This is a genomic window from Betaproteobacteria bacterium (genome assembly GCA_016720925.1).
GTDB lineage: Bacteria > Pseudomonadota > Gammaproteobacteria > Burkholderiales > Usitatibacteraceae > UKL13-2.
Genome location: JADKJR010000014.1, coordinates 57,672 through 115,342 on the forward strand (window position 1 = coordinate 57,672; position 57,671 = coordinate 115,342).

The 57,671-nt window shown below is 58.0% G+C and carries 55 protein-coding genes, 2 tRNA genes and 1 pseudogene (2 of these 58 cut by a window edge); 25 read left to right on the top strand and 33 right to left on the bottom strand.

Features of this window, described 5'->3' with window-relative positions:
- From IPP88_17320 to IPP88_17395, 16 genes are all read right to left on the bottom strand, one after another.
- Positions 1–1,259, bottom strand: partial view of a PAS domain S-box protein gene (locus IPP88_17320; protein ID MBL0124406.1) — the 5' portion only. Its footprint begins 2,020 nt before the window's first position; only the first 1,259 of its 3,279 coding nucleotides appear in the window; the start codon lies at positions 1,257–1,259; its stop codon lies off the left edge, out of view.
- Entirely contained in the window at positions 1,256–1,732 is a 477-nt protein-coding gene (locus IPP88_17325) for a hypothetical protein (protein ID MBL0124407.1), read from the bottom strand. Before IPP88_17325 ends, IPP88_17320 begins: the two co-directional genes overlap by 4 nt.
- A gap of 208 nt (positions 1,733–1,940) precedes the next feature.
- Positions 1,941–2,219, bottom strand: coding sequence for a DUF5329 domain-containing protein (locus tag IPP88_17330; GenBank protein MBL0124408.1), 279 nt, complete (start codon positions 2,217–2,219; stop codon positions 1,941–1,943).
- A 262-nt stretch (positions 2,220–2,481) separates the two neighbouring features.
- Positions 2,482–2,811 (bottom strand): four-helix bundle copper-binding protein, encoded by a 330-nt coding sequence (locus IPP88_17335; protein MBL0124409.1) that lies wholly within the window; start codon positions 2,809–2,811, stop codon positions 2,482–2,484.
- Between the two features lie 57 nt (positions 2,812–2,868).
- Positions 2,869–3,084 carry a hypothetical protein gene (locus tag IPP88_17340; GenBank protein ID MBL0124410.1) on the bottom strand — a complete coding sequence of 72 codons (216 nt, stop codon included), beginning with the start codon at positions 3,082–3,084 and terminating at the stop codon, positions 2,869–2,871.
- A gap of 79 nt (positions 3,085–3,163) precedes the next feature.
- Positions 3,164–3,367 carry a hypothetical protein gene (locus IPP88_17345; protein MBL0124411.1) on the bottom strand — a complete coding sequence of 68 codons (204 nt, stop codon included), beginning with the start codon at positions 3,365–3,367 and terminating at the stop codon, positions 3,164–3,166.
- Between the two features lie 138 nt (positions 3,368–3,505).
- Entirely contained in the window at positions 3,506–4,399 is an 894-nt protein-coding gene (locus IPP88_17350) for a ribose-phosphate pyrophosphokinase (protein MBL0124412.1), read from the bottom strand.
- On the bottom strand, positions 4,396–7,554 hold the full coding sequence (locus IPP88_17355; GenBank protein ID MBL0124413.1) for an efflux RND transporter permease subunit: 3,159 nt from the start codon (positions 7,552–7,554) through the stop codon (positions 4,396–4,398). Before IPP88_17355 ends, IPP88_17350 begins: the two co-directional genes overlap by 4 nt.
- Positions 7,551–9,119, bottom strand: coding sequence for an efflux RND transporter periplasmic adaptor subunit (locus tag IPP88_17360; protein MBL0124414.1), 1,569 nt, complete (start codon positions 9,117–9,119; stop codon positions 7,551–7,553). Before IPP88_17360 ends, IPP88_17355 begins: the two co-directional genes overlap by 4 nt.
- Entirely contained in the window at positions 9,116–10,435 is a 1,320-nt protein-coding gene (locus tag IPP88_17365; GenBank protein ID MBL0124415.1) for a TolC family protein, read from the bottom strand. Before IPP88_17365 ends, IPP88_17360 begins: the two co-directional genes overlap by 4 nt.
- Positions 10,436–10,452: 17 nt before the next feature.
- On the bottom strand, positions 10,453–10,830 hold the full coding sequence (locus IPP88_17370; GenBank protein MBL0124416.1) for a hypothetical protein: 378 nt from the start codon (positions 10,828–10,830) through the stop codon (positions 10,453–10,455).
- A 483-nt stretch (positions 10,831–11,313) separates the two neighbouring features.
- Positions 11,314–11,721, bottom strand: coding sequence for a hemerythrin domain-containing protein (locus IPP88_17375; GenBank protein ID MBL0124417.1), 408 nt, complete (start codon positions 11,719–11,721; stop codon positions 11,314–11,316).
- Between the two features lie 30 nt (positions 11,722–11,751).
- A complete protein-coding gene (locus IPP88_17380; GenBank protein ID MBL0124418.1) occupies positions 11,752–12,216 on the bottom strand; it encodes a hypothetical protein in 465 nt (154 codons plus the stop codon).
- Positions 12,200–12,991 carry a hypothetical protein gene (locus IPP88_17385; GenBank protein ID MBL0124419.1) on the bottom strand — a complete coding sequence of 264 codons (792 nt, stop codon included), beginning with the start codon at positions 12,989–12,991 and terminating at the stop codon, positions 12,200–12,202. Before IPP88_17385 ends, IPP88_17380 begins: the two co-directional genes overlap by 17 nt.
- Positions 12,992–13,001: 10 nt before the next feature.
- Entirely contained in the window at positions 13,002–14,273 is a 1,272-nt protein-coding gene (nrfD, locus tag IPP88_17390) for a polysulfide reductase NrfD (GenBank protein MBL0124420.1), read from the bottom strand.
- Between the two features lie 11 nt (positions 14,274–14,284).
- Positions 14,285–15,220: a 4Fe-4S dicluster domain-containing protein gene (locus tag IPP88_17395; protein ID MBL0124421.1), complete on the bottom strand. Its 936-nt coding sequence runs from the start codon at positions 15,218–15,220 to the stop codon at positions 14,285–14,287.
- Positions 15,221–15,698: 478 nt separating this feature from the next.
- Here IPP88_17395 and IPP88_17400 point away from each other — a divergent pair, with 478 nt between their 5' ends.
- Positions 15,699–16,046 (top strand): hypothetical protein, encoded by a 348-nt coding sequence (locus tag IPP88_17400; GenBank protein ID MBL0124422.1) that lies wholly within the window; start codon positions 15,699–15,701, stop codon positions 16,044–16,046.
- A 33-nt stretch (positions 16,047–16,079) separates the two neighbouring features.
- On the opposite strand, the gene IPP88_17405 is transcribed toward IPP88_17400, so the two are convergent.
- The gene (locus IPP88_17405; GenBank protein ID MBL0124423.1) at positions 16,080–16,625 is read right to left on the bottom strand and encodes a transposase; all 546 of its coding nucleotides are present in this window, start codon (positions 16,623–16,625) and stop codon (positions 16,080–16,082) included.
- A 245-nt stretch (positions 16,626–16,870) separates the two neighbouring features.
- Here IPP88_17405 and IPP88_17410 point away from each other — a divergent pair, with 245 nt between their 5' ends.
- The 5 genes from IPP88_17410 (at position 16,871) to IPP88_17430 (ending at position 22,621) form a co-directional block, all read left to right on the top strand.
- Positions 16,871–17,797, top strand: a complete 927-nt coding sequence (locus IPP88_17410; GenBank protein ID MBL0124424.1) for a LysR family transcriptional regulator — start codon at positions 16,871–16,873, stop codon at positions 17,795–17,797.
- A gap of 128 nt (positions 17,798–17,925) precedes the next feature.
- The gene (tcuA, locus tag IPP88_17415; GenBank protein ID MBL0124425.1) at positions 17,926–19,338 is read left to right on the top strand and encodes an FAD-dependent tricarballylate dehydrogenase TcuA; all 1,413 of its coding nucleotides are present in this window, start codon (positions 17,926–17,928) and stop codon (positions 19,336–19,338) included.
- Positions 19,325–20,497, top strand: a complete 1,173-nt coding sequence (gene tcuB / locus IPP88_17420) for a tricarballylate utilization 4Fe-4S protein TcuB (protein ID MBL0124426.1) — start codon at positions 19,325–19,327, stop codon at positions 20,495–20,497. Before tcuA ends, tcuB begins: the two co-directional genes overlap by 14 nt.
- Before the next feature lie 110 nt (positions 20,498–20,607).
- Positions 20,608–21,558, top strand: a complete 951-nt coding sequence (locus tag IPP88_17425; GenBank protein MBL0124427.1) for a tripartite tricarboxylate transporter substrate binding protein — start codon at positions 20,608–20,610, stop codon at positions 21,556–21,558.
- A gap of 34 nt (positions 21,559–21,592) precedes the next feature.
- Complete coding sequence (locus IPP88_17430; GenBank protein ID MBL0124428.1) at positions 21,593–22,621, top strand: Ldh family oxidoreductase; 1,029 nt, start codon at positions 21,593–21,595, stop codon at positions 22,619–22,621.
- A 71-nt stretch (positions 22,622–22,692) separates the two neighbouring features.
- Here IPP88_17430 and IPP88_17435 read toward each other — a convergent pair whose 3' ends face one another.
- From IPP88_17435 to IPP88_17450, 4 genes are all read right to left on the bottom strand, one after another.
- A complete protein-coding gene (locus tag IPP88_17435; GenBank protein ID MBL0124429.1) occupies positions 22,693–24,180 on the bottom strand; it encodes a tripartite tricarboxylate transporter permease in 1,488 nt (495 codons plus the stop codon).
- A 36-nt stretch (positions 24,181–24,216) separates the two neighbouring features.
- Positions 24,217–24,705, bottom strand: a complete 489-nt coding sequence (locus IPP88_17440; protein MBL0124430.1) for a tripartite tricarboxylate transporter TctB family protein — start codon at positions 24,703–24,705, stop codon at positions 24,217–24,219.
- Positions 24,706–24,802: 97 nt separating this feature from the next.
- Positions 24,803–25,834: a tripartite tricarboxylate transporter substrate binding protein gene (locus IPP88_17445; GenBank protein ID MBL0124431.1), complete on the bottom strand. Its 1,032-nt coding sequence runs from the start codon at positions 25,832–25,834 to the stop codon at positions 24,803–24,805.
- 29 nt (positions 25,835–25,863) lie between these two features.
- Positions 25,864–27,066 (bottom strand): CoA transferase, encoded by a 1,203-nt coding sequence (locus IPP88_17450; GenBank protein ID MBL0124432.1) that lies wholly within the window; start codon positions 27,064–27,066, stop codon positions 25,864–25,866.
- Between the two features lie 95 nt (positions 27,067–27,161).
- Between IPP88_17450 and IPP88_17455 the strand changes: the two genes are divergently transcribed.
- The 8 genes and pseudogenes from IPP88_17455 (at position 27,162) to IPP88_17490 (ending at position 40,546) form a co-directional block, all read left to right on the top strand.
- A complete protein-coding gene (locus tag IPP88_17455; protein MBL0124433.1) occupies positions 27,162–28,013 on the top strand; it encodes a citryl-CoA lyase in 852 nt (283 codons plus the stop codon).
- A 360-nt stretch (positions 28,014–28,373) separates the two neighbouring features.
- Positions 28,374–29,453 (top strand): LacI family DNA-binding transcriptional regulator, encoded by a 1,080-nt coding sequence (locus IPP88_17460; protein MBL0124434.1) that lies wholly within the window; start codon positions 28,374–28,376, stop codon positions 29,451–29,453.
- 53 nt (positions 29,454–29,506) lie between these two features.
- A complete protein-coding gene (locus tag IPP88_17465) occupies positions 29,507–32,380 on the top strand; it encodes a TonB-dependent receptor (protein MBL0124435.1) in 2,874 nt (957 codons plus the stop codon).
- A 207-nt stretch (positions 32,381–32,587) separates the two neighbouring features.
- The gene (locus IPP88_17470) at positions 32,588–34,042 is read left to right on the top strand and encodes a hypothetical protein (GenBank protein ID MBL0124436.1); all 1,455 of its coding nucleotides are present in this window, start codon (positions 32,588–32,590) and stop codon (positions 34,040–34,042) included.
- Positions 34,043–34,058: 16 nt separating this feature from the next.
- Positions 34,059–35,348 carry a sugar ABC transporter substrate-binding protein gene (locus IPP88_17475; GenBank protein MBL0124437.1) on the top strand — a complete coding sequence of 430 codons (1,290 nt, stop codon included), beginning with the start codon at positions 34,059–34,061 and terminating at the stop codon, positions 35,346–35,348.
- Positions 35,345–36,223 carry a sugar ABC transporter permease gene (locus IPP88_17480; GenBank protein ID MBL0124438.1) on the top strand — a complete coding sequence of 293 codons (879 nt, stop codon included), beginning with the start codon at positions 35,345–35,347 and terminating at the stop codon, positions 36,221–36,223. Before IPP88_17475 ends, IPP88_17480 begins: the two co-directional genes overlap by 4 nt.
- Positions 36,220–37,041: a carbohydrate ABC transporter permease gene (locus tag IPP88_17485; protein ID MBL0124439.1), complete on the top strand. Its 822-nt coding sequence runs from the start codon at positions 36,220–36,222 to the stop codon at positions 37,039–37,041. The genes IPP88_17480 and IPP88_17485 overlap by 4 nt, the downstream gene beginning before the upstream one ends.
- 422 nt (positions 37,042–37,463) lie before the next feature.
- Positions 37,464–40,546: pseudogene (locus tag IPP88_17490) on the top strand (discoidin domain-containing protein).
- A 23-nt stretch (positions 40,547–40,569) separates the two neighbouring features.
- Here IPP88_17490 and ugpC read toward each other — a convergent pair.
- The 3 genes from ugpC to IPP88_17505 all read right to left on the bottom strand — a co-directional run bounded on the left by ugpC (position 40,570) and on the right by IPP88_17505 (position 43,374).
- Positions 40,570–41,667: a sn-glycerol-3-phosphate ABC transporter ATP-binding protein UgpC gene (gene ugpC, locus IPP88_17495; GenBank protein ID MBL0124440.1), complete on the bottom strand. Its 1,098-nt coding sequence runs from the start codon at positions 41,665–41,667 to the stop codon at positions 40,570–40,572.
- 94 nt (positions 41,668–41,761) lie between these two features.
- Positions 41,762–41,959: a hypothetical protein gene (locus IPP88_17500; protein ID MBL0124441.1), complete on the bottom strand. Its 198-nt coding sequence runs from the start codon at positions 41,957–41,959 to the stop codon at positions 41,762–41,764.
- On the bottom strand, positions 41,956–43,374 hold the full coding sequence (locus IPP88_17505; protein MBL0124442.1) for a beta-glucosidase: 1,419 nt from the start codon (positions 43,372–43,374) through the stop codon (positions 41,956–41,958). The genes IPP88_17500 and IPP88_17505 overlap by 4 nt, the downstream gene beginning before the upstream one ends.
- 236 nt (positions 43,375–43,610) lie before the next feature.
- Here IPP88_17505 and IPP88_17510 point away from each other — a divergent pair, with 236 nt between their 5' ends.
- The 3 genes from IPP88_17510 to IPP88_17520 all read left to right on the top strand — a co-directional run bounded on the left by IPP88_17510 (position 43,611) and on the right by IPP88_17520 (position 45,269).
- A complete protein-coding gene (locus IPP88_17510) occupies positions 43,611–43,901 on the top strand; it encodes a type II toxin-antitoxin system Phd/YefM family antitoxin (protein MBL0124443.1) in 291 nt (96 codons plus the stop codon).
- Between the two features lie 21 nt (positions 43,902–43,922).
- On the top strand, positions 43,923–44,327 hold the full coding sequence (locus tag IPP88_17515) for a type II toxin-antitoxin system RelE/ParE family toxin (protein MBL0124444.1): 405 nt from the start codon (positions 43,923–43,925) through the stop codon (positions 44,325–44,327).
- Between the two features lie 297 nt (positions 44,328–44,624).
- Positions 44,625–45,269, top strand: coding sequence for a hypothetical protein (locus tag IPP88_17520; GenBank protein ID MBL0124445.1), 645 nt, complete (start codon positions 44,625–44,627; stop codon positions 45,267–45,269).
- Here the strand turns inward: IPP88_17520 and IPP88_17525 are convergent.
- The 9 genes from IPP88_17525 to apbC all read right to left on the bottom strand — a co-directional run bounded on the left by IPP88_17525 (position 45,212) and on the right by apbC (position 51,897).
- Complete coding sequence (locus tag IPP88_17525; GenBank protein ID MBL0124446.1) at positions 45,212–46,546, bottom strand: type II toxin-antitoxin system HipA family toxin; 1,335 nt, start codon at positions 46,544–46,546, stop codon at positions 45,212–45,214. The two genes, IPP88_17520 and IPP88_17525, sit on opposite strands and share 58 nt — an antisense overlap.
- Before the next feature lies 1 nt (position 46,547).
- A complete protein-coding gene (locus IPP88_17530) occupies positions 46,548–46,784 on the bottom strand; it encodes a helix-turn-helix transcriptional regulator (protein ID MBL0124447.1) in 237 nt (78 codons plus the stop codon).
- Between the two features lie 838 nt (positions 46,785–47,622).
- Positions 47,623–47,698 (bottom strand) — tRNA-Glu (locus IPP88_17535).
- A gap of 98 nt (positions 47,699–47,796) precedes the next feature.
- Positions 47,797–47,872: transfer RNA gene (locus IPP88_17540), tRNA-Ala, on the bottom strand.
- Between the two features lie 63 nt (positions 47,873–47,935).
- Positions 47,936–49,333: a glutamate--tRNA ligase gene (gene gltX / locus IPP88_17545; protein MBL0124448.1), complete on the bottom strand. Its 1,398-nt coding sequence runs from the start codon at positions 49,331–49,333 to the stop codon at positions 47,936–47,938.
- 90 nt (positions 49,334–49,423) lie between these two features.
- A complete protein-coding gene (locus IPP88_17550; GenBank protein ID MBL0124449.1) occupies positions 49,424–49,990 on the bottom strand; it encodes a dCTP deaminase in 567 nt (188 codons plus the stop codon).
- Positions 49,991–50,006: 16 nt separating this feature from the next.
- On the bottom strand, positions 50,007–50,291 hold the full coding sequence (locus IPP88_17555) for a DUF1330 domain-containing protein (GenBank protein MBL0124450.1): 285 nt from the start codon (positions 50,289–50,291) through the stop codon (positions 50,007–50,009).
- A gap of 11 nt (positions 50,292–50,302) precedes the next feature.
- Entirely contained in the window at positions 50,303–50,809 is a 507-nt protein-coding gene (locus tag IPP88_17560; GenBank protein MBL0124451.1) for a tetratricopeptide repeat protein, read from the bottom strand.
- Entirely contained in the window at positions 50,809–51,897 is a 1,089-nt protein-coding gene (gene apbC / locus IPP88_17565) for an iron-sulfur cluster carrier protein ApbC (protein ID MBL0124452.1), read from the bottom strand. Before apbC ends, IPP88_17560 begins: the two co-directional genes overlap by 1 nt.
- A gap of 64 nt (positions 51,898–51,961) precedes the next feature.
- Between apbC and metG the strand changes: the two genes are divergently transcribed.
- The 8 genes from metG to IPP88_17605 form a co-directional block, all read left to right on the top strand.
- Positions 51,962–54,205, top strand: coding sequence for a methionine--tRNA ligase (gene metG / locus IPP88_17570; GenBank protein MBL0124453.1), 2,244 nt, complete (start codon positions 51,962–51,964; stop codon positions 54,203–54,205).
- A 40-nt stretch (positions 54,206–54,245) separates the two neighbouring features.
- Positions 54,246–54,440, top strand: coding sequence for a hypothetical protein (locus IPP88_17575; protein MBL0124454.1), 195 nt, complete (start codon positions 54,246–54,248; stop codon positions 54,438–54,440).
- Positions 54,441–54,485: 45 nt separating this feature from the next.
- Positions 54,486–54,860 carry a peptide chain release factor-like protein gene (locus IPP88_17580; GenBank protein MBL0124455.1) on the top strand — a complete coding sequence of 125 codons (375 nt, stop codon included), beginning with the start codon at positions 54,486–54,488 and terminating at the stop codon, positions 54,858–54,860.
- A complete protein-coding gene (locus IPP88_17585; protein ID MBL0124456.1) occupies positions 54,857–55,156 on the top strand; it encodes an acylphosphatase in 300 nt (99 codons plus the stop codon). Before IPP88_17580 ends, IPP88_17585 begins: the two co-directional genes overlap by 4 nt.
- A 167-nt stretch (positions 55,157–55,323) precedes the next feature.
- A complete protein-coding gene (locus IPP88_17590) occupies positions 55,324–56,292 on the top strand; it encodes a DnaJ domain-containing protein (GenBank protein MBL0124457.1) in 969 nt (322 codons plus the stop codon).
- The gene (locus IPP88_17595; GenBank protein MBL0124458.1) at positions 56,282–56,608 is read left to right on the top strand and encodes a hypothetical protein; all 327 of its coding nucleotides are present in this window, start codon (positions 56,282–56,284) and stop codon (positions 56,606–56,608) included. The genes IPP88_17590 and IPP88_17595 overlap by 11 nt, the downstream gene beginning before the upstream one ends.
- Before the next feature lie 90 nt (positions 56,609–56,698).
- Positions 56,699–57,433, top strand: coding sequence for a hypothetical protein (locus IPP88_17600; protein ID MBL0124459.1), 735 nt, complete (start codon positions 56,699–56,701; stop codon positions 57,431–57,433).
- A 17-nt stretch (positions 57,434–57,450) separates the two neighbouring features.
- Positions 57,451–57,671: the start of a TIGR04222 domain-containing membrane protein gene (locus tag IPP88_17605; GenBank protein ID MBL0124460.1), read on the top strand. It continues 643 nt past the right edge of the window; the window shows 221 of its 864 coding nt (coding positions 1–221); it begins with the start codon at positions 57,451–57,453; its stop codon lies off the right edge, out of view.

Genomic DNA, 57,671 nt, shown 5'->3' on the forward strand with positions numbered 1-57,671 from the left:
TCGGCATCGGTGATGACAATGCACTCCGGACTCTGTTCCACCGCCAACGAGAGCTTGCGTAACTGATCCTCCGTGGCCTTGCGATCCGTGATGTCACGCGCGGTCAATACCACTTGGGCCGTGTCAGGTGAAGGCATGCGTGAAAACGTCGCCTGGTACCAGATCAACTGCCGGTCTGGCACAAGCACACGAAATTCGATGGTCGCTGGTTCATTTGTCGCAAGGGTCGTCGCGATTGCCTCACTCGCATTTCGCCGGTCGGCAGGCTCCAGCCACGTCAGCCAATGGGAGCCCGTCACCTCCGCCAATGTGAGTCCGGACGGCACGCGATTGATATAGGCGATGCGGCCCGTGTCGTCCAGCACGGCGATACTGTCGGTCACGGCGGCCATGATGGTGCGATGCCGGCTTTCGCTTTCCTTCAGCGCCGCCTCGGCCGCCTTACGCGCGCTATCGCGCGCGAAACTGTCCAGCGCGAAGCTGATGTTGGTCGCCATTTCAAGCAGTAGCTTGCGAATTTCTTCGTCGAAGGCATTCGCCTCGGCGCTGTAAAGATTAAACGCGCCGATGACCGTGCCATTGCGATGCAACGGCAGCGCCGCCGAAGATGCCCAGCCGGCGCGCGCGCCGCGCGCATGCCACGGTGCGGTACTTGCGTCATTGAGAAAATCCTGACACCAGACCGGCCGATCTTCGCGAATCGCCGTGCCCGTTGGACCGAGACCATGCGGCTCATCGGCGCCCACCGAAATCTGCACGCCATCCAGATAATCAATCTCTTCGCTATAAGCCGCCACCGGATTGACCCGCTCGCCCGCCCCGTCCATCAGACCAATCCACGCCATCTTCATGCCGCCAGACTGTACCGCAACGCGGCAGACTTGCAGGAATAGCGCCGTCTCGTTCTCGCAGCGCACGATCGCATCATTGCAACGGCTCAAGGCGGCGTAAAGCTGCGTGACGCGCTGGATTTTGATTTCGGCGCGTTTGCGCTCGGTGATGTCACGGGAGATGCCGAACATCCCGATGACATTTCCGCCGTCATCGTGCAGCGGCCCCTTGGTGGCCAGAAAAATACGCTCTCCATCCGCGGTGGAGACCAATTCTTCGTAGGTAATAATCTGCTTCTCGGTGATTACCCGGCGGTCGTTGGCACGGATTGCCGCTGCCTGCGCCGGCGGCATGATGTCCGTGTCGTCGTGGCCAATTGCCTTTTCGGCGCACTTTCCAATGAGCCGCGCGGTTTCCGCGTTGATCACCAGGTAACGGCCCTCCAGATCTTTGGCAAAAATGGCGTCGGACGACGCATCGACGACAGCGTTGAGCAGTCGCTGGGCTCGCGTATATTCTCGGCTTGCGCCGCCTGTTCGCGCCGCGCCAGCGTCAGCGCCTGATTGAGCAAACGCCGAACCAGCCCGAACAGGAAAATGGATGTCACCGCGACAAACAGCCAGCCTTTGGCGGTACTGGCCATGACAATATCGACCGGATCGCGGAACAGCCAGCCGACAAAATTGTCGGAGAACATGATCCAGAGGCCCGCAAACAGGGCGTAAAGCAGTACCAGCCGCAATGTCGCGGAGTTGGCCAGCATTTCGTGCTCTGTCGTTGGCGGCGGCGCGCTGACTGGGCTCATGGGTACGTCCCGTGGCGGTAACAAGTAAGCCGCCGCGCGCAGTTGCGGGTCTGCGTCGTCGATGATCAGGCTACGGGCGCGTGTTGCGGGACTCATGCGAGGAACCACAAAGCGGGATGACGATAGTCTACGCCCATCCCGTGCATTCATGACCTGACCTGCAACTATCGCAACTATCGATTGGCGATCCTGCCGTCACCAATTGGCACAAATGATCGTAGATCGCCAATTGGCGCACTTTCACGAGGGTCTTCGTCTCGACAAGCAGGCCTGCACTTGAGTTTAGTGCGATCGCAATACCACGTCACGTTTTGTTCTTGTCCTGTCGATACCGCCTGAGTTCGTCAGACAGCCACTGCGCGCTGGAAGTTGTCTTTCCATCCGCGCAGCGAATTTGATATTTCTGGCCGCTGAAACTGCTTTTCGACGCGGCCCGGTCAATGAAATCTTCGGCCTTGCCGATCATTCCCCGCGAGGCGAGCGCGTCATATTTCATTTCAAGATGCTGCCGCGCGTCCTTGCCGTCGTGCCACGTGTCATTGCGATTGAACTGGCACGGGGAATCCCGGACAAAATCCAGCAAATGTGCGACTTCGGTTTCAGTTTGCGGAGGCGGTGCGGATTGGGCGCGGCCATGACGGCGCCGGCCAGCAGGGACAGAAGCGTTGCGAACAGGAGTTTTTTCATTTTGGCGTCACCAGCAAGGTTGACGAGGATGCACAACCGGTGATATGCAGTTCTCCACGAACGCCCAATTCGGTTGCGCCAAGCCGGTACGGCCAAATGGTCCCATGGGCCAAAGGTCGTTGGCGTGCCCACTATCTGTAATACCGGATTTGCACGGCTCAACCGGCCATCTTGCGACAAGTCTCGGCGCACCGGCGGCAAGCCTCTGCGCAACGCTTACAGTGGTCCATTTCATGCGCACCGCACTGTGCCGCGCACCAATCGCAGACGTCAGCACACATCGTGCAGACCTGCTTCGTGAAGGGACTATTGCGGGCGATCGCGTCGGCGCACAACCGGCAGATTTCCGCGCACTCGATGCAACAGGCCGGACAGGCATTTTTGCTTTCCACGCCTGCCATGTGCGCGAAACAGCTTCCGCATTCAGTCGCGCACTCGTTGCAAGCGGCGATGCAGTCCTTGGCACTTTGATCCAGTTGATGACTCATTTTGTGTTTCCTTGGTTAGACAATTGTCGATCCGCCGTTGCAGGCCCACTCATTGCTTCATTTCTTTTCGAAGAGGAACGACACCAGCCTGGCGCCGAATACGACCACTAGCAGGATGGGAACCCACATCCAGCCGATTCCATCCATGCTTCCGTAGCCCATCATCCCGCCACCCGGCATGACCCCGGTCAACATTCCCCCGCCAAAAAACAGCGACAGCAAAACGACAATGACTAACGCGGTGACAAGGGCTGTTTTGGTTGATGCGTTCATGATCTGAATTTTTTTCAAGGTAAATAGATTTGCCACGGATGGTTTCCGGGTGGACCTGCCGAACCCGCAAAAATTTGTGTCAGCCCGCCGTGGATCGCGGCGCGGCATCGATGATGTTGCCGCCCTCGCCTTCCCATGACTGGACTGCTTCCTTGGTGAGTTTCTTGTTGACGCGCCCGTGATGCCGCTGCACGGCGCCCTGGACGTAGCAACCGAGAAGCCACGAGCCCACGCCCACCAGCACCGCACTGCCCAAAGTGCCGAATCGCAAATTGTTTTTCATATGGCCTCCATCAAAAAAGTTTCGATGGACCCATGCTGGGTGAATCGAGGGCGGCTGTTAATCAGCCAATTGCTGACACCTGTGTAGGATTGGCCTGACATAGAGCCATGCCGCGCACCGCCAGTCGCCTCCTGCCGCTCAAGAATTGGCCAGAAGTGCTCGCACACCAGCCGCGATGGAGGCAACCAGAGAAATGCGGTTGCTCGGATGAACAATCGTGTCGCAACTGACGATCTCGGCGGCGCCCGCGGCACGCAATTCTTCAAACGCGTTCCGCGCGAAGACCGGATGCACCGCGATGCAAACCGGCGCAGCGAGCCCCGAACCGCGCAGATGTCCAATTGTCTCGATCATCGTCCGCCCGGTCGAGACGATATCGTCCACCAATACAGGCGTGTGCGAACGCCAGCGCTCGGCATGCGGCACCGAAACATCGACATCGCGGTCGCCACGACGCGTCTTGGTCAGGATAATGAACGGCGCGCCCGCACGGCGTGCAACATCGGCCACCCACTGGGCGCTTTCCTCGTCAGGTCCGATCAACAGCGGCTGGCGCACGTTGGCACTTACCCATCGGGATACGTCTTCTGCGGCGTGAACAATTTGTGTCGCGATGGTATAGATCGATGCCAGCGTGGCAATCCGGTGCAGGTGCGGGTCAACCGTCACCAGCCAATCAAACCGGCTGGAAATCCATCCCGCCACATGCTGCGCGCTGATGGTCTCACCCGGATGGAATCGCCGATCCTGCCGCATGTAGGCCAGATAGGGCGCCACCAATCCAACCGAGACGGCGCCGCTGTCGCGCGCTGCCGCCGCCAGCAGCAGTAGCGGCACGAGTTTGGTGTCGGGCCGGTCAAGCGTGCAAACGATAATGGCGTGCCGGCCGGCCAATGCCGACTCCACGCGCACATGCGACTCGCCGTCAGGAAAATGGCGCAAGAGCGCGCTGCCGCGTTCGCAAGCCAATACCGATACAAGGGCATCGGCGAGCCGTTCGTTTCCCGGCATCGATATCACCACAGGGGTCATGCGGCCTGACCATGCGCCTGCGTTGCCGCGCGGCGCGCGCTGCGGCAGCGCATCAACAAATAAACCACCGGCACCACGAACATCGACAGCAGCGGCGCCGTGATCATGCCGCCGACCATCGGTGCCGCGATGCGCTGCATCACTTCAGAACCCGTGCCGCTGCCATACATGATGGGAAACAGCCCCGCAAGAATCACCGCGACCGTCATGGCTTTGGGCCGCACGCGCAGCACCGCGCCTTCGCGGATCGCCGCCATTAGCGCCGTGAGGTCGTCATTCCCAAGCGCGATCTGCTTTTCCCACGCGTGCTTCAGGTAGAGCAGCATGATCACGCCGAACTCGGCGGCCACGCCGGCGAGCGCGATGAAGCCCACCGCGCTGGCAACGGACATTGAATAGCCAAGGACATACATCAACCACAGGCCGCCGACGAGTGCGAACGGCAGCGTGGCCATGATCAGTAACGCCTCGTCGATGCGTTTGAAGGTGAGATATAGCAGCACAAAAATAATCACCAGTGTAAACGGCACGACCACTTTCAGCCGCGCGCTGGCCCGTTCCAGATACTCAAATTGCCCGGACCATGTAATTGAATAACCAGGAGTCAGCGTAACCCCTTTCGCCACGGCCTGCTGCATCTCGGTCACCGTCGATTGCAAGTCGCGTCCGTGAATGTCGATGTAGACCCAGCCGGAGAGGCGCGCATTCTCGCTACGAAGCATGGGCGGGCCATCGGTGATCTTTACTTCGGCGACGGTAGACAACGTGATCTGCGCGCCGCGCTCGGTGACGACCGGCAGGTTGCGAAGGTTCTCGATCGAGTCGCGTATCTCGCGAGGATATCGCACGTTGATCGGGAAGCGTTGCAGCCCCTCGACGGTCTCGCCGATGTTGTCGCCGCCGATGGCGGCAGACACCAGGCCTTGCACGTCCGACACGTTCATGCCGTAACGCGCGGCAGCGAGACGGTCGATATTGACGTCGATATAGCGGCCACCGGTGAGCCGCTCGGCCAGCGCCGAGGTCACGCCCGGCACATCCTTCACCACGCGCTCGATCTCGCCGGCGATGCGCTCAATTTCTTTCAGATCGGTGCCGGCGACCTTGATGCCGACCGGACTTTTGATGCCGGTCGCCAGCATGTCAATGCGATTGCGGATCGGCGGTACCCACAGGTTGGCGAGGCCGGGAATCTTCACCGTGCGATCCAGTTCCGCGATGAGTTTTTCCGGCGTCATGCCGGGCCGCCACTGCTCGCGCGGCTTGAACTGAATGGTGGTTTCGATCATTTCCATCGGCGCGGGATCGGTCGCGGTTTCGGCGCGGCCGATCTTGCCGAAGGCGCGCGAGACTTCCGGAACCGTCATGATGAGCTTGTTGGTCTGTTGCAGGAGTTCGGCGGCCTTGCCCGCGGATAATCCCGGCAGCGCGGACGGCATGTACAAGAGGTCGCCCTCTTCCATCGGCGGCATGAATTCGCCGCCTATCTGCGTGGCGGGATAAATGGTGGCAAGAAGAATTGCAACCGCGATCACCAGCGTGGCTTTGGGAAACGCCAGCACCTTGTCCAGCAATGGCCGGTAGAGCGCGATCAGCCCGCGGCTCAGCGGGTTTTTTTGTTCATTGGGAATCTTGCCGCGAATCAGGTAACCCATCAGTACCGGAATCAGCGTGACGGCGAGGCCCGCCGCCGCCGCCATCGCGTAGCTCTTGGTGAAGGCCAGCGGAGAGAACATTCGCCCTTCCTGCGCTTCCAGCGTGAATACCGGGATGAACGACAGCGTGATGATCAACAGCGAGAAAAACAGCGCCGGGCCGACCTCCGCCGCGGCATCGGCGATGACGGACCAGTGTTTATTGCCGACGAGTTTTTCGCCGGGGTGCTCGTGATGCCATGCCTCAATATGTTTATGTGCGTTCTCGATCATCACCACCGCCGCATCGACCATCGCGCCAACGGCAATCGCGATCCCGCCGAGCGACATGATGTTGGCGTTCACGCCCTGATAGCGCATGACGATGAACGCCATCAATACACCCAGCGGCAGCGAAACGATCGCGACCAGCGCCGAGCGCAGGTGAAACAGGAAAGCGAAGCACACCACGGCGACTACGATGAATTCTTCGATCAGTTTGCCGCGTAGATTGTCCACCGCGCGCGCGATCAGCGCGGAACGGTCGTAAGTGGGCACGATCTCGACACCGGCAGGCAGACCCGGCTTCAACTCATCGAGTTTGGCCTTCACCGCCGCGATGGTTTCCATGGCATTTTTGCCCGAACGCATGATGATGATGCCGCCGGCCACTTCACCCTCGCCGTCCAGCTCGGCAATGCCCCGTCGCATCTCGGGACCAATCTGGATGCGCGCCACATCCTTCAGCAATACTGGCACGCCGGCCTCGCTGGCCTGGATCGGGATCGAGCGGAAGTCATCGAGCGTTTTCAGGTAACCACCGGCGCGCACCATGTACTCGGCTTCGCCCAGTTCCAGCACCGAGCCGCCGCTTTCACGGTTGGCGTTCTGGATCGCCATCACCACTTTGCCATGGCTGATGTTGTAGGCACGCAGGCGGGCGGGATCGAGCACCACCTGGTATTGTTTGACCATACCGCCGACCGATGCGACTTCGGCAACGTTGGGCACCGTTTTCAATTCGTATTTGAGAAACCAGTCCTGCAGCGCGCGCAGTTCGGAGAGGTCATGCTTGCCCGTACGATCCACCAGCGCATATTCGTAAACCCAGCCGACGCCGGTCGCGTCCGGCCCGAGCGAGGGCATGGCACCCTTCGGCAGCCGCGTCTGGGCAAGATTCAGATATTCCAGCACGCGTGAACGTGCCCAATACAAATCGGTGCCATCGTCGAACAGGATATAAACAAAGGAATCACCGAACATCGAGTAACCGCGCACCGACTTGACGCCCGGCACGGATAACATCGTGGTCGTGATCGGATAAGTGATCTGGTTCTCGACGATTTGCGGTGCCTGTCCCGGATACATGGTGCGGATAATCACCTGCACGTCGGAGAGATCGGGAATCGCGTCAAGCGGCGTACGGGTGACAGACCACACGCCCCACGCCGCGACCGCGACGGTCGCCAGCAGGACCAGAAAACGATTGACGATCGACCAGCGGATCAGTCGCGCGATCATTTGCCGCCTCCGGTTTTTCGCTGGATTTTAACGAGCGCGAATTCGCCCTGAGGCGTCTGCGTCATCTCAAATGAAACGCTGGCGCCCACTTTCACATCCGCAGGGACGCCCGTTGCCGGGAGTTTGTATTCCATCGTCATCGCGCCCATCTGCAAGGTCGGTATCGGCCCGTGGGAAATGGTCACAACTCCTTTGCCGATATCTTCCACCTTGCCCTCACCCTTGTGCGTGGCGGTTGCGGACGTGGACGCACCCTTCATGGGAGCATCCGCCTTCATTCCTTCGCTCTTGCTTTCACTCATGCGCGTGCCGCTGGCCTTCAGGCTGGCTTCGGAGTCGATGAGGAATTGTCCCGACAGCACCACCTTCGCGCCCTTGGTGAGCCCGGACTTTATCTCGGTCATATCATTGGCTTCGGCGCCGATTTCGACATCCACCGGCGTGAATTGCTGTTTGCCATCGCTACCTGCACTGGCGACGAGTACGACCGTACGCGTGCCCGTCTGGATCACCGCCTCGGTTGGCACCAGCAACACTTCCTGCGCCTTGGGCGCGCTCACGCTGACGGTTGCAAACATGCCCGGCGCCAGCTTTGCTTTCGCGTTGACGAATTCGATGCGCGCCTTCAACGTGCGTGTGCCGGCATTGACCTCGGGCAGCAAGGCCGTCACGCGGCCTTTGAAGACATCGCCGGGGTAGGCGGGAACACTAGCCTCGACCATGCTGCCGGGCTTCAGCCATGCAACTTGAGTTTCCGGCACGTCGGCATTGATCCACACGGTCGAGAGGCCATTGATGCGAAAAAGCATTGCCCCCGGCATCACCGTCATGCCTTCACGCACAGCGAGTTCGCCGATCACGCCGCTGGCCGGCGCGCTGAGCGTGATACGCGGGCGTGTCTTGCCGCTGGCGTCGATGGCCGCGATCGTGGCCTCCGGCATGCCGAGCACACTGAGCCGCTGACGCGCGGCCTGTCGGAGTGCATCATTGGCGAGCGGACTGTTCTTCAGCGCCAGGTATTCCTCCTGCGCGGACACCCAGTCGGGCGCGAGGATCTCCGCGAGCGGCTGGCCCTTGACCACGGCATCGAGCGGCGCGCGCACGAACAGTTTTTCGATATACCCATTGACGCGCGCTTGCACAATGACCACGGCGCGTTCATCGAAGGCCACCGTGCCCACCACCTGGAGTTTCTTGTCGATGGACCCGCTGGTCACGAGCGCGGTGCGCACGCCGAGATTCTGTACCACGCGCGGGCTGATGCGGACTGAGCCGGTATCGGCGCCGTCATCGCTGTAAACCGGTACCAGCATCATGTCCATGAAGGGCGACTTTCCGGGCTTATCGAACTTCTGCTGCGGATACATCGGGTCGTAGTAGTAGAGCGGCTTCTTGCCGGCGGCACCCGTCGCGGGATCAACGGTAGCAGCACTGGCTGCGACCGGCGCGCCGGTGGTGTTGGCAACTCCGACCGGCGCGCGATGCCCACCAAACCAATAGCCTGCGCCGATACCGGCGCCGACCAGACCAGTCGCCACAAGGGCTAGCGTGAGATTCTTGTTCATGATGGGTCCTTTTTATCCGCCAGCAGAAAGTTGAGTTGCGTCCAGGCGCGCGCCAGATCGCTCCGCGCCATCAAATGATTCATGCGTGTTTCGATTTCACCTTTGCGCGCTTCCAGCACCGGCGCCAGATCACCCTTGCCGCCGCGATAGGACGCAAGCGCCACCGACGTGCGTTCGTGCGCCAGCGGCAACAGTTCAGCGTCGTAACGTTGCAGGCGCGCTTTCGCGGCGTTCCAGTCGGCCAGCATGGTTTCGATATCCGCGGCATGCGCGCGTTTCGCATCCTCGGCTTGCGCACGTACCTGCTCGACCAGCGCGAGCTTGGACGCGACGGCCGGATCCTGGCGACGGCTTTGAAAGATCGGCAGGTCGATGCGCACGCCGATCGACAGCATGTTCGAGTAGGCGGGGCCGCGCTGCGCGAACGCCACTTCGAGTGACCAGTCCGGATGCTTGGCGGCATTCGCGAGCTTCATCTCGCTGGAGGCCATCGCCTGCATGGGCGCATACATCGCCAAGTGTGGATGCTGCTCGAGATTGCTGGTCAGTTCCTGATGCCCGTGCGCGAGCTGGTCGAAGGCCGGCGCTGAATCCAGCGGCCGCCGTGCGTCGGCACCGATCCACCGCGCCAGGTTTGCCTGTGCACGGGCGACGTTGCGCTCGGCCTCAATGGCGCGATCGGCAAGCTGTGCAACCGACAGGCGCGCGGCAAACGGATCGGCTGCCTGGCCCTTGCCGCCTGCGAGCATGGCCTGCGCGGCTGTCACCTGCAATTCACTTTCGCGCGCGAGTTCTTTCAATAGCTCAAGCTGGCGCTCCGCGAAATAGCGCTCGATCCACGCCAGCGACACATCGCGGCGAAGATTGAGCCGGGTCAGCGTGAGAATCGCCGTTTCCTTTTGGACCTCCGCGTTGGCGCGGTCGCCACGCAGTTGCAGCTTCTCTGACCGTGTGAAGTCCTGCATGATGCCGATCTTGCGCATGGTCATTCCTTCGCGCGTGAGATTGAATCGATCCGCGCCGTCGGTGGGAATATTCTCGATCCCGGCGATCAGCTTCGGATCGGATTGTTCGCTGGCACCCACGCTCGCCTGTTGCGCGGCACGCAATGCAGCGGACTGGGCATCGATCTGCGGGGCGTCACCGACGGCGATGCGCTGGGCTTCGATGAGTGAAAGATTGGTGGCCGCATGGCTGGCGAAACTCGCCAACACCAGCGCCATCAAGGGAAGACAAAGCAATCGGAAATATCGATACGAATACACGGCCACCTCCAGCAAGAACGAAAAAAGCCGGACTCCGACGGAGTCAGGCATTCATGCGAGCGGGGTGGTCAGATGCGGAAACAGCAGTGGCGAATCGACAGCGGGGGCGAGGTGGCGTGCAGGAGGGAAGGCGCGAGATCTATTGCCGGCAGCGGCGCGGGCGGATCGACAATCAATGCAACAACCAACGCCTGCCCGGCGGACATGGCCGCCAGCGACTGCGGCGAGTCATTGACGTTCTGTTGACCATTTTCGCAATGCTTCTGGCAAAGCGCAGGTGACGTCAAGTCTTGTCCGCCTGCATTTGCGTCAGGCGCGGTAACGGCGACCGCTTCCTCCAGCGCCATGAATTGCATCGGGCACGCATACGCCGACACCGCCAGTTGTGCGGAGAGCACGGCGACGATGCCAAGCAGACTGACAAGTTTGCGTGTAAGGCGATTCATGATGACCGGAGAGGTTTCTTCGAGCAGATTCTACCCACGCATGCTAACCGAAGAATGTGAGCAGGATTTGATGTTGGTCAAATTTGTGGCGGTAAAGTTCAGTCGCGGACCATATAGGCGAATCCATTTTGCAAACTCCAGAACTGGCGTGGCTTTTCCGGCATAAATGCTCCAAACGCCGCGCCAGTGCTTGTGTTTGGTTCTCCGCGAGTTGAGTGGGATATTCAGCCGGACATGTCATCCTCTCATTCAGCGACGGCCCACTCGAGTCGTTCAGTTTTCTCGGAAGCAGACATTCGACCAACGACTGCCATCAAGAACCGAGACTGGCTGGTCGACCCTAAGCCGACAGTCACACTCGTGACGACCGGTCTTTCGTGGTTGTAGCCAGACAAGTCAAAGCGGCAATTCAGTCTGTCAAGATCAGATGCTCCAAATGGCAGGGCGTTGTTGAATTATTCGGTAGCGCCGATCTGCACCCCATCAAAGTCCGGGCCGCAGCTTTTCCAGAGAGGCTCGATACTTCTTGCCGGAGCTCACGATATGTCCGACCCACCATAGGGTCAGGAATCTCTGGAGTTCGATTCTTTCAAAGTTTTCTGTGGTGATGATTTCTTTCGCCAGGTAGTCGAACTCGTCGCGCTCGTTTTGATGCTCCTCGAGCATGGGGTATGCGCATTGGGTCAGGAGCGTCTCTTCGGTAGAGAAATGCTCGCCACCCTGGGCGACGAGTTCATTGAGGATACTGTGGAATTTCCGGTCGCTCGCCTGGCCGGCATCGGCGATGCAGTCGGCCAAGGCAATGCACTGCGTCAGGATATTGCTGTGCTGACTGTCCAGGGTCTCATTCCCTATGCTGTAGTCTGGAACCCAGTGGACTCGATTCGGCATTACGCATCTCCTGTCTTGGAAAGTCTGTACTCAAAAACCTAGTGACTCAACAATGGCCACCAGATCGGCAAAGCTTGCCTGTTCGAGCTTCGCTACCAATGCGTCCTTGTCCAGGCCCTCGCACTCGAATCGTGTCATGCTGACCTCAAAGGATAGTTCGCAGATCTCCAGTGGCGACATAAAGCCGATGTGGCAGATATGGGCGAGACAGCGGCGCTCTGGATCGCTGAGTTCCAGGCCGTGGTGCTTGAGAATCTCCAGGTACCTTTCGGCAGTCCGATTCAGCTTGCCGCTGATCTCCAGAGTGTTCTTTTGCCCGTCCGTGAGAATGGCTAGCGGCGGGCCGAAAAAGACACTCGTTTTTCCGACGATTCGCGCTTTTTCAGTCGTCGTCAGGGCCGGGGCAATCCAACTGGGGTCACCCCTGCCCTTAGCGGGTTGGGGAATCAAGGCAGGGTCGTCTGGGAGATGTGACATGTCAGTGGGAAACGCCATGTCGGAGCTCGTGCTTGGCGTCCTTCATTCCCCAGGGAAGCTGCGGTGGCACTTCTGGGGCAATCTGGGGGAATCCCCTGTTTCTGGCACCGTCCTGAACGTTGTGCGGGTTGTGGCATTCGGTGCAGGTAAACCAGCGCTTCTTGCCCGTGCTGGCCCACTCGCCAATGCGCTTGCCGTGGATACCGTCACGCCAGTCACGCATCTTGTCGCCATGGCATTTGCCGCACAGCAACTGCGGCTGGTCAAAGCTGACCGGGTTGCCAAAATTATCCACCAGTTTGTTGCGCTGGTTTGTGTGGTGGCAGTCCAGGCACCAGATGCGGCCACCACCATGTTGCAGGTTCTGCAGATCGGGCACCATGGCCGCCATCGTCGGGATCGGGGTTGGCATTTTGCTCGTCGGCAGTTTGGGTGGATTGAACTTGGGGCCAACACCGTTATGACACGCTACTGCGCACATCGGCATCAGGGCGATCTTCTCAGACCGCGGCTTGACGACCGCTTTGCCGGTAGGAAAATTCTCCACGGTCGGCATATCACCCATGGGCACTGTGCCGTCAAACGGATCACCCCACCAGAGCACGGCGCCGGTTTTTGGGGAGCATTTCACGTTGGGCCAGCCGGGTTGAAGGTCGCGCCTGACGACTTCCGATGCACCTTTTCGGCTCTCAAAGCAGGTGATTTCGGGTGGCTGCGTCGGCTGCGAAAAAGCGGAAGAAATTATCCCGCACCAGAGGGCCAGAAGCATCGCGCTGAAAGTAAGTTTTTTCATCATGAGTGCCTCACCTTGATGCGCTGGCGGCAGTCTCTCCGCTGCTCGGGAAATCAATCGATTTGCCTGCGTCACTGCCCTCATACTTGAGGTCGTGCACCAAGATTCCGATCGCTCCCTTGAGCAAAATGCTCCAGATGAACAAGCCCATTGCCCAGATACCGACGGTCATCACGATCTCGATCAGGGTTGGGTAGTACTCGATCACTTCGCCAATGGGCGTGGGGATGAAGCCGGGAACGATGAGGCCCATGCCCTTCTCGATCCAGATACCGACAAACGCCAGCACACAGGCAATCGGCAGCAGCTTGTAGTTGGTGCGTACGCTGGGCATCAGAAACATCACGAAAGCGATGATCATGAAGGCCAGGGAGCTCCAGAACCAAGGCACGAGACGCGTCAGACCATGCAATCCGAACATTAGATAGTACAGACCATTGGCATGCTCGGTGCGGGCGTACAGCTCGACCACGATTTCCGACATCGTCAGGAACAGGGCGAGGCCCAGACACCAGGTAACGATGTTGGACAGCACGTCGATGGCATCGTCCTGAATCCAAAACTTGGTGTTCTTGCGGATGATCATGAAAGCCAGAATGATCAGACACGGGCCTGCCGCAAACGCCGTGGTGATGAAACGTATCGGCATCATGCTGTGGAACCACATCGGGCGCGCGGGCATCGACGCGATCAGGAATGCCGTGACAGTGTGGATGCTGAGTGCCCAGACGATGGACGTGTAAACGAGGGGCATGAAGATCTTGTTGTTGACGTGGCCACCCGTGTATTTCGCATAGAGGTAGTAGAACCCGCAGGCGAAATTGAGCATGAGGTAGCCGTTGAGCACCAGCACATCCCACGCCAGCATAGAACCAGGCATGTTGAAGATGCCGACAAAGGGCAACATGTGCCAGAGCCGGTCGGGGCGACCCATGTGGGCAAAGACGAACAGCATGACCATACAGACCGCCGAAATTGCCAGCATCTCACCCAGCACTGTCACTTCATGCATGGCCTTGTGGTGGTAGATGTAGGCGGGAAAAACGATAGTCACGGCCCCAGCCGCCACGCCGACCAGAAACACGAGATTGGCGAAGTAAAGGCCGTCGTGAATCTGGCTGCTCAGGCCGGTGACGATCAGCCCTTCGGTGTTCTGCAGGTAGAACCCGTAAAGCGCGCCCGCACTGAGGACCGCCAGGAATCCCATCCAGGCATAAAACTTTGCCCCCCCCTTGAGGACATAGCGCGTGTAATCGATGACGAATTTGATGAGTGTGTGCACAATCTGGCTCCTCAGTCGTAGAAGTAAAAGAACTTCGGAAAGGTATTGAGTTCGGCCTTCAGGCGGAACACATTCTTCCTCGCAAGTATCAGACTCACTTCGCTTTGGGGGTCGAGCAGGTTGCCGAACTTGCGCGCGCCCACTGGACACACTTCGACGCAGGCCGGATAGCGCCCCTGGCGAGTCCGCTGCAAACACCAATGGCACTTTTCAACCACCCCCCTCATGCGCGGCCGGTTGCCCAGGTAATGCGTCACCGGGTTCATCTCTGCCTTTGGCAGAACAGGTGTGGTCAGATTGATGCGACGAGCCCAGTAAGGGCAGGCACCCATGCACATGCGGCAGCCTATGCACCAGTTGTAGTCGATCACCACCGGGCCATCAGCCTCGCGGTAAGTCGTTCTCACCGGGCACACCTTGACGCAGGGCGGCTTCTCGCACTGCATGCAGGCAATCGGCATGTAGGTGGCGTCTTTCTCCGGAACGAGCGCGGGTTCGTAGTGATACTGGCCCTCAAGCACTTGACCGGCTGGGGTATATGCATTGCCCCCTACCTGGATTCCCAGCCCTTCAGGGTAGCCCTCGTTCATCTTCTCTTTTGAAAACTCACCGCGCTCCATTCTGAGCACCTGGATCCACTCAATGCGTTCCCCGGGATTCTTGCCGCGCGACTGGTTGTTTTCCTCGACACAGGCGTTGACGCAGCGCCGACATCCTATGCACTTCCTGATGTTCAAGGCATACCCCATGAGAACACCGGGTAGCGCCTCGCTGGTGTCAACAGTCACTTTCTTGCTGTACTGTGCAGAGTAGCGCCGCTCCAGCCGTGCGCGCGCCTCTGCTTTCTCTGCAGCCGTCATCAATCGGTAGTTGCCCTGGAATTGTTCAGCCCATTCAACCGTGGCCTTCACATCGTCACTCTGGGTCATCAGCGCTGCAACACCCATCAACGATGACACACTGAGCAGTCCTCCGGCTGCCAGAAAGTTGCGCCGCGAGATGGTTGTGGCCGCTGCGTCCGGAACGATAGGCGATGGGCGTGCAGAAGAGGCGGGCGGGGTCGGTGTGCTGGAATCGGCAGTTGGGCTTTTGTCAGGCGTCACAGTCATTCTCCAGAGACAAATAGTTTTGCGTTGCACAAATCACATTAAGCAGCCGCTACCTCAGGCCGGATCCAACGTCCAGATTCGCTGCAGTTCATGGTAGAAAGAAGGAGAGATTTCGACTTGACACAAGTCAAACATCGGCTTCTTTATGGAAGAATAGGCTTTTCAATCACATGAAGTCGGACGAAAATCGACGATAGATGGCGCGCGTCGGTGTAAGCCGTGTTGATCGGAGGCCAATTGGACTTCCTTTTCTCAGTCATGCTAGGTAAAAGCAGTCCCTGCTCACGTCGATCAATATTTTTTTGGAGAAACAAAGATGGCACGCTGGACTGAAAACTCCGCTGATCAAAATCACATAGTCACGATTTCGCAACATATTCCAGTCGGGGGCATTGTCCGGGTTGTGCTCAATGACGGCAGCGTGATTGAGGGGGCTTTCCGGCGAATGAATGTTGAAAATAATGCCGGGCAAGGTGGTTGGAAGTATCGCGGGGAGTGCGAAATTGAAACCAAAGATCATTCCCGTTTTGTCTTGGATTACCTGGATATCAAGTCTGCAGCCAGCATATGGAACGATCCTGTTTCCGCTGAATATCAACGTCTTGGCCTGATCACCTTGGACCACAGAAACCCGGGAGCAGATCGCTTGGAAAAGAAAAAATAACCACGGCTTAGACGGCCGAGTTGAGCTGCGCATTCAGCGCGACAAACGCATCATTGGCCCCTGGGTCTGCCTCGACCCACTATAGCCCTTCAGATTGCCCGAAAGCGGACGTTCAACGAGGCTGTAGGAAAAGCCGTTTTTCGAGAAAAAATGCATCAAATGCGAGGTGGAGTCGGCACTTGAATCGCAATTGAAATCCTGACCGAGCAGATTGGCCACGATCGGCAGCGCATGCGCGGAATCGGTCGTTCCCTTGAATTTCCTGCCCGCTGCGGCGCGAAGTCCCATCGCACGCATCAGCGCCTTGATGCGATTCTCACTACCGGCGTAGCCGTGCTGCGCGCGCCTCACCCGGGTGAGGCGCGGCGCGACGTAACGGCCGCGATGGGCATCGAACACCGTGCGGATGTCGGCGCGCAGCCGATCACGCTCGATACCGCGCGTCGACCGTTCGCGGTTCCGCCAGAGGTGGAAGCCCCATTGGGTGACATTTAGTACCCGACAGACGACCGACAGGGGTAGGTCATGGCAGATGTTGCTCACAAACAACGAACAGGTCCCGAACAGTTCATCGTACATTCGAAATCGTGGACGGATCGGGGCCCTTTCCACGGGTGCGCGGGCGCATGGGTGACCCTGCATGGCCACCCGGTTCAGTGGGCGCGATGCGTCGCATCGCGAAATACCCCTTCAACCTGCGCCGCAGCGACGGGGTTTTTTCGCGTAACCGAGTGACATGAATGTCTTCCTCCGCTACCGCGTGGAAAAGACGCCATAAAGATTTAACATCAACGCATCGCAATCATTACGACTACGGAGGCACTGTGGAACTTCGCCAGCTACGCTATTTCGTCCGCGTCGTTGAGCTCGGCAGCATGGGCCGCGCGGCGGATGAGCTGGGCGTGGTCACCTCGGCATTGAGCCAGCAGATCAGCCGGCTCGAAAGTGAACTCTCGACGCGATTATTGAATCGCAGTTCCAGCGGCGTGACGCCGACCGATGCCGGGCTCGCCTTCTGGCGGCAGGCGCAACTCGCGTTGCGCCACGCCGACGAAGCGGGTCGCGCGGCCAAGCAGGCGCGGTTGTCGGGCCATGTCAGTGTGGGGCTCGCACCCACCACCGCCGCCGTCCTCGGTTTGCCGCTGATGGATGCGATGCGCGAGCGATATCCCGAGGTGAGATTGCACATGGTCGAAAGCTTGTCGGGACATCTCGCGAACATGCTCAACGCGCGCCAGCTCGACTTGGCAGTACTGTTTCATGCCGATATCGCGCGGCGCTGGAGCGTGATGCCCTTGCTGGAGGAACGCCTGTTCCTGATCGCCGCGCGCACATTGCCCGGCCTGCCGTCCTCCGCCAAGGTGCGGCTCGCAAAGGTAGCCGATATGCCATTGATCCTGCCGAGCGGCCCGCATGGATTGCGTGCGCTGGTGAGCGCCGCGTTTGCGCGGGCCAAACGCGAGCCGCGCGTCGTGGCGGAAATCGACGGGCTGGCGATGCTGATGGACGCCGTACGCGCCGGCCACGGTGCGACCATCCAGCCGGGCGCGGCCATTGCCCGTCTGAGCGGCGACGCGCTGGCGGTGATTGAAATTTCCGACGCCGATGTGCGCCGGCCCAATTTGCTGGTGAGCGTATCCGATGAAGAATTGTCACCGGCGGGCCTGGCCGCGCGCGTGGTGCTGGCCGATGTCGCGCGCACGCTGGTGCGCGAGGGACGCTGGGCGGGCGCCACTCTTCACCCATCGTGAAGACCCCTTGCCCAAAGCGGGCTGGCGCAATGCAAGTTCCGCCACTAAAGTAAGGTTATTCCCATGAAGGAGCACGGCGTGACGCGGAAGGTTCAATCGTTCAAGACAATCAGCGCGGGACGCAACGCATGATCGATGTGCTCGTCATCGGCGGTGGCAATGCGGCCTTGTGCGCCGCGCTGATGGCACGCGAAGCCGGCGCCTCGGTGTTGCTGCTGGAGGCCGCGCCGCGCGAATGGCGTGGCGGCAACTCGCCACACACACGCAATCTGCGCTGCATGCACGATGTGCCGCAGGACGTGTTGATCGAGGCGTACCCCGAGGAAGAATACTGGCAGGATTTGCTGAAGGTCACCGGCGGTCTCACCAACGAAAAACTCGCGCGCATGGCGATCCGCGCGTCCGCCACTTGCCGCGATTGGATGAGACAGCACGGCGTACATTTTCAGCCGCCGCTGTCGGGCGCATTGCATGTGGCCCGCACCAATGCCTTTTTCATGGGTGGCGGCAAGGCCCTGATGAACGCCTATTACCGCAGCGCCGAAAAACTGGGCGTGCAGGTTCGCTATAACGCGCCGGTTGATGCCATTGAGCTCGACGACGGTCGCTTCAAAGCGGTGCGCATCGGTGCCGAACGCATTGAAGCGAAGGCTTGCGTGCTGGCTGCCGGCGGATTTGAATCGAATCGTGAATGGCTGCGCGAGGCATGGGGCATGAATGAGTCCGGCGAATGGCCGGCCGACAATTTCCTGATTCGCGGCACGCGATTCAACATGGGCGTATTGCTGAAGTTCATGATCGAGGCAGGCGCAGATCCCGTGGGCGATCCGGGACAATCGCACTGCGTGGCTATCGATGCGCGCGCGCCGCTATACGACGGCGGCATATGTACCCGCGTCGATTGCGTATCACTGGGCATCATGCTCAATCGCAATGCCGAGCGTTTCTACGACGAAGGTGAAGATTTCTGGCCGAAGCGCTATGCCATCTGGGGCCGGCTGGTGGCCGGGCAACCGGGGCAGATCGGCTACTCCATCATCGATGCCAAGGCCGTGGGCCGCTTCATGCCACCGGTGTTTCCAGGCGCGAAAGCCGACACGTTGCCGGAACTGGCGCGCCTGCTCGGATTGAACGAAGACGCTTTCGTCAACACGGTTGAGGCTTTCAACGCCGCTTGCCGCGTTGGCACCTTTGACCACACCGCCCTTGACGACTGCCATACGGACGGTCTGACTCCCGCAAAAACGCACTGGGCGCTGCCGCTGGATACGCCGCCTTATTATGGATACACGCTGCGCCCCGGCATCACATTCACTTACCTGGGGCTTAAAGTAAACGAGCAGGCGGCGGTGCATTTCGGCGGCGTGCCCAGCGCCAATCTGTTCGTCGCGGGCGAAATGATGGCGGGCAATGTGCTCGGCAAGGGCTATACCGCTGGCGTGGGGATGGCGATCGGCACCGCATTCGGGCGCATCGCGGGCACGCAGGCCGCCGCCGCCGCGACAGGAATGAAAAAGGAAAATGCGCATGCCGCGGCTTGAGGCACTCACGCGTGAGGCAAGCGAATTGGCCTTGGGCATCATCCCGCTAAATGCCGACGAGGCCGAAGTGGGCCGCGTGTTGCAGATTTGCAATGCCTGCCGCTATTGCGAGGGTTTCTGCGCCGTGTTCCCGGCGATGACGCGCCGCCTCGAATTCGGCAAGGCCGACATTCACTATCTATCAAACCTGTGCCACAACTGCGGTTCGTGTTTGCATGCGTGCCAATACGCGCCACCACATGAGTTCGCGGTCAATGTCCCCAAGGCGATGGCGACCGTGCGCGGCAAGACATATGCCGACTATGCCTGGCCGGCGGCGATGGGCGCACTCTATAAGCGAAATGGCCTGACGTTGTCGCTGGCCACGGCAGCCGGGCTCGCCTTGTTTCTGCTGCTGGCAGTGATGCGGCAAGGTTCACTCATTCACGCGCCGCTTGCGGGCGATTTCTATGCAGTATTCCCACACAACCTGATGGCGACGATGTTCGGCATCGTGTTTGGTTTTTCGATGCTGGCATTGATGATTGGTGTGGCGCGCTTTTGGCGCGACGTCACGCCGGGCATGGCGTCAAGTGATGCCTCGCTTTCGGCGGCCGTCGAAGCAACCGACAATGTACTGCGACTGAAATATCTGGGTGGCGGCCACGGCGAAGGCTGCAACAATGCCGACGATGCATTCACGCTTTGGCGTAAGCGTTTCCATCACTTCACGTTCTACGGATTCATGCTGTGTTTTGCGTCGACCAGCGTTGCCACGCTCTATCACTACCTGCTCAAGCTCGATGCACCCTATGCCCTGACCAGTTTACCGGTATTACTCGGCATCACCGGCGGTATCGGCCTCCTGATTGGCCCGGCCGGATTGCTGTGGCTAAATTTGCAACGCCACCCGGCGCACGGCGACGCTCGGCAAAAGCCGATGGATCGTGGCTTCATCGCACTGCTATTCCTGATCAGCCTGACCGGCCTCGCCTTGATGTGGTGGCGCGATTCGGGGTTCATGGCGCTGCTGCTGGCGGTGCACCTCGGCGTGGTGCTTGCGCTTTTCCTCACGCTGCCTTACGGCAAATTCGCACATGGCTTCTATCGCGGCGCCGCATTGCTTAAATTTGCGATCGAGAAGCGGATGCCTGACCGCTTGCGATTGGAATCTGAATAGTTCGGCGCAACGCGAATTCTCTTCATCACAAACGTAGACTCTAAAGCACCTACAACCCCGCACCGGAGACAAGTATGACAATGCGAAATCTGTTCGTTCGCCTCGCCACAATGGCGCTGGCCCTGACATTCCCTTGCCTTGGCACGATTGTGGCCGCACAGGAATTTCCGAAAAAAACCATCACGATGGTGGTCGGTTTCGCCGCCGGTGGCGCAACTGATACGGCGGCGCGCATTATCGCCAAGAAACTGGGCGAGAATCTTGGTCTCGCCGTGATCGTCGACAATCGCGCTGGCGCGGGTGGAAACATCGCGCACCAGCAGGTCGCCAATGCAACGCCGGACGGGTCGGTCATTCTGCTCGGTTCGGTCGGTCCATTGTGCATCGCGCCGCACCTGATTGCCAAGCTGCCCTACGATCCGCAAAAGGATCTGGCGCCGCTAACGATGGGCGTGAGCTTTCCCAATGTACTGGTGGTGCATGCGGATGTTCCGGCAAAAACGTTTGCGGAATTTTTGGCACTGGCCAAGGCAAAACCCGGCACACTTGATTACGCGTCTACTGGCGTTGGATCCGCGTCACACCTCGCCGGCGAGATGTTCAAGCAGCGCGCCGGTGTGGATATTGTCCACGTCCCATACAAGGGGGGCGGACCGGCCATGATTGATCTGCTTGCCGGTCGTATCACCGCCTATTATTCAACACCGTCGACTGCGGCGCCGCACATAGAAGCCGGAAAATTGCGCCCACTGGCCGTGACTGGTATCGCCCGCCTGCCTTCATTGCCTAATGTGCCGACCATCGCAGAATCCGGCTTCTCCGGTTTTGATGCCAGCAACTGGTACGCGTTCGTTGCTCCCGGCAAGACACCGAAGAATATTCTTGACCGCTGGAACGAGGAACTGGTGAAGGTTTTAAATTCCGCGGACGTGCGCGAGCAACTCAACAAGCATGGCCTGACCCCCATGCCCGGTACCCGCGGGGAATTGGCAAACACGATCAAGCGGGAATCGACGGTCTGGGCAAAGGTGATCAAGGATGGAAAGATCACGGCGGAATGAGCCCGGCAAAACGTTCACTTAAAGCAATTATCGTATGACAACACTTGTTCCCGAAACAACGCTCCAGCAATTGGCGACCCGGGCGTTACAAAGCTTCGGCTTGATTGAAGCCGATGCGTCCGATGCCGCGAGAATCCTGGTGTTGGGAGACCTGTTCGGCGTGCACACGCACGGCGTGAGCCGCATCGAATCGTATGGCGAGCGCCTGAACCTCGGCGGAATCAAAGCGCGGCCGGAGATTCATATCGAACGCGTGGCGCCGACCATCGCAAAGCTTGATGGCAACAACGGCGTCGGACCGCTGGTGGGATTTCGCGCGCTTGAGACGGCGATGGGCATTGCTCGCGAATTCGGCGTCGGTATTGTGTTCGCGCGAGGCAGCAATCACTTTGGTCCGATTGGCCCCTACTCGTACCTCGCGGCCGAAGCGGGATTCGCCAGCATCATCGGCAGCAATTCCACCACGACCATCGCACCCACCGGCGGACGCGATGCGCGCCTGGGCAACAGTCCGGTCGGCTTCGGCGTGCCCAATCCCGGCGGGTCACCGATCATCCTCGACATGGCCATCAGCGTAGTGGCGCGCGCAAAGATCCGTTCTGCCCTCACGCGCGGCGAGGCCATCCCGGATACATGGGCCACCGATAAAGAAGGCAATCGCACCAACGATCCGAAGGCAGCGCTGGATGGCTTCCTGCTTCCCATTGGTGGACACAAGGGCTACGGCATGGCGTTGATCGTGGACCTGCTTGCCGGTCTGTTATCCGGTGCGGCCTACCTTACGCACGTGAAGTCTTGGCTCGATGCGCCGGAACAGCCGCAGAACCTGGGTCACTTCTTTATCCTGATCGACGCTCGCACGTTGGGGCCGGCGTCTTGGCTCGCCGAGCGCATGAACGATTTCGCGGCGATCCTGCATGCGACGCCACCTGCCGATCCCGCAGCTCCCGTACTGGTGCCGGGAGAAATAGAGTTGGGCAAGATGGAACGGCAGCGTCGTGAAGGTATCGGTATCGACGATGCGGTGCTGGCGATGCTTGAGAAATATGCCGCGAGAGAATAGCTACATGCAGACCGCCATTTGGCGCGCCTTTCCAGGCTAAAACGCCCGGAAATCCGCGCCAGTGCTAGTGTTTAGTGTTTCGCGTTCTTGTCGGCGCTGCCATTCTTCAGCTTGTTCCATACCCACGGGCCGACCACCATCAGCGCGGTGATCACCAGCAGTGACGCCGACAGCGGCTTCTGCAGGAAGATCATCCAGTCCCCCTGGCTGATCGACAACGACCGCCGCAGTTGGGCCTCGGCCAGCGGGCCAAGGATCATGCCGATGATCACCGGCGCGGTGGGGAAATCGAAACGGCGCATGAGGAATCCCAGCACGCCGATGACATACAGCAGGAAGATATCAAATGCCGATTGGCGCATGCCATACACACCAAGCGTGGCGAAGATGAGAATGCCCGCGTAGAGCTGCGGCTTCGGAATCTTCAGCAGCTTGACCCAGACGCCAATCAATGGAAGGTTCAATACCAGCAGCATGAGATTGCCGATGTACATACTGGCAATCAGCCCCCACACCAGGTCAGCGGAATTCACGAACAACATGGGGCCCGGCTGCAAGCCATATTGCTGGAATGCCGCGAGCAGAATGGCGGCAGTGGCCGAGGTCGGCAAGCCGAGCGCCAGCAATGACGTCATGGTGCCGGTGCTGGAAGCATTGTTGGCGGCCTCGGGCCCGGCAACGCCCTCGATGGCGCCGTGGCCGAACTCTTCCGGATTCTTCGCCAGCTTCTTTTCCAGCGCGTAGGAGATAAATGTCGGGATTTCCGCACCGCCCGCCGGCATGGCGCCAAACGGAAAACCGATGACTGTGCCGCGCAGCCACGGGCCGATTGAGCGCTTCCAGTCATCCGCCTTCATCCAGATCGACCCGCTCATCTGTATCAAGGATTCTTCGACCTTATAGTCCTTGGCCGCACTCCACAGCGTTTCGCCGACTGCGAAAAGGCCTACCGCCACAGTCACGACTTCGATGCCGTCGAGCAATTGCGGAACGTTGAATGCAAACCGGGCAGTACCGGATTGGTTGTCGATACCAACCAGACCGATGGCCAAGCCAATGAATAGTGCCGTCAAGCCGCGCAGCGGGGATTCCCCCAGCACCGCCGAGACGGTAACGAACGCCAGCACCATCAGCGCGAAGAATTCCGGTGGCCCGAAGCTCAACGCCACATCGACCACCAGCGGCGAGACAAAGGTCAAGGCAACGGTTGCGAGCGTGCCGGCCACGAAAGAGCCAATGGCCGACGTCGCCAGTGCAGGCCCGGCGCGGCCGCGCTTGGCCATCTGGTTGCCTTCCATCGCGGTGATGATCGTCGCCGATTCGCCCGGGGTGTTGAGCAGGATGGACGTAGTCGAGCCGCCGTACATGGCGCCGTAGTAAATGCCGGCAAACATGATGAGCGCGCCGGACGGGTCAACCTTGGTGGTCACCGGCAACAATAATGCGACGGTAACCGCCGGGCCGATACCCGGCAATACGCCGACGGCGGTGCCGAGTGTCACGCCGACAAAACACCACATGAGATTGGTCAGCGTCAACGCAACGCTGAAGCCGGACATCAGGGAATTGAAGATTTCCACGCGGACTCCCCAGGGTCAGATCGGCAAGAGTCCGGCGGGCAGATTCAGGCCCAGTCCGTAATTGAAAAAAGCGTAGGTCATTGCCGCGAGGATTGCTCCGATGCCCGCGTTCTTTAGCCAGCGCGTGCTGCCAAAGCCGCGCGCGGCCATCACGAACATCACGATTCCGGCGATTACAAAACCGGCCGGCACCATCAGCAGACCATTGACGATCATCGCGCCGCTAATCCACGCAAACGCTTTCCAGTTCGTGGGATTGGCTGCGGCAGCCTCTTCATCGACATCCTTGAAGCCGCCGAACCACGCCTCTTTCAGAAGCATCAGACTCAAGAGGATCAATGCGCCCGAAACAATCGCCGGCATCAGCCTCGGCCCGACCTTTGCATAACCCGTGGCTTCGGGAAACTGCAGCGTCCCCACCGCCATCAGTATCCCAAGAATCAGCACCGCGGCAGCGACAACTATCTGTCCGGTTCTCCCTTTACGTGTTTCAGGTGATGCCATGGATTACCCTCCGTGCGGAGTATCTCGCGCCATTTCGTTGTTTTCTTATTGCGCAGAAAATACTGCCCTCATCCAATTGAATGAGGGCAGCACACCACTATTTCTTGAGATTTAACTTGCCGAGAATGTCACCAATACGCTTGTTTTCGTCATCAAGATATTTCTTGAAGTCATCGCCGGCCAGATAGATATCGGTCCAGTCATTCTTGGTAAGCACTTCCTTCCATCCCGGACTTTTCACCGTTTTGTCGATGGCGGCCACCAGGTCTTTCTTTTGCGCGTCCGTGATACCTGGCGCGCCAAACACGCCACGCCAGTTGAACAATTCAACATTGACCCCCTGCTCCTTGATGGTCGGCACGTCGATGCCTGGCACGCGTTTATCCGCCGAAATTCCCAGCGCGCGCAGTTTGCCCGCCTTGATCTGCGCGGCATATTCACCGTAACCGGAAATGGACACCGTCGTGTGGCCGCCAAGGATCGACGCCTGGGCCTCGCCACCACCGGCAAACGGAATGTAATTGACCTTCGCGGGATCAACGCCTACCGCCGCCAGCAGCATGCCTGCCAGGATATGATCGGTACCACCAGCACTTCCGCCTCCCCATGAGACTGATCCCGGATCGGCCTTGGCTTTGTCCATCAGGTCCTTGAGGGTCTTGATCGGCGAATTTGTCGGAACCACCAACACCTCATACTCGCCTGTCAGGCGAGCCAGCGGCGTCACCATACCGAGGTTTACGGCGGACTTGTTCAGAATAATGCCACCGACCATGACCATGCCGCCGACCATGACGGCATTGCCGTCGCCCTTGGATGTATTGACGAATTGAGCAAGGCCGATGGTGCCACCCGCGCCACCTTTGTTGTCGAACTGAATGCTTTTTACCGCGCCGGCTTTCTGCATCGACGCCGCGAGATTGCGGCCTGTCTGGTCCCAGCCGCCGCCCGGATTTGCCGGAATCATGAATTTGAGGCTGTCAAACGCCAACACCGATGTGGCGGCAAATAACGCAGTGGCAATAGCGCCGGTACGGACTATTTTGGAAAAGCTTTTCACAGTGTTCTCCTCGAGTAATGAAATGAAAACGAACCAATAAAACGTATTACCGGAATTTGCGACCGGCATGTCTGCGTTCAAACGAGAGACAAACGCGATCAAATTGTTTTTTCCGAGCGCAAGCGGACAATATCATCCGCATCGTAACCCAACTTTCGTAACCACGCGTCGGTCTGCGCGCCCAGCATGGGTGGCGGCGTCGATGGTTTGGCGCCCTCTCCATTAATCATGAACCCGCCGCGGGAGACATAAGCAGGCTTGCCAAGACCAGGAACTTCAGGCATCGACACCACGAAATCGCGACTTTTCACTTGTTCGTGATCGAGAATTTGCGGCACGGAAAGCACCTGACCGGAGGGAACGCCAGCGTCGTTCAATACCTCTTCCCATTCTGACGCGGACCTCGACTTCAGCGCCGCCTCAATTTGGTATTTCAAAGCAAAGCGATGTTGTTTGCGGGTTTCCCGCACCGCGAAGCGCGCGTCGGTCTTAAGCGCCGGATTGCCAATGACGTCACACAGTGCCTCGAACTGTTTCTGTTCGTTAGCGGCGATATTGAGCAACCCGTTACCGGTCGCGAACGCACCCGATGGCGCGGCGGTCATGTTTTCATTTCCCATGGGAACCGGGACTTTGCCGGTCGCGAGGAAGTTGGATACGACCCAACCCATCGAAGCAAGCGTTGATTCGAGCATGGAAACGTCAATCATGCATCCTTCACCCGTTCGGGCTTTCCCGGCGAGCGCGGCGGCGATCGCAAACGCAGCCGCCATGCCGCCGATGGTATCGCATACCGGAAATCCGGCGCGTAGCGGCGCGGTATCGGCATCGCCCGTCACACTCATCAACCCGGACAATCCCTGAATGATCTGATCGTACGCAGGGCGGCCTGACCACGGGCCATCCTGACCAAATCCGGAAATCGCGCAGTAAACCAGGCCGGGATTGGATTTCTTCAGCACGTCATAATCCAGGCCAAGCCGTTTCATTACACCCGGGCGAAAATTTTCGACCAGCACGTCAGCGTCGGCGACCATTTTTTTCAGGATCGCTTTACCTTCGGCATGTTTCAGGTTGAGCGTGATCGACTGCTTTCCGGCATTGACTGCCAGGAACGAGGTACCCATCAGCCTGGATGCAGCCTCCGGATCGGCGCCGAGCTTGCGTGCCAGATCGCCGCCCTGCGGTGACTCGATCTTGATCACTTCGGCGCCCATCAATGCCAACTGATATGCGCAAAATGGCCCTGCCAGTACATTACTCAGGTCGAGCACGCGAAAATTTTTCAGCGGAAGCGTCATATTTCTTGACACTTTATCGATCGCGCACAAGATGTCAACAAACTAGAATTCAATTCTGGCTGATCGCCTTCCAGATTCGCTCCCAGGGACCCTCAATGAATGCAAAAAACTCGAACGACCGTGAACTCGCCACCAACTACTGGCGAACCGACATCATTGACATCACCCCCGGTGTCATTCGCGTACGCGGCTACCCGATCGAGCAACTCATTGGCGAGATCAGTTTTCCACAAATGATCTGGCTGATGCTGCGCGGCGAATTACCAACCGCCGGACAAACATCGTTGCTGGATGCAGCACTGGTGGCCTCGGTGGATCATGGCCCACAGGCGCCTTCGATCGCGATCGCGCGCATGGCCGTCAGTTGCGGCCTGCCCTTGAACGGCGCCATGGCTTCGGCGATCAATACACTCGATGATGTGCATGGCGGTGCAGGCCAACAGGCGGTGGAACTGTTTCATGCCATCGATGATTTGCAGTCCGAAATGCCGCTGGCGGAAGCCATTGCCAGCCAGCTCGATAATTTCATTGCCGCGCACGGCAAGTTCATTCCAGGGTTCGGCCACCGCTTTCATCCGACGGATCCGCGCGCACTGCGTCTGCTGGCGCTGGTCGACAACGCGGCGGCAGCGGGAACCGTCGATGGCCGGTTCGCACACATCGCACGTGGCATCGAAAAGGAGCTCAAGACGCGCAAAGGGAAAGCAATTCCCATGAACATCGACGGCGCCAGCGCCGTAATTTACGCGGAGTTGGGATTCGCGCCACCGCTCGCGCGCGGCATCTTTTGCCTCTCGCGAGCCGTGGGAATTCTTTCACATGCCTGGGAGCAAAGTGGCCGGTCCGAGCGCAACAAGGGGCCAATGCCGCGGGAAATACCGTATCGGTATTCCGGTCAGGCGCCGCGCGATTTGCCGACGCAAGAAAACGCAAGATCGCCTGAATAGAAAAGTCCCCGCATATCATTGCGACACCATCCCGGGAATGACGTAACGCGACCAATTGATTTTCCGTTCGCCGCAAGTCCATCGCCACCATTGGGTGGCGTTCTGACTGATTGGCGAACCCAAGTCGACTTGAATTGGCAACGCTTCCATTTAGGGTGTCAGCATGCCTCCGCTCGCAAACGCACGAAATCAACGCCGGGTTCAAACTTGAGCCCGCGATGCTGTGTACATTCATTTAAAAACAAACAGTTACCGCGAATTATCAGCAACTTCGCACCAATGCGGCAAATGCGGCGTTCGCCGTAAACACGGCGCGAGTGGGTGTTCCTGTCCGTGGCCAATTTGTGCTTTACATCTGAAATGAAAACGTTTACATTTCCAAAATGTAAACGTTTAACTGCCCCGGAGTGGGCGGCAACGAGGAGGCAATTGAAAACGATCACGATGAAGGACGTTGCTCGCGAAGCGCAGGTTTCTCTCGCGACCGTATCCCGTGCATTCAATGGTGGCGACAACGTCACCGAGGCAACGCGCGAACGCATTCTGGGCGTCGCGCAAAAGCTTCGCTTTATTCCGCATAGCGGCGCGCGCAGCCTGATCACGCGCAAATCAGAAACGATCGGCGTGCTGCTGCCCGACCTGTTTGGTGAATTCTTTTCTGAAATCATTCGCGGCATCGACCACGCCGCCCGCGCACGCAAGCTGCATTTGCTCGTGTCGAGTTCACATGGCGATTCCATTGAAGCGGCCGCCGCGATTCGTGCCATGCGGGGACGTGTCGATGGACTGCTCATCATGTCGCCGCACGTCAGCACGTCGTTTCTTGCGGAGAATCTTCCGGATAACTTGCCAATCGTGCTGATGAACACGCACGTCGAGGGCGAGACCTATTCCTCACTCAATGTCGATAACTATGGCGGTGCATATGCCATGGTTCGACACCTGTGTGAACGCGGACATCGCCAGATCGCGCTTATCTCGGGCGGCGAAAACAATTTTGACGCCCAGGAACGTCTGCGTGGATATCGTGATGCCATGGCGGCTCTATTGCCGGGCAGCCGGGAGATCGTCGTCCGTGGTGATTTTTCCGAGGAATCAGGCTACCGGGCCGGGCAACAACTGCTTGCCCTCAAGACCAGACCTGCCGCTATCTTCGCATCCAACGACATGATGGCGATCGGCTGCCTGTTCGCGCTGAATGAGGCGGGCCTGCAAGTACCGCGGGACATTGCGCTTGCGGGATTTGACGATATCCCCATCGCGCGATTTGTGACCCCTCCGCTGACCACCGTGCGTGTGCGTATCGCTGACCTGGGCGAGCGCGCGCTGGAGCGGCTGGCGCTGATCATCGATAGCGCCGAACCTGTACGAAATTCAATGCAGACCATCAATCCCGAACTCGTGATTCGCAATTCCTGCGGCACCACAAGTGCTTCGTGACTTGCTGTCACAAAAATCGTTGCCTAACAACCGTTCTCACCGAGGAGACACACATGAAAAATAGAAAGACACATCCCGCAGGCCGCCTGACGACAATGGCGGGGCTTGTTGCCGTGGCGCTCATGATTTCATCACCCGCGCATGCACAACTAAGCACAGCAACGGTCAAGGGGCAAATCACCATTAGCGGCGCACCGGCCAAGGCATCCCAGGTAACCGCGACCAACAAGGCAAGCGGCTACACGTATAAAGCGACGTCCGGTCCGGACGGTAGCTACGTGTTGACTGGCCTGGCGCCCGGCACCTATGACATTACTGTCGCCGGCAAGAGTCAGACCATTACGCTGAGTGTCGGCGAGACGGCGGCGGTGGACCTCGCACTCACAAGTTCGAGCAGTACCGCAACCATGGATACCATCGTGGTAACAAGTTCCGCACTACGTGCCGACGTCAAAACATCGGAAGTCGGCACCAATGTCTCACGCACCCAGATTGAGAATCTGCCGCAAGTCACGCGGAATTTCCTGTCGTTTGCGGATTTGGCGCCTGGTGTGCGTTTCGACGTTTCCCAGAATACGGGCCAGGTCAAGATACAGAGCGGCGCGCAAAACCAGGACAACGTCAATGTGTTCATCGACGGGGTCAGCCAGAAAAACTACGTGTTGCGTGGTGGCGTTGCCGGCATGGACTCGACCCGCGGCAATCCGTTTCCCCAATCGGCGGTCGCGGAATACAAGATCGTTTCGCAAAACTACAAGGCGGAGTTCGACCAAGTCAGCAGTGTGGCAATCTCCGCGGTGACCAAGTCGGGCACCAACGAATTTCACGGCGATGTGTTCTGGGATCGCACGAGCGACAGCATGACGGCGAAAGATCCCTTCCAGAAAAAGGCCGAAGCACAGGGCATTCCTCGACCAGCATTTCATCAAGATCAGTTTGGATTCACCTTGGGCGGACCAATCTCGGTGGATCGCGCGCATTTCTTCATGGCGTATGAGGGCAAGGACATTGTCCAGCCCCGTCAGGTGGTATTGCAAAACGCGAATCTGCTTCCAGCAGGCGGAATCGTGCCGTCATTGAGGGCGCAAGAGGGCAATCAGGATGCAACTTTCAAGGAGCATCTCTGGCTGGGCAAAATTGACGCGCAGCTCAATCAGGGCCAACGGGTCGAATTATCCGCACGCGTCCGGCGCGAGAACGACTACGTTCCGGAAGACGCACTTTTGAGTATTGCGGAAAACTCCAAGGACCGTCGCAATGACGAGACCCGTGTCGATTTCAAGCACGAATGGAGCATGGACTCTTGGCTCAATGAAGCGCGTATCGGCTACTCGGATACAGTCTTCAATCCGCATGCAAAATCCAACACGCCGCAAATCCGCTACCTCATCTCGCCGTCGAACTCGGCCAATAATACGAAGGATGTGCTGCAAGTCGGGGGATCACCCGACGCGCAAACTCGCGGCCAAAATGGCGTACTTTTTCAGGATGACCTTACGTTCACCGGAATGCTGGGGCACACGATGAAGTTTGGCGCCAAGGTCAACCTTATGACTTTCGACCTGTCTGGCACGGCAAAAAGTGTTCCCATATATAAGGCGCTCATCGACAATGTCACCGGCGCTACCACGATCATTGAAACGCAAAACGCAATCACGCCCGCCTCAGTCAGTATCAAGGACAAGCAATTCGGAATTTATTTTCAGGACGATTGGCAGATCAGCCGCCAACTCGAGCTGAATCTGGGGATACGCTGGGACTATGAGACGAACATGCTCAATGAAGGGTATGCCACGCCTGCAGATCGCGTAACTGCCCTTCGGGCGCTCGACGCGGAACGCTATGGAATCGCCCCTCCGCCGGGACAAACCTATGCCCAGTCACTGGCCAAGGGCGGCATCAATATCAACGACTACATCAGTAACGGATCCAGTCGCAAGGACTTCAAAGGTGCGCTCCAGCCGCGCCTGGGTTTCTCCTATGACGTGTTTGGCGATCGCAACTCCGTGGTGTATGGCGGTTACGGCCGTGCGTACGATCGAACCATGGACAATCACGCGCTGGACGAGAAACAGAAGAACGAACAGCCCAACGGCGAAATCTGGCTGATCAAGAACGATCACAAAATGGCCTACACCGATCAATTCAGCCTCGGACTGCGTCAAGGGCTGGGAATCTGGAACGGTGAAGTCGGCTATAACTATTCGTATAGCCACAACCAGTTCAACTGGTACGGCGGCAATCGCGACGCGAACGGTGGATTCGCCAACCAAAGTCCGATCGATCCGCTGTGGGGTGGACCGGTCGGCTATGGCACACTCATTCTCGGTGACTTCATTTCCCAGGCCAAGACCGAATCGTTGTTCCTCAAAGCCGACAAGCCTTATTCAAAAGTTTCCGGCTGGGGCCTGACGGCGGTATTCACACTCAGCGAAGGCAAGACCACCAACCGGCAGTGGACCAATGACATCTTCAATTGGACCTACGGCAAATCGACTGCGGGCTGGAATCCGTCAGTCGATGTCGAGCGTAGCCGGCTGGTTGTTGCGGGCTTGACGGATCGGTTGATACCCTGGGGCGTAATGCTATCCGGCAAAGCGTCCTTTGGTTCCGGGCTGCCGTACCAGATCACCGATTGCTCGCGCGGCTGGGACAAGTGTGTGTATCAAAAAGGCGAAAGCAGCAACTTCAAGCAATTTGATCTTGGACTGGCGAAGGACTTTGACATCTACAAACACAAACTCACTTTGCGGCTCGATGTCCTGAACCTGTTCGATACCATCAATTATGGCGGTCGCGATGGCTGGGCCGGCGGTCCGGGGAATTCGCAGAACCAGTACGGTGGCGACAATCCGAATGTGGGTACGCCAAACGGCATGTCCGGACCAATGCGCACGTACAAGCTGTCTTTCCGCGCGAGCTTCTGACCAGACCTGGCCTTGGGAATTGGACGACGGAGACTTCGGTTACCCGCATTCGATTCCGCTTCAAATTGGGAAAAGCATCGTGCCATGAAGACCAGTTTCTGGCGGTGCAAGCGATGTAATCAGATTAAAGGGTCTCCCGTGTCGGCCGCTCCGTATCATATGTAGGAGCGGCCGTTTTTTTGACGACCTTCAGTAGAATTCAATCAAATGAACGCATCGAGAAAATTTTTTGCATCCGTACTCCTGCTGGCTGCGGCTTTTGTATCCGGCTGTGCCACCAGTGATCGACTCGACAGGCACGAACAATCCCGGCCTATCGTCCAGCACGACGGTGCAGCTGATGCGCTCATCGCGGATATCCAGCGACGCACTTTCAATTTTTTCTGGGAAACCACCAATCCACAAAATGGACTGGTGCATGATCGATTCCCGACACCCGCATTTGCCAGTGTCGCCGCGGTCGGCTTCGGGCTCACCGCCTATCCCATCGGTGTGGAGCGGGGCTATGTTACTCGCGAGCAGGCGCGCAAACGCGTATTGACAACGCTGCGTTTCTTTCACGAGGCGCCGCAGGGAACGGCGGCGAGTGGCATGACCGGTTACAAGGGATTCTTCTACCATTTTGTCGATATGAAATCGGGTGCGCGCTTTGAAACGGTGGAGCTATCAACCATCGATACGGCGTTGTTTGTGGCGGGGGCATTGTTTTGTCAGAGCTACTTTGACGGTACCCACGCCGACGAAGTGGAAATCCGCGATCTCGCCGACCGGATTTATCGCCGGATCGACTGGCAATGGGCGCAGCCGAATGCGCCCGCGATCACTCACGGCTGGAAACCGGAGACCGGTTTTCTTGTCCCCGACTATCGCGGGTATAACGAGGCGATGATTGTCTATCTGCTCGCGCTCGGTTCGCCTACGTTTCCGGTCAAGGATGATGCGTGGAAAGAGTGGACCAGGCCCTACGACAAAACCTGGAAGAAATATTTCGGCCAGGAACATCTTGGATTCCCGCCTTTATTCGGTCATCAATACACGCACACATGGATCGATTTCCGCAACATCCAGGACGCGTATATGAAAGCGCGCGGCATGGACTATTTTGAAAACACGCGGCGCGCGACCTACGCGCAACAGGCCTACGCGATGGCCAATCCTCTCGGATGGAAAGGCTACGGCGAGAACCTGTGGGGAGTCTCGGCCAGCGATGGCCCGGTCGATGCGGTACTCGACTACCGTGGTCGCCGTATTCCCTTTCACACTTATGCCGGGCGCGGCATGGGGGGAATCGAAACTTATGATGACGGCACCATCGCGCCAACCGCCGCCATTTCATCGCTGCCGTTCGCACCCGAAATCGTCATCCCGGCCATTCAGGAAATGCACACGCATTATGGGACGCATATCTATTCCACCTACGGCTTTCTGGATTCGTTTAATCCGAGCTTTCAATTCAACGTGCCGCTCGGCCAGGGGAAGCGAATTCCCGGTGGCGGCTGGGTCGCCGGAGACTATCTCGGCATTGATCAGGGTCCGATCCTAGCCATGATCGAAAATTATCGAAGCGAGCTGGTCTGGCGCACCATGCGCAAGAATCCCTACATCCGCCGCGGACTTGAGCGCGCCGGTTTCACAGGCGGCTGGCTGTCTTCCGGACCCTGAAAACTCGATCGTGCCGATGCCAAGTGCCTTTCTCGTCCGCAACCTGAAACTCCTCGCGGTTACCGGATTTCTTGCGTGCGTTGGCGGGTGCAATAATTCCGCATCCGATATCACAACCGTGAAATTTTGGGCGATGGGACGCGAAGGTGAAGTGGTATCTGAACTGCTGCCCGAATTCGAGCGGACGCATCCCGGAATCAAGGTAGTCGTGCAGCAACTTCCATGGACCGCCGCGCACGAAAAATTGCTGACGGCTTTCGCGGGAAATGCCATGCCGGATATTTTCCAACTCGGCAACACCTGGATACCGGAATTCGTCGCGCTCAATGCACTGGAATCGCTTGAAGCATTTGCCCACTCATCCACCACTATCGACAGCAAGGATTACTTCGAGGGAATCTGGGATACCAACGTCGTCGGTGGCCAACTCTATGGGGTTCCCTGGTACGTCGATACACGACTGTTGTTTTACAATCGCGACCTGCTTAAACAAGCCGGTTTTGCCGCACCGCCAAAAACGTGGGACGAATGGTCGCGCATGAACGCGGGGCTCAAGGCGCTTGTAGGGTCTGACCGGTTTTCGGTGCTGCTTCCCTTGAATGAATTTGAACCTTTGCTGGCGCTGGCCTTGCAGCACGACGAGCCTCTGTTGCGGGACGGTGGACGCTGGGGCAATTTTCGCAGCGCCAGTTTTCGCCGCACGCTTGCCTATTACCGCGATACGTTCAAGAACAAATGGGCGCCGCCGATGACCAACAGCGAAATCTCGAATGTGTGGGCAGAATTCGGCCGTGGCTACTTTTCGTTTTACATTTCCGGGCCCTGGAATATCGGCGAATTCAAGCGCCGCCTCCCGGCCGATCAGCAATCGATCTGGATGACCGCTTCCTTGCCCGGACCGGATGGCCCGGGCGCGTCGATTGCCGGGGGAGCGAGCCTGGTGGTATTTCGGTCGTCAAAGCACAAGGCGCAAGCAATGCAATTGATCGAGTATCTTTCCACGCCGGCGGTGCAAGAGCGATTCCATGCGCTAACCGGCAATCTTCCGCCGCGTCGCGCGACGTGGCGATACGAAAGCCTTGATCGTGATATCTACGCAAAGGCTTTCCGGGAACAACTGGAGCGCGCCCGCGCGACCCCCAAGGTGCCGGAGTGGGAACGAATCGCCACGGAAATGCGGCTGGTTACCGAGCGGGTGATCCACGGGGATATCGACATTGATCAAGCTGTGTACGAACTGGATGCACGCACCGATCGAATTCTCGAAAAGCGCCGCTGGATGCTTGATCGCGGGACGATCAAATGAAGACGGGTGCCGCTCCCTGGTTTTTTGTCGGCCCGGCGCTGGTGCTTATCGGCGTTTTCTTCTTTGGGCCAGTGTTGGCGGCGCTGGTGATGAGTCTCACCGATTTCGACCTCTACGCGCTCGCTGACCTCGGCAATATGCGATTCGTGGGCTTCGCCAATTATTGGCAACTATTACAAACACCGCTTTTCTGGCAAGCCCTTGGCAATACGGTTTACTTTGTGGTGCTGGGCGTTCCCTTGTCGATTGCCGCCTCACTTTGCGCGGCACTTCTTGTCAATTCCAAGCTGGCCCGCTTCAAGTCGTTCCATCGCACGGCGATGTTCGCGCCAGTGGTCACGACGCTGGTTGCCGTGGCCCTGATCTGGCGCTACCTGCTGCACACCCGCTATGGAATGATCAACTACGCGCTGGTCAGCCTGGGTTTTTCTCCTGTCGACTGGCTGGGCGATCCGCATTGGTCCATGCCGGCCATCGTCATTTTTTCGGTGTGGAAGAACTTTGGTTACAACATGATCATCTTCATTGCCGCGCTGCAAAGTGTGCCCGAGGATTTGTACGAGGCGGCACGCATCGACGGCGCATCGGTCTGGCAGCAATTCCGCTATATAACACTTTCAATGCTCGGGCCGACGGTGTTGATGGTCAGCATACTTACCATGGCGGGCTATTTTCAACTGTTTGCGGAGCCCTACGTGATGACACAGGGCGGCCCGGTGCAGAGTACCGTCAGTGTGCTTTATTTCATGTATGAAGAAGGCTTCAAGTGGTGGAATCTCGGCACCGCATCCGCCGTCGCCTTTATCCTGTTCGTGTTGATGTTTGCCATTACGCTCGTACAACTGCAAGTCGCGCGCCGATGGGGGCAGGCATGACGAAAAGATCGTGGGCGTGGCTGATCAATGCCCTGTTAATTGCCGTTTCGCTGCTTACGCTGATTCCGCTGTTGTGGATGTTATCGGTCTCGTTCATGACGCCCGGTGAATCGAGCGCATTTCCCCCGCCGTTGTTGCCGGGTCGTCCGACGTGGCACAACTACATTGCGCTGTTTTCCCAGGCAGGAATCGGCCGCTATCTGGCGAATAGCGCATTGGTTGCCAGCGTTGCGACGATGCTATCGCTATGTTTTAACGTGTCAGCCGGCTATGCGTTCGCCAAATTGCGGTTTGCGGGTCGGGACCGGATATTTCGTTTTCTGCTCGGGGCGCTGGTGATTCCCTCGCAGGTAGCGATGATGCCGCTATTTCTGCTACTGAAGAATCTGGGGTTGGTGAATACCTACGGCGGCGTCATCGTCCCGGCGATGGCGGGAATCTTCGGAATATTCTTGGTTCGTCAATACGCGCTGAGTATTCCGGACGAACTCCTCGAGGCCGCGCGTATGGATGGCGCCAGCGAATTTCGCATCTTCGGCGTGATTGTGCTGCCCGCGCTCAAACCCATCATCGTTACGCTGGCCATCTTTACGTTCCTGGGTACGTGGAACGATTTCATGTGGCCCTTGATCGTCTTAACCGACAAGGAGTTTTACACCCTGCCCATCGCCCTCGCGTCCCTCTCGCGCGAACATGTGCAGGACAACGAGATGATGATGGCAGGATCGGTGCTGACGATTTTGCCGGTGCTGTTGTTGTTCGTGGCATTGCAGCGTCAATATATTCAGGGGCTGTTGCTTGGCAGCGTTAAAGGCTAGTGAATGCGCGATGCCGAGGAGGACGCATGAACATCGTGGCGGCCATTCAGCGATTCAATGATTGCCTAGACCAATATGAAACCCAAGCACTGGCGCGGCTTTCCGGACACAAATGGCTGGCGAGGCTCGTCAGTGCTAGACTTTTCAAGCGAAATATCCACTTGATTCGGCCAACAATCAAAGAACTAAAAGCCCTTCTGCCTCGGGAGAAGGGTTGGGATGAGGGGTCGACGGTGGCGGGAGAACAATTCTCTTACGCGCGGCCCGCTTCCCCGCAAGCGGTAACGCTGAGGATCCTGGCCAGAATCGCGTCAGTTGTCGTATCGCTTGGATTGTCCGTTGCCGCGTTCGCCGCGGATTTCTTGCCAAACAACCACGCGAAACTTTTGGATGGTTTTGACGACATCGCCGCCTGGCAGGCCATGGCTTCCGACAACGTGAGTGCCACATCGCATTCTGTCGACGGTGTCACCGGACGCGGCATGCGGCTCGATTTTGATTTCAATGGCGCATCGGGCTATGCGTTTATCCGGCGCCAATTGCCGCTGGTCCTGCCCGATAACTACGAAATTTCGTTCTACGTGCGCGCGGATGCGCCGATAAATAATTTCGAATTCAAACTGGTCGATGCCAGCGGCGACAATGTGTGGTGGTTCAATCGCCCCAACTTTGAATTCCCACGCGAGTGGCAGCGGATCCGCATCAAGAAGCGGCATATCGCCTTCGCATGGGGACCAATTCGCGACAAGACGCTGAAGACGTCGGAGCGCATCGAGTTTGTTATCAGCGCCGGTCGCGGCGGTGGTCGGGGATCGATATATTTTGACGAACTCACGATACGTGAACTTCCGCCTGATCCCGTCGTGTTCCCGACGCCCGTCCTGACCGCGACATCGTCCGAGGCCGGCTACCCGCCCGGTCAGGCATTCGACGGTTCCCGATCGACAGTTTGGCGAAGCACGCGTCAGCCTCTTCGCAAACGCAAGCGCTGACCATCGATTTGGGCATGACGCGAGAATTCGGTGGGCTGATTCTTCGATGGGTCGCGGGGCAGTTTGCGTCACGCTACGACATCGAATTCTCGGACGATGGGACTCAGTGGCGGACCGCGCGACAAGTGGTGGACGGCAATGGCGGCAGTGATCCGTTGATGCTGCCGGAATCGGAGGCCCGCTTTGTGCGCATCAGATTGCTGGAGGGCCCGGGACAATTCTATGCATTGACGGAAGTGGAGTTGAAAGACCTGGCATTCGCAAAGTCGCCCAACGCGTTTATTGAGGCCCTCGCGGGCGTGGCTGCTCGCGGCCAGTACCCGCGTGGTTTTTCCGGCGAGCAGGCGTATTGGACGGTAGTCGGAATAGATGGCGGCCATGTGAGCGGCCTCATGGGGGAGGATGGCGGCATCGAGCTGGCCCCCGGTAGCGCCTCCATTGAGCCGTTCGTGATTGAAAGCGACGGCAAGCAAAGACGCATCATTACGTGGGCCGATATCGACGTGCGGCAGTCGCTGGTCGACGATTACCTGCCGGTTCCGGTTGTAACGTGGAAGCATGCCAATTGGGAATTGCGGATCACGGCGTTTGCCGCCGGCGCCCGCGGGCAATCGCAACTTGCCGCGAAATACGAATTGCGCAATCTCACGCCGCAAAATCTCGCACTCGAACTCGTGCTCGCGGCGCGGCCATTTCAGGTCAATCCGCCTGCACAGTTCCTGAATACGCCAGGCGGAGTCAGTCCTATTCAAAACCTCGCGTGGAATGCGGCGCGTCAGCAATTGTCAATTGATCGGCGGCATGACGTTGTCTTTCTTTCGAAACCTTCGCGGATCCGGCTCTCGACGTTCGATAGCGGCTCGGACATTGCGTCCCTATTGGCGGCAAATACAGCCGCTACATCGGCAATTCACGATCCTGTCGGCTTGGCTGCTGGCGTTGTGAGTTATCGGTTAACGCTTCCACCACACGGCAAACAAACAATCGGCTGGACTACCGCGCTTGACGGAAACGCGAAATTGGAAAGGCCGCCCGGCAAGACTTCGTATCGCTGGCTGAATGCCATGCAGGCCCGCTCGGAGAATGACTGGCGTACGAAGCTGAATCAGTTTTCGATCAAAGTGCCGCCGTCCGCACAGCACATTGTAGATACGCTGCGATCATCGCTGGCGCACATGCTGATTCTCCGCGACGGCGCGATACTTCGCCCCGGTACGCGCTCCTATGCGCGCTCGTGGATTCGCGACGGCGCAATGATGGCCGAGGGCCTTCTGCGGTTGGGACAGAGTGGCGTCGCAAGCGATTATTTGCGCTGGTTTGCGCCCTACCAGTTCGCGAGCGGCAAGGTGCCGTGTTGCGTTGATACGCGAGGCGCTGACCCGGTGACCGAAAACGATAGTCACGGCCAGCTGATATTTCTGATTGCCGAAACATTTCGTTATACGCGCGATCGCAAACTGCTTGAAGCCATGTGGCCACGCGTGGAGGCGGCTATTCGCCATATCGAAATGCTGCGTCAATCCGAACGCCGACCGCAAAACCAGACGCCTGAGCGCAAGGCTTTGTATGGCCTGTTGCCGGAGTCGATCAGCCACGAGGGTTACTCGGAAAAGCCCATGCATTCCTATTGGGACGACTTCTGGGGATTGGTCGGCTACAAGTCGGCCGTTGATATGGCGGCCGTCCTGGGACGCAAAGAAGAGGCCAAGCAATGGACTATTCAAGCTGACGAGTTCAGAGCCGATTTGATTGCGTCGATACGCGAAACCGCGCGCACACATCGGGTGAACTACATTTCCGGTGCAGCGGAGCTCGGCGACTTCGACGCGACGTCGACCACCATTGCGCTTGCGCCGGGAGGCGAACAAGGCCGCCTCCCGCCTGAGTTATTGCTGGGGACGTTTGAACGCTACTGGAAGGAATTTTCGGATCGCCGTCACGGGCGGCGGAACTGGGACGATTACACGCCGTACGAGCTGCGCACTGTCGGTTCATTCATACGCCTCGGATGGCGCGAGCGTGCGCATGAGTTGCTGGCGTACTTCTTCGCGGACAGGCGACCGCTTGCCTGGAATCAATGGGCCGAAGTCGTCGGACGCGAGATGCGCAAGCCGCGATTCGTCGGCGATATTCCGCATGGCTGGATCTCTTCCGACTATATTCGCTCGGCATTGGACCTGTTTGCCTACGAACGTCAGTCCGATCGCGCGATGGTGCTCGGCGCCGGCATTTCCGCGGACTGGCTCGCGCAGGGCGACGTCGCGGTCAGCGGCATTCGGACGCCGTATGGTCCATTGGCATACAAAGTTGTCCGGCAAGGAAAACGAATTGTCTTTGATCTGGATGGCGGCTCAGGCAAGCCGCCTGGCGGCTGGATCATTGCGCTGCCGCCGATGCATACCGCAAACGATTCACCGCGCGTATTCCTGAACGGCAAACAGATTGAATCGAAGGTTGGAGAAATTACCGTTCGGAGTGCTCCCGCGCGCGTCGTCGTTGACTATGCGCGGTAACGCCGCCCGGCGTATGTGACAAGCTACGTCGTCCGAGCACGCGGAAATGATTTGCCGCGCTGATCGAACAGGTGACAATGCTGTTCAGGAAACGACAGCGTTGCCTGGTCCCCATTTCGGAGTCGGAATTCCGGACCAGCGCGCACCGTCAACCCGTCGGCCGCACCGGACGCCTCCAGATAGACGATGGTGGAATCTCCCATCGGCTCGAGCAGCGTCGTTCTCGCATGAACAATATTGGTTTCGCCCGCCGGCAATGCGGCGTGCTCTGGACGAATGCCAAGCGTGACTTTGTCCCCTGCCCCGGCGCTTCGCGTATCGATGTTGACGCGAATGGTTTCGCCGCCGGCCAATCGAATCTCACTCGATTCTCCCGCGGTAGAAACCACGGCTTCAAGGAAGTTCATCCTGGGCGAACCGATAAATCCGGCGACGAAGATGTTCGCGGGGTGATGATAGAGCTCCAGCGGCGAGCCGACCTGTTCAATTACCCCTTGCGAAAGTACGACAATGCGGTCAGCGAGCGTGATCGCCTCGATCTGGTCGTGCGTCACGTAGACCATCGTCGTTTTGAGTTCGTCGTGCAATCTTGAAAACTCAATCCGCATCTTTGACCTAAGCGCGGCATCCAGATTGGAAAGGGGTTCGTCGAACAGGAAGACCCGCGGCTTCCTGGTGATCGCGCGACCAATTGCAACGCGCTGGCGTTGTCCCCCGGAAAGCGCTTTGGGCTTCCGGTCCAGCAAATGGTCAATGTGCAGCGTCTTCGCCGCTTGCATCACGGCGGCGTCGATTTCTTCCTTGGATTTGTTCGCAAGCTTCAGCCCGAACGCCATGTTTTCGTATAGCGTCATGTTCGGGTAGAGCGCATACGATTGAAACACCATCGCAATGCCGCGCTTGGACGAAGGCACGTCGTTCATCCGCGCACCGTCGATAAGAATGTCACCCGCGTTGACGTCCTCGAGTCCCGCAATCATTCGCAGCAACGTCGATTTGCCGCAACCCGATGGGCCGACAAAAACCACAAACTCGCCGTCCTCGATTTTGAGATCCACATTGCCGATGACATTCACGTCCCCGAACGACTTGCGGATGCCGCGAAGTTCAACGGTCGCCATGGTCAGGCCGGGCAGGATTCCAGCGCAATGGCAACTTGGCCAACAAGTGGATCCGCTTGCGACAAGCGATGTTCCTCCTTGGGTGTCGTCGCCGTCACGCGTTGCTCAATGTAGCCGGTCCGGACTTGCGGAGCCGGCTGCCGGCGCCCATTAGCACAATGAAAGTCGCGCTGAATGTAATCCAAATCACCTCGCCACCCTGCGACATTGCGACGACTTGTACTGCCAACGAGACGATAGCGAACGCAACTGCGAGCATTGCCAACACCCTCACCAACGTTGGTCTCGTCATTTCGATGTTCCTAGGAGCGACGAACCCAACGGCGCGGGCCTCTCCAGAATCTTGCCGTTGCTGGAAATTACCTGGGCATAGAAGCGCGCGCTGTCTTTCGGCGTGCGCGCCTGCGTTTGAAAATTGACGTGCACGATGCCAAAGCGTTTTGAAAACCCCAGCGACCATTCAAGGTTATCAAGGAACGACCAGACGTAATAACCGCGCAGGTCAACGCCTTGCTCGCGCGCCGCATGAATTGCGCGAATGTGCTTGTGCAAATAATCGATGCGAAGCGGGTCCACCACGCGACCGTCTTGCGCCTCGGGTGGATCGAAAAATGCAGCGCCATTTTCGGTCACGTACATCGGGATATTGCCGTATTGCTCCTTGACCCAGACGAGCGTGTCCGTCAGCCCTTGCGCATAAACTTCCCAGCCGGTTTCAGTATAAGTTGCCTGCGGTTGCCGGACCGCGGCGACGCGAACCGGCCACTGGTTCGGATCGTCGCGCGACACGTTTCGCGTGTAGTAATTGATCCCGAGGAAATCGATAGGCTGCCGGATCAATGCCATGTCCGAGTCGGGCCATTCCGGCCAGGCATCACCGAAAATCTCTTTCATTTCCGCCGGATAGGTTCCAAGAAAAACAGGGTCAAGATACTGGCGGTTCATGTACGCTTCTGCGCGACCGCGTGCCGCCAGGTCGCTCGCACTGGATGACGCGGCGTATTTCGGTTCGAGATTTACCACCAGCCCGATGCGATTTTTTCCCTCGGCGCGATATGCCTTGACCGCGGCACCGTGTGCACGCAGCAGATTGTGGGAGGCAATTGGCGCTTCGTACAGGTTTCGGTGCCCAGGTGCGAGCGCGCCATGCAGATACCCTCCGTCGGTAACCACCCACGGTTCATTCAGCGTGGCCCACATTTTCACGCGCCCATCAAGCTTGCGGAACATCACTGCTGCATAGTCCGCGAACCAGCTCGCGCTATCCCGATTGAGCCATCCGCCAAGGTCATCCAGCGCCGCGGGAAGGTCCCAATGGAAGAGCGTTGCATTGGGCTCGATGCCGTTTTCAAGCAAAGTGTCGACAAGCCGCTCGTAAAAATCCAGCCCGGCATGGTTAATCGGGCCCTTGCCCTGCGGCAGAATGCGACTCCATGAAATGCTGAAGCGATAGGACTTCAGGCCAAGTGACTTCATCAATGCAATATCTTCGGCATATCGACGGTAATGGTCACATGCAATATCGCCGGTTTCGCGAACTTTGAAAAAACCCGATCCATCCGAGGCACGCACCAATTCGGGCGTGTTCAGAAATCGTTGCCAGATGCTCGGCCCGGCGCCGTCCGCCAGTGGCGATCCTTCAATTTGATACGCAGAGGTCGCACTTCCCCACAGGAAGTCGGCCGGAAACTCGATTGGTGAACTCATCTCTTGGATTTGTCGGCAATTGAATCAAGAATGAAAACGTTTACATTATAGGGAAAGCCTGCGCGAATAGTGCAATTTGAGTCGTACCTATCCACCGCTTGACTGATCAAAGACCACCGTCGCCCTGGTCGCAACCGGGAATATCGACCGGTCGCGCAACGGCGTTTGCCGCCGCGTTATTCCAGCGCTTATACTGTACACTTCTATGCACATAATAAGCAACATAGGAGACCACAATGGCAATTTCCACAAGTGACGTGATCCCGCTATCACATGCTCGCGCCAATTTTTCGGAACTGGCGGAGGAGGTCAAGGCGGGGGCCGAGAAGATCGTTACCAAGAACGGTGAAAGCTATATTGCGCTGATCGACTCAAGCCGATTGGACTACTACCACCAGTTGGAGCGAGAGCGCATTCACTTGCTGTTGATCGACGAGGCTTCCAGGGGGCTGGAAGACGTTGCTGCTGGCCGGGTAAAAGACGCTCGCGGCGCGATTCAGTCAATCAAGCGTCGACGTAGCGCCTGAGCCCCTGGAGGTAGCGGAACTGTGGCAAAAAGGCTTATCGTAAAACTCGCCGCCAACTTTGAGCGCAATCTTGCCGACATCGAGCAATTTCTGTCCGATACCGAGTTGCCTAAAGCCTATGATGCTTTACTGGATGAACTGCTAGACACCGTGATTCCAAATCTCGAACGGTTTCCCGGCATGGGTCAACCTTTCCTAAGCAGAATGGTCGGCTCGGTGGAGACCACGAACGCGCTGGCGGCATTGCGCACAAAGCTGTCAGCGCTGACACCTGACCGTGACGGTTTGCATGAATACATCATGGATCACTATTTGGTGCTGTACGCACAGATCGGCGGGAACATTTATCTGCTGTCAATCAAGCATCATAGGCAGCTTACTTTCGATTTTGAGGCGCATTGGGGTACTGGGTCGTCGATGACATAGCTCGAAAATAGAGCACGCTTGCGCGAGATCCGGCCGCACGTTCTAACCGCTGCAAAAGCCGCTGAAAAATTGACACAAGAATGGCAACGCGATGAAGCGGCGAAGCTTCTTGTAAGAAAGGGGCCCCCACGTCCGTTTCACGCATGGCAAGCAGGGAACTTCGTTTACGACGGCCAACTGCTCCCAACATCGAACCATGCAGTCCCGCTGAGAGTCAGTTTGCTTGGATAAGAGCGTGCCCTCCGATTGCTGCAGGCGGTCATCAATGCGGCCGAGGATCGCGGCATGGTGGCAACGTTGGACAAGAGCGGCTCAAGGATAAATCTTGCACTGGAAGGTACAGAAGTGACTGTGCGCGTATCAGAGCGACTGGAAAGAAAGGCGCGGCCAGAATCGAAGAAAGACGAAGAACCGTATCGACATCGCAAGAACGAGGAAAGAGTGCCGACGGGCGAACTACGCCTTCACGTCGGTGAATACTATTCCGAAACCCAAGTTTCAGATCGTGCCAACAAGCCGCTTGAAGAACACTTGAACGAAGTATTGATTCGCGTGTCTAGGAAGGTGGCACAGGCGAGGCAGCGCGCGCGCCAGGCAGTCGCTCGCGAAAAACAATGGGCGGCAGAGAGAAAGGCGAGGGAGGAGCAGGAGGCGCGGCAACAGGAGATGTTGAGGCTCGCGGCAGACGAGGCGGCACGCCGCCGAAGTCTCGTCAATGATGCGAAGGCCTGGCAAGATGCGAAACTGGTGCGAGAGTATCTGGAGGCGATCAGGTCAGCGGCTAGCCGTGGTGCGAGTGAGGGATCCGCTGAGGAATTGGAACGCTGGCTTGAGTGGGCCGATGGCGTCGTGTCGGAAATGGATCCGATGAATTCAAGTGTTCATTATTCTTCTGTGTACACATCTTCAGTATTGGTTGCACCCGCGCCGGAGAGGCGGTGAATCGTGAGAGCGCAGCGCTGGTCGATGAGCGTCACGATCTTCCCGAGAATGCTGTGGCTGTTGCCTTCTGCGTTCATCGTCGCAAGAGTTGTTCGAGCCAATTCTGGAAGGCGCTTGGCAATTTCCACGATACGCTTCTTGACTTGTGAGGGTGACAGGGCGGCAGCAAGAGCAAACTGTTCCCAGTGCCTCGCCTGAACATCGGCAAACTTGTACTTGCTGCCAATCTTCATGGCCATCTTGTCGCTCAGATCCGGATACACCGCTGTGGACAATGCGTCGTACATTGGCGCGAGAACGGCACCTTTCGCGGTGTAGAGCAGCGAGAAATTCTTCGCGTGTGCATCGTGGTTGCCGATCAGTGCGTTGAACACCACGAAGTCGAGCAACCTCAATGTGTTCGGTGCGCTGGGTCGAGTTGCACGGCGCACCAGATCAAAGGCTTGCGTGAGATCGGGACCACCTTCGTTTTGGTATTTTGTTTCAGGGGCCACGCCGAGCGCCTGACAAAAATCTTCCTGATGCAGTCGCTGCAATTGTGTTTGTCCGGCGTTGCCTTGCTTCGCTAGCCGCCGATCATAGCGTTCAACCAGCAGGAAGCGTTGATCGCTAATCCCATGGATGCTGGCTCGGGCAACATCCAGTTTGAGCGCGGCGGCCAGGCGCATGCAGAAGCCTTCATTGAAGACGCTGCCCTCCACGCCGGCAATGGGGGGCTTGATAATGTGAGAGCTTGGCGTACCTTGTAACGGAACACCGATCCGGTTGCTTTCGGCAACAACCGGTAATTTATCCTGCGCACCCGCCAGCGACAGGCGAATCCCGCCTTCACCGGCGAGCATGGGTCGCTTGGGCATTTCATCCAGGAGGCGCAGCAGTTGCGTGCCATCGAGCCAGCGCACCGCATTAGTCGAATCGGGCGTTTCTGGTGTCTGGCCGGGTTCCAGCAAAGTCACCGCGCCAGCACATTCGCCACCAATGCCATCGAGCAAGCCGAAATCGTTCTTGCGGGAAACGTGCAGCGCCTGAGCGATCAGACCGAGCTTGGCGCCCTCTGGCAATAGCCCTGCAAAGTAAGGGCGGGCGGCGCGATCATCAAATGGCTCGGCTCTGAGCGGCAGTGATTGCGATAGCGGGATTGTGTCGCCGCCGCTGCCAGCTTTTGTTGTGTTCTTTTCCAGCCAGTCCGTTGTGTAGGAAAAGCTCAATCGTCCCTCGATCTGCGATAGCGTGCCGATGTGTTCCCCGAACAACCAGACCTCCAGTTGCTTGGGCATACTATGTCGCCTTTTCGTTGGATGGCAGGCCGTCCACGGTCAACTTGGCACCGAGCGCGTGCAGCACACGGAGAACGTTTTCCAGGCGAAGGGTAGGCTTGCCGGCTTCCATGTCGACAATGAAGCGCACGCCGACGCCGGCCGCGAGTGCGAGTTGCGGCTGGGTGAGGCCAAGCTGCTTGCGCGCTGCACGCGCGGCTTGGCCGAGTGAGAGGGGGGTATCAATGGAGATGGTCATGGAAATTTCCTGTTCGGGAAATTATCGCTATCAGATAGGCAAAATGCAACATAAATTTACTGATCGGGAAATAATCGACCATGACAGCTCGTTTCCTTCAAAAATATCCCGAACGGGTAATTTATGAAGGAATATCGCATCACACTACAAGCGTCGCCAAAGGTCTCAAATATTGCGCTTCGTAATTTTTTTTCGAAGCGGCTATGATTGTTCTTTCCCCAGGCCGATCCATCGGCTCGCACGAACAGACGGTCGGTCGTCTTCCTCCCAAGTGCCACTTCATCAACAAGGGCAATACCTTCCGGCGAGAGGGGGACGTGCCGCCCCTTGGCGGTCTTGCTCGGGCGAATGTAGACACTGGCATTGTCCGGCGAGTACTTTCGCCGGTTTTAATCCCGTGATCTCGGCATACGGGCGCCTCTAGTCGCGAGGGCGCTGAACCAGCCGGCGCAAGGCGGGATCACTCGCGTTGATCAATCGTGTGGCCTCAGCGGTTGTGAGGAAGCGAACAATCGGCTCATCCGCATTAGCAAAAGGCTTGACCTTGCGCCAAACGTCTTGCGAGGACACCATGTCGTCCTCATAGGCTTTCGGGCCCGCTTCGCGTCTTCATCAGTCGGTGCCTCGCGATAGGCCACGGCACCTCCTTTCCGGTCCGCTTGCAGGGAGCTTTCTGGCTGGTGCCTGATGCGCGGCCTGAATTTCGTCCGTCAGCCGTAGAGCAAGACATTTATCCGTGAATACCTGAATCCGTCTGCATTCCATAAACATCTCTGCGACACGGCTGCGACACGGGTATAAAAAAACGGCTTGGATTTCTCCAAGCCGTTGATTTATTTGGCGTCCCCAACCGGATTCGAACCGGTGTTACTGCCGTGAAAGGGCAATGTCCTAGGCCTCTAGACGATGGGGACTCACACGTCTTACTGCGGTGCTTCGTGTTGCTAAAACGATTACAACAAAAAAGCGGCTTGTGAAACAACCGCCCCTGCGTTGCGTACTACCTGTTCTGTGGTGGAGGTAAACGGGATCGAACCGATGACCTCTTGCATGCCATGCAAGCGCTCTCCCAGCTGAGCTATACCCCCCACAGGGAGAGGCGCATTATAGCTGGTGATAGGCCTTTTTGCAAAGGCAAGATAACTCGAAAATCAGTCTGAACGTGCCTTGTCCAGACGCTCCAGAGTTTCTTCGCGCCCAAGAACGTCCATGACGGCATCGATAGAAGGCGATTGCGTCTGCCCTGTCAACAGTACCCGCAGCGGCATCATGAGCTGGGGCATTTTCAACGCGTGTCTGGCAACACAGGCTTTGATCGTGGCGCCGAGGTCAGCTTTTGACCAGGCAACGGATTTCAGCGCCTCACGCAGATCCCCTAACGCCGGCTTGGCCGCATCTGTCAGGTGCGCCGCAAGTAAAGCGGAATCGACGTTGGGACGCACGAAGAAATAGCGTGCGGCCTCTGCCATGTCAACCAGCGTTGGCGAGCGATCACGCAACAACTCCGTCACCCGTGCCACATCCGGACCGGTTGCCGCATCAATTCCCGACTGCTCCAGGAATGGCTTCAATAGCGTGGCCAATGCCACAGGATCGGCCTTCTTGATGTACTCGTGATTCAGCCAGTTGAGTTTTTCGGTATTGAACTGGGCGGCGGATGGCGTGATGTGATCAAGATCGAACCACTCGCAGAACTGCTCCATGGAAAACACTTCATCGTCGCCATGGGACCAACCGAGTCGCGCAAGGTAATTCACCACGGCCTCGCGCAGATAGCCTTTGGCGGGATAATCCATGACTGACACCGCACCATGCCGCTTCGACAGTTTTTGGCCGTCGTCCCCCAGAATCATGGAAAGATGCGCGTACACCGGCACGGAGGCGCCCAATGCCTCAAGAATATTGATCTGCCGCGGCGTATTGTTGACGTGATCATCACCACGAATGACGTGGGTGATTTTCATGTCCCAGTCATCGACGCACACGCAGAAATTGTAGGTCGGTGTTCCGTCGCCACGCGCGATGATCAGATCATCGAGTTCCGCATTCGCAATTTCAATTTTGCCTTTCACCGCGTCGACCCAGGAAACACTCCCGCCAATCGGGTTGCGGAACCGCACAACGGGTTTCACGTCCGCCGGCATCAACGGCAGCGTCTTTCCCGGCTCCGGACGCCAGCGTCCGTCGTAGCGCGGTTTTTCGCCGCGAACACGCTGTGCTTCACGCATCGCATCCAGTTCTTCGGCCGTCGTGTAGCAGAGGTAGGCCGTCCCGGCCACCAGCATTTCCGCGATTACTTCTCTGTATCGCGGCATGCGCTGCATCTGGTAGAAGGGCCCTTCGTCATGGTCGAGGCCAAGCCAGGCCATGCCATCGATGATCGCCTGCACCGCTTGCGGTGTTGAACGCTCGACATCGGTGTCTTCGATTCGCAGGATGAAGGTGCCGCCGTGGCGGCGGGCAAACGCCCACGCGTAGAGCGCGGTGCGGGCGCCACCGATGTGCAGGTAGCCGGTGGGGCTGGGGGCGAAGCGGGAGCGAACAGTCATTGCAGATTACCAGTTCCGTTCGTGGTGAGCCTGTCGAACCACAAACATTTGGATTTTGGAAACCCTTCGAAAAGCTCAGGGCGAACGGCTTTACATCTTCGGTAACGTCACGCCCTGCTGCCCCTGATACTTGCCGCCGCGATCCTTGTACGAGGTCTCGCAAATTTCATCGCTTTCAAAAAACAGCACCTGTGCGATGCCTTCATTGGCGTAGATTTTCGCGGGTAGAGGCGTGGTATTCGAAAACTCCAGTGTCACATGCCCTTCCCATTCCGGTTCGAACGGCGTGACATTGACAATGATTCCACAGCGCGCGTAGGTCGATTTTCCCAGACACACCGTCAACACATTGCGCGGGATTCGGAAGTATTCAACGGTGCGCGCCAAGGCGAATGAATTTGGCGGGATGATGCAAAAATCCGCCTTGATGTCCACAAACGAACTCGGATCAAAGTTCTTCGGGTCAACAATGGTGGAATTCAGATTGGTGAACAGCTTGAATTCATTTGAGCAGCGAATATCGTAGCCATAGCTGGACGTGCCGTAACTGACGATACGCTGCCCATTGACTTCACGCACCTGTCCCGGCTCGAACGGCTCGATCATGCCGTGTTCCTGCGCCATGCGGCGTATCCATTTGTCGGCTTTGATGCTCACGCTGGTCTTCCTTTCGCTATCCCTGATACAACGTCAATGTCACCTCGGCACCCTGTTCCCGCATCGGAATCAGCGCTTGATACTCCGGCGAATCGTGCCATCGTTTCGCCGCGTCCAGATTTTCGAATCGCAGGGCAACCACAGTGTCGTGATCCTCCGTGCCGCTGAATGCCTGGCGCAACCCGCCACGAAACATCACTTCACCACCATATTGAGCGATGGTGGCACCGACACGCTGACGATACCACTCCCAGGCACTCTCATCCTTCACCCGAATCCGGCCGACACAGTAAGCCGTCATTTCATTTTTCCCTATTTGTCGTACGGCGGATCGAGATGCTCCGCGTACCAGGAAATCGACCGGCGATATTTCTGCGTCTCGGCATCCGCTGAATTGTCCGCAATGTGATTGAGCAACAACCGCATCGCTTCGGCATGTTCACCCATGTTGTAACGGGTGAGGGCGAGAAACACATCAAACTCCTTCGCATCAGGATAGGCGGCGGCACCTTTTTGCAACACCCGCGCCGCATCGCCAAATCGCTCGCAACAACGGTATGAGCTGCCCAAGCCAATCAGCGCCCCACGCAAATCCTCGCCTTCGATTCCGCACTGGATCGCGTGCTCGTAGAACGCAATGGCCTCGTCTTCAACGCCCTGATGGTCATATGTGCAACCAAGCTCGTAATTTACCTTGGCGTCATCCGGCTGCTGGTTGTAAAGGTCGAGCAAAATCGCCAATGCTTCGGTGTGTTGGGAATCGCGCCGCAATTCGACCGCGCGCTGAATGGCCTCCTGCAACGGATCCACTGCAGACATCAGGTGTTCTGAATGACAATCTTCGGAAATACACTGGAGCGATCTTGCGATTGCTTGGCGATTTTGGCCGCGCATTTGCGGGCAATTTCCTTGTAAATGCCGGCGATCGGCCCATCCGGCTCGGACACGACGGTGGGTTTGCCGCCATCGGTCATTTCACGAATCTTTATGTCAAGCGGCAACGAACCCAATAGCTCAATGCCGTAGTCTTTCGCCATCTTCTCGCCGCCACCTGTGCCAAAGATGTGCTCCATGTGACCGCATTTGGTGCAGACGTGCATCGCCATGTTTTCCACCACACCGATGATCGGTACGCCGACCTTTTCAAACATCTTGAGACCCTTGCGTGCATCAAGCAATGCAATGTCCTGCGGCGTGGTAACAATCACCGCCCCCGTGACGGGCACCTTTTGCGCCAGCGTCAGTTGAATATCGCCGGTGCCCGGCGGCAAATCGATGACAAGGTAGTCCAGTTCATGCCAGTTGGTTTCGTTCAGCAATTGCTCCAATGCCTGCGTCACCATCGGGCCGCGCCACACCATCGGCGTTTCCGGATCAATCAAAAACCCAACACTCATGGCCTGGATGCCGTGACCTTCCATCGGCTCCATGGTTTTGCCGTCTTTCGATGCGGGCCGCCCGGTGATGCCCAGCATCGTCGGTTGCGAAGGACCATAAATGTCTGCATCCAGCATACCGACAGACGCGCCCTCAGCCGCCAACGCCAGGGCCAGATTCACGGCAGTGGTGCTCTTGCCAACACCGCCTTTTCCGGATGCCACGGCAATGATGTTCTTGATGCCCGGGACCAGTTTCACGCCGCGCTGCGCACTGTGCGAAACAATTTTCGAGAAGACGTTGGCTGACACATTTCCCATGCCGTCAATTTTTTTCAGCCGATCGATCACCTGTCGACGGATCGGTTCAAATACGCTCTTGCCGGGATAGCCCAGCACAATCTCGAGCGCCACATTCGCACCGTCGAGCTTGATGTTCCGTGCGGATTTGCCATCGACAAAATTCTCGCCCGTCACCGGGTCGATCAATTCGCGCAGCGCGTTCTGGATAGTTTCTACAGTGATGGACATGTGGCGGACTTTGAATGTGAGGTAAGTGCCGTATTTTATCGGAATACACCGCACTGTCGTGTCAATGCCATATCAAAAATGCGGGTGCCTTGGTACAATCGGTTTCAAGAAAAATTATTCAAATCAATCGGTTTTTGCAATCCATGCTTCGCAGAAGTTCCAGATGCCCCGAAAATTATTCGTAACAACCGCGCTTCCGTATGCCAATGGCTCGCTGCACATTGGCCATATCGTCGATCAGCTGTATGGCGATATCTGGGTGCGTTATCAGCGCATGCAAGGTCACGAAGTGCACTTTGTGTGCGCCGGGGATACCCATGGCGCCCCGATCATGTTGCGCGCCGAACAGGAAGGCATCACGCCGGAAGCCCTGATTGAGCGCATCGCCGTCGAGCACAATGCCGACTGGCGTGCCTTCCTGATGAGCTACGACCACTGGCACTCGACGCATTCGCCGGAAAACGTCGAACTTTCACAGGATATTTACAGGAAGCTCAAGGCGGCCAAGCTCATCACCAGCAAGGAAGTCGAACAGTTCTTCGACCCGGTGAAGGCAATGTTTCTGCCGGACCGCTACATCAAGGGCGAATGCCCAAAATGCGGAGCGAAGGACCAGTACGGCGATTCCTGCGAAGTTTGTGGCGCCGTGTATGCGCCGACCGATTTGAAGAACCCCTATTCAACGCTCACCGGCGCCAAACCGGTACTCAAAAAATCCGAGCACTTTTTCTTCAAGCTTTCCGACAAGAAATGTGTGCAGTTTTTGCATGAATGGACAAAGGAGACGCCGCTGCAAAGCGAGGTCGTCAACAAGCTCGCAGAATGGCTGGGCGATGGCGGCAAGAATCTCAATGACTGGGATATCTCGCGCGATGCGCCCTACTTCGGTATTGACATCCCTGATGAGCCCGGCAAGTACTTCTACGTCTGGCTGGATGCACCGGTGGGCTACCTCGCCAGCCTGAAAGCATATTTCGATACTGGCAAAGCGAAGGTCAACGGCGAAAAGCGCAGCTTCGACGATTTCCTCGCCGACGATAAGGTCGAGCAATATCACTTCATCGGCAAGGACATCGTCTACTTTCACACGCTGTTCTGGCCGGCCATGCTCAAGTTTTCCGGCCGCAAGGTACCAAACAACGTGTTTGTGCACGGCTTCATCACCTTCACCGGCGAGAAGATGTCCAAGTCGCGCGGCACGGGTGTGTCGCCGCAGAAGTACATACAGGTCGGCATGAATCCGGAGTGGCTGCGTTATTACATCGCCGCCAAACTCACCGACAAAGTCGAGGACCTCGATTTCAACCCGGACGATTTTGTCGCGCGGGTGAACAGCGATCTGATCGGCAAGTACGTGAATATCGCCAGCCGCACGGCGGGATTTATCACCAAGAAATTCGACGGCAAACTGGGCAAGCCGCAGTTGCCCAAGGACATTGCCGGCGAATTCGCGGGTGCGGCCGACGAAATCAGCGGCTACTACGATGGACGCGAATACGGCAAGGCGATCCGCAAAATCATGGCGCTGGCGGATCTCGCGAATCAATTTGTGGACGCCAGTAAACCCTGGGACCTCGCCAAGCAGGAGGGCAAGGAAGCCGAACTGCTGACGGTATGCTCGACCGCGGTGGCGATGTTCCGCGACCTGACCGTGTATCTGGCACCGGTGTTACCGCAACTCGCCGCGACGGCAGGCGAGATGTTCAGTTTCGACGCCTTCGACTGGAAAACGACAGCCAAACCGTTGAAAGAAGGCCACGAGATCAAGGCCTACAAGCACCTGATGGGCCGTATCGATTCCAAGCATATGGATGCCTTGCTGGAACCCGCCAAGGATGCGGGAGACGCGAACAAAAAAACGCATTCCGCCAAAGCCGACACCAAGGCCGACTCGAAAGCAACAAGCACCGAAGCGCCCGCGTCGACCGAATTTGCACTGATTCCACCGGAGCCGCCGAAACCCATCGTTGTGCTGCCGATTGCGGAAACCATTTCCATCGACGATTTCGGCCGCCTCGATTTGCGTGTCTGCAAAATACTCGACGCGGAACTGGTGGTGGAAGCGGACAAACTCGTGAAACTCACGCTCGATCTCGGCATCGAAACACGTACCGTGTTTGCCGGTATCCGATCAGCGTATAACCCGAAAGACCTGATCGGCCGGCTGACCGTCATGGTCGCCAACCTTGCGCCACGCAAGATGCGCTTTGGTGAATCGCAGGGCATGGTGCTGGCGGCGGGCGATGGCACCGGCATATACCTGCTGGCGCCGGACGCGGGGGCGGTGCCGGGGATGCGCATCAAATAGCCGGTGTAACACCAAGCCCCTCGTCAATCTGGTGAGGCAAATGCAATTGCACAGGCTGTGCATTTCTCCAGGATATTTGTACTTTATCGCGCTGACCTTCGCGCTCTCTCTCGCCGGCTGCGCAACGCCCGCTGTGACCAAGGGTACCGGTCGTGCCACCGATCCACCACTTGATTTGGTGCTCTATTGCCTGTTTGCACCGGCCGACCCCGCCTGCCGCGGCATACTGCGATGAAAGGTCGTCCGGCTTGTTTGCGGAAAGACGCCTTACAATTGTCGTATGGCGCGCCTCATTCCCCTCACCCTTCCCCCTTATTCCATCGAACGCGAAATCCTTGAGCGCGAGGTGGAAATTGATACCTATCGAGCATCCGGCCCCGGCGGCCAGCACGTCAACAAGACCAATTCCGCCATTCGCCTGACGCATCTGCCGTCAGGCGTGGTCGTAATTGCGCAAGATTCGCCTTCGCAGTTTCGCAACAAGGAAATCGCGTATGAACGGCTGATTGAGCGATTGAAAAAGCTGAACCATGTGCCGAAAAAGCGCCTGGCGACCAAACCAACGCGCGCCTCAAAGGAACGCCGCATCGAAGCCAAGAAAACCCGCGCGACGGTCAAATCGACTCGCACCAAGAAGATCCATCACGACGAATGAGCGATTCCGTCATCACCGTGCATCTTGAAATCACCGGTCGCGTACAGGGTGTAGGCTTTCGCGAATCGATGCGCGCGGTCGCGCAGGCGCTGGAGGTCAACGGCTGGGTGCGCAATCGCGACGACGACAGCGTGGAAGCGATCGTGCAAGGCGCGGAACCTGATGTCGAGCGGCTGATCGCGTGGTGCCACAACGGACCGCCGGGGGCTTATGTGCGATTTGTCAAAGCGGACCTCGTCGAAAGCAGCGAGACTTTCATTGCGTTTACGCGTTGGCCGAATACTCGGCCTGCGTGAACGGAAAAGCCAAGCACTGGCGCGGCTCACAGACTGTAAATACCTGGAAAGGCTCGCCAATGCTGGAGTTTGATCTATTCATTAAAGCGCCCGTATCGCAGGCGAGACTCAAGGTGCGGAGCTTGCCGGGTCAAATCCAACTCATCAAATGACAGCGGGAGTGAATGGTGAAATTCAAGGACTACTACAACATTCTGGGTATAGAACGCAGCGCCGGCGAAGACGACATCAAGAAAGCGTATCGCAAGCTCGCGCGCAAATATCACCCGGACGTATCGAAAGATCCCAAGGGCGAAGAGAAATTCAAGGATGTTTCCGAGGCCTATCAAACCCTCAAGGACCCGGAGAAACGCGCCGCCTATGATCGCCTGGGGAGTCATCAGCCTGGACAGGATTTCCAGCCTTCGCCGGATTGGGGGCGCGATTTCGGCGGGAAGTTCACCGACGGGCAGACGTCGTTCGACGATGTTGACCTCTCCGATCTGTTCGCGCATTTCGGTGGCGGCCGTGCCGGAAAGGGACGCACTGCTCACGCCCGCATGCCGATTCCGGGTGAGGACTTCGAGGTCACCGCGCAAATCAACCTGGAAGATGCCTATCGCGGTACACAAGTGGCGCTCAACCTGAGCGTGCCGGAATACGACGAACATGGCCGCATGCGGCGCGCCGAACGGACTTTCCAGGCGCGAATACCAAAGGGCGCCACCGATGGCCAGCGGCTTCGATTGCGCGGCCAGGGCGGCAAAGGACACAACGGCGGCCACGACGGCGATCTGTATCTCAATATCAAGCTGCATCCGCATGCCCTGTATCGCGTCGATGGCCACGATCTGTATATCGATCTGCCGCTGGCCCCATGGGAGGCGGCACTCGGCGCGACGGTCGAGGTACCGACGCTGGCCGGCGCGGTTCACCTGAAAGTCGCACCCGGAACCAACACCGGACAGCGCTTGCGGCTGGCCAAGCGCGGCCTGCCCAAGCCCGGCGGCGGTGACGGCGACCTGTTCGCCATTGTGCAGATCGTCGTGCCGCACGAACTGAGCGAGCGCGAGCGCGCCTTGTTCAAGGAACTGGCGGAGGGCTCGACATTCCATCCGCGCAAACATTTTCCGAAGGAGAGCCAACATGCAATCTGACATTCGCGACGTGTTGTGGCTCGATCAGGTTGAAACGGTCTCCATCACTGAATTGGCAGGGCTATCCGGATTGAGCGAGACCGATGTCCGTGACCTGGTGGACTACGGCGCCCTGGCGCCCGCCAATCCCGGGGATGCGCAGTGGACATTCAGCGCGAACTGCGTGGTGACAATGCGCCGGGCGTGCCGCCTGCGCACTGACCTTGAACTCGACATGCATGCCGTTGCACTCGCGCTCACCCTGATTGAACAAATCAATCAATTGGAAGCCGAGCTTGCCCAATTGCGCGCGCAGCAGCCTCGGCAGCCTCAATGACGCGACTAATGGCGATATGACGCGACGGGTGGCGTGCCGGATTCCCACGGCTTGCGTATGATGACGCGTTGAATTCACTGAGGAGGTTGCATGTCCAACGCGAACGATTTGCCGGCCGAAGTTCAGCTGAGCATCAACGCATTTGTCGAATCCGCCAAAGCAGCATTCGAATCCGATCTCGTCTCTGTCGTTATCTACGGCTCGGCGGCCGAGGGACGATTACGTGCCACCTCGGACGTCAATATTCTGCTGGTGCTGAAACAGTTTGATCAAACGCACGCTGACCGCCTGCGTGAGCCGCTACGAATTGCGCACGCCGCCGTGCAACTGAATGCCATGTTCCTGCTGGAGTCCGAAGTGCCGGCGGCGATGGAAGCGTTTGCCGTCAAGTTTGCGGATATTGTGGCGCGGCACCGCATCCTGTTTGGCCGCGACCCGTTTGCAAACCTGAATTTGCCGCGCGACGCACTGATCCGGCGTCTCAGGCAGATTCTCCTCAATCTGCAATTGCGCCTGCGCGAACGGTATGTGCTGGTGAGCCTGCGCGAAGAACAACTTGCCTTGGTGATCGCCGATGCGGCCGGGCCGCTGCGGTCAAGTGCCGCCTCATTGCTGCAACTGGAGGGGCAGCCTGCCCTCGCGCCCAAGGAAGCACTTGAAAAAGTCGTCCTGGAAATGAACGATGCCAACCTGACTGCCGTCTTGCAGGATGTCTCCGCCGCGCGCGAGGCGCGGCAGTTGAGTCCCGGCAAAGCGGCACCGGCGCTGATGAATCTGATCGAGATGACGCAACGCCTTCGCGAGCGCATCGAGCAGCTTCAATAAATGAAAGGGGACCATTCATGAATCCCTTTCAACTCACCGGTTTCAGTTTCCTCGGCTTTTATATCGTGTTGGGCGTTGTGGTCTTCTGGGGCCTGCGCATGTGGTTTCGCCACCTTGAAACCGCCGATGCGGCGCCCCAGCAGAATATGACCGACCCGTACCTGATCGCTCATCTGCGCGCCGGCGCGAACGAGGCGCTACGCGTGGCTACCGTTGCGTTGCTCGACCGCGGCTTGCT

Excerpts from the sequence above, each read along its gene's own strand:
- IPP88_17325 (MBL0124407.1), bottom strand. The coding sequence starts at position 1,732 with ATGAGTCCCGCAACACGCGCCCGTAGCCTGATCATCGACGACGCAGAC.
- IPP88_17335 (MBL0124409.1), bottom strand. The coding sequence starts at position 2,811 with ATGAGTCATCAACTGGATCAAAGTGCCAAGGACTGCATCGCCGCTTGC.
- IPP88_17340 (MBL0124410.1), bottom strand. The coding sequence starts at position 3,084 with ATGAACGCATCAACCAAAACAGCCCTTGTCACCGCGTTAGTCATTGTC.
- IPP88_17345 (MBL0124411.1), bottom strand. The coding sequence starts at position 3,367 with ATGAAAAACAATTTGCGATTCGGCACTTTGGGCAGTGCGGTGCTGGTG.
- IPP88_17350 (MBL0124412.1), bottom strand. The coding sequence starts at position 4,399 with ATGACCCCTGTGGTGATATCGATGCCGGGAAACGAACGGCTCGCCGAT.
- IPP88_17355 (MBL0124413.1), bottom strand. The coding sequence starts at position 7,554 with ATGATCGCGCGACTGATCCGCTGGTCGATCGTCAATCGTTTTCTGGTC.
- IPP88_17360 (MBL0124414.1), bottom strand. The coding sequence starts at position 9,119 with ATGAACAAGAATCTCACGCTAGCCCTTGTGGCGACTGGTCTGGTCGGC.
- IPP88_17365 (MBL0124415.1), bottom strand. The coding sequence starts at position 10,435 with ATGCCTGACTCCGTCGGAGTCCGGCTTTTTTCGTTCTTGCTGGAGGTG.
- IPP88_17370 (MBL0124416.1), bottom strand. The coding sequence starts at position 10,830 with ATGAATCGCCTTACACGCAAACTTGTCAGTCTGCTTGGCATCGTCGCC.
- IPP88_17375 (MBL0124417.1), bottom strand. The coding sequence starts at position 11,721 with ATGCCGAATCGAGTCCACTGGGTTCCAGACTACAGCATAGGGAATGAG.
- IPP88_17380 (MBL0124418.1), bottom strand. The coding sequence starts at position 12,216 with ATGGCGTTTCCCACTGACATGTCACATCTCCCAGACGACCCTGCCTTG.
- IPP88_17385 (MBL0124419.1), bottom strand. The coding sequence starts at position 12,991 with ATGAAAAAACTTACTTTCAGCGCGATGCTTCTGGCCCTCTGGTGCGGG.
- IPP88_17395 (MBL0124421.1), bottom strand. The coding sequence starts at position 15,220 with ATGGGTGTTGCAGCGCTGATGACCCAGAGTGACGATGTGAAGGCCACG.
- IPP88_17400 (MBL0124422.1), top strand. The coding sequence starts at position 15,699 with ATGGCACGCTGGACTGAAAACTCCGCTGATCAAAATCACATAGTCACG.
- IPP88_17405 (MBL0124423.1), bottom strand. The coding sequence starts at position 16,625 with ATGTACGATGAACTGTTCGGGACCTGTTCGTTGTTTGTGAGCAACATC.
- tcuA (MBL0124425.1), top strand. The coding sequence starts at position 17,926 with ATGATCGATGTGCTCGTCATCGGCGGTGGCAATGCGGCCTTGTGCGCC.
- tcuB (MBL0124426.1), top strand. The coding sequence starts at position 19,325 with ATGCCGCGGCTTGAGGCACTCACGCGTGAGGCAAGCGAATTGGCCTTG.
- IPP88_17425 (MBL0124427.1), top strand. The coding sequence starts at position 20,608 with ATGGCGCTGGCCCTGACATTCCCTTGCCTTGGCACGATTGTGGCCGCA.
- IPP88_17430 (MBL0124428.1), top strand. The coding sequence starts at position 21,593 with ATGACAACACTTGTTCCCGAAACAACGCTCCAGCAATTGGCGACCCGG.
- IPP88_17435 (MBL0124429.1), bottom strand. The coding sequence starts at position 24,180 with ATGTCCGGCTTCAGCGTTGCGTTGACGCTGACCAATCTCATGTGGTGT.
- IPP88_17440 (MBL0124430.1), bottom strand. The coding sequence starts at position 24,705 with ATGGCATCACCTGAAACACGTAAAGGGAGAACCGGACAGATAGTTGTC.
- IPP88_17445 (MBL0124431.1), bottom strand. The coding sequence starts at position 25,834 with ATGCCGGTCGCAAATTCCGGTAATACGTTTTATTGGTTCGTTTTCATT.
- IPP88_17450 (MBL0124432.1), bottom strand. The coding sequence starts at position 27,066 with ATGACGCTTCCGCTGAAAAATTTTCGCGTGCTCGACCTGAGTAATGTA.
- IPP88_17455 (MBL0124433.1), top strand. The coding sequence starts at position 27,162 with ATGAATGCAAAAAACTCGAACGACCGTGAACTCGCCACCAACTACTGG.
- IPP88_17460 (MBL0124434.1), top strand. The coding sequence starts at position 28,374 with ATGAAAACGTTTACATTTCCAAAATGTAAACGTTTAACTGCCCCGGAG.
- IPP88_17465 (MBL0124435.1), top strand. The coding sequence starts at position 29,507 with ATGAAAAATAGAAAGACACATCCCGCAGGCCGCCTGACGACAATGGCG.
- IPP88_17470 (MBL0124436.1), top strand. The coding sequence starts at position 32,588 with ATGAACGCATCGAGAAAATTTTTTGCATCCGTACTCCTGCTGGCTGCG.
- IPP88_17475 (MBL0124437.1), top strand. The coding sequence starts at position 34,059 with ATGCCAAGTGCCTTTCTCGTCCGCAACCTGAAACTCCTCGCGGTTACC.
- IPP88_17480 (MBL0124438.1), top strand. The coding sequence starts at position 35,345 with ATGAAGACGGGTGCCGCTCCCTGGTTTTTTGTCGGCCCGGCGCTGGTG.
- IPP88_17485 (MBL0124439.1), top strand. The coding sequence starts at position 36,220 with ATGACGAAAAGATCGTGGGCGTGGCTGATCAATGCCCTGTTAATTGCC.
- ugpC (MBL0124440.1), bottom strand. The coding sequence starts at position 41,667 with ATGGCGACCGTTGAACTTCGCGGCATCCGCAAGTCGTTCGGGGACGTG.
- IPP88_17500 (MBL0124441.1), bottom strand. The coding sequence starts at position 41,959 with ATGACGAGACCAACGTTGGTGAGGGTGTTGGCAATGCTCGCAGTTGCG.
- IPP88_17505 (MBL0124442.1), bottom strand. The coding sequence starts at position 43,374 with ATGAGTTCACCAATCGAGTTTCCGGCCGACTTCCTGTGGGGAAGTGCG.
- IPP88_17510 (MBL0124443.1), top strand. The coding sequence starts at position 43,611 with ATGGCAATTTCCACAAGTGACGTGATCCCGCTATCACATGCTCGCGCC.
- IPP88_17525 (MBL0124446.1), bottom strand. The coding sequence starts at position 46,546 with ATGCCCAAGCAACTGGAGGTCTGGTTGTTCGGGGAACACATCGGCACG.
- IPP88_17530 (MBL0124447.1), bottom strand. The coding sequence starts at position 46,784 with ATGACCATCTCCATTGATACCCCCCTCTCACTCGGCCAAGCCGCGCGT.
- gltX (MBL0124448.1), bottom strand. The coding sequence starts at position 49,333 with ATGACTGTTCGCTCCCGCTTCGCCCCCAGCCCCACCGGCTACCTGCAC.
- IPP88_17555 (MBL0124450.1), bottom strand. The coding sequence starts at position 50,291 with ATGACGGCTTACTGTGTCGGCCGGATTCGGGTGAAGGATGAGAGTGCC.
- IPP88_17560 (MBL0124451.1), bottom strand. The coding sequence starts at position 50,809 with ATGTCTGCAGTGGATCCGTTGCAGGAGGCCATTCAGCGCGCGGTCGAA.
- apbC (MBL0124452.1), bottom strand. The coding sequence starts at position 51,897 with ATGTCCATCACTGTAGAAACTATCCAGAACGCGCTGCGCGAATTGATC.
- metG (MBL0124453.1), top strand. The coding sequence starts at position 51,962 with ATGCCATATCAAAAATGCGGGTGCCTTGGTACAATCGGTTTCAAGAAA.
- IPP88_17575 (MBL0124454.1), top strand. The coding sequence starts at position 54,246 with ATGCAATTGCACAGGCTGTGCATTTCTCCAGGATATTTGTACTTTATC.
- IPP88_17580 (MBL0124455.1), top strand. The coding sequence starts at position 54,486 with ATGGCGCGCCTCATTCCCCTCACCCTTCCCCCTTATTCCATCGAACGC.
- IPP88_17585 (MBL0124456.1), top strand. The coding sequence starts at position 54,857 with ATGAGCGATTCCGTCATCACCGTGCATCTTGAAATCACCGGTCGCGTA.
- IPP88_17595 (MBL0124458.1), top strand. The coding sequence starts at position 56,282 with ATGCAATCTGACATTCGCGACGTGTTGTGGCTCGATCAGGTTGAAACG.
- IPP88_17600 (MBL0124459.1), top strand. The coding sequence starts at position 56,699 with ATGTCCAACGCGAACGATTTGCCGGCCGAAGTTCAGCTGAGCATCAAC.